The organism is Actinomadura rifamycini DSM 43936 (assembly GCF_000425065.1).
In the GTDB taxonomy this organism is placed as follows: Bacteria; Actinomycetota; Actinomycetes; order Streptosporangiales; family Streptosporangiaceae; genus Spirillospora; species Spirillospora rifamycini.
The window spans coordinates 1-55,958 of the sequence record NZ_AULB01000008.1 but is presented as its reverse complement, the minus strand read 5'-3'; the positions used below and the strand labels follow the sequence as shown (position 1 = coordinate 55,958).

Below are 55,958 nucleotides of genomic sequence, written 5' to 3'. Positions count from 1 at the left end.
AGTCGATGCCCATCTCCTTCGCCTTGTCGACGGAGGCGACGAGCAGGCGGAGCTTGATGGTCAGCAGCTCGATGTCGAGCAGGTTGATCTGGATGTCGCCGGCGATCACGACGCCCTTGTCGAGCACCCGCTCCAGGATGTCGGCGAGGTTCGCCGACGAACCGCCGTCGCGGGCCGCGTACGGGCTCACGCCGGTGGAGGGCCCCATGCGGCCCGCGAGTGAGTCGGACATGTCACACCAGCCTCGTCCGGTCGTCGTCCTGCGCCGCGGCGGCCGCGTCAGCGGCGGCCGGCCCCGGCCCGTTCGCGCTCATCGTCGATCTCCTCGTCGGGCTCCTCCTCGTACTCCTCGTCCCGCTCGTCGTACTCGGCGTCCTCGGGCCCGTACTCGTCCGCGGGCTCCTCGTCCGGCTCGTCGTCGTACTCGTCGGTCTCGTCGGTCTCGTCGGTCTCGTCGAGGTCGCGGGGCTCGTCGTCCCCGTCCCCCTCATCCCGCTCGTCCCGCTCGTCGTACTCGGACTCCTCGGCGCCGGCCTCGTCGGCCTCGTCGGCCGGTTCGTCCGCGTACCCGTCGTCCTCGTGGACGTCCTCGTGCGCGCCCTCGGAACCGCGCTCCTCCTCTTCGCGGGCGCGTTCCTCCTCCTCGACGGCGTCGTCGTGCTCCACGACGACCTCGCCGTCGCGGATCTCGCCGCGCCAGCCGTCCGTGGCCTCGCCGCGCATCGTGATGAACTTGCGGTACAGCTTCAGGTCGAGCCGGGCCCGGCGGCCCTGCGCCCGCCAGATGTTGCCGGTCTTCTCGAACAGCCCCTTGGGGAAGTACTCGAGCACCAGCAGCACGCGGGTGAGGTCGTCGGTGATCGGGTGGAACGTCACCACGCCCTTGACCGTGGCCTTCGCGCCCTCGGACGTCCAGGAGATGCGCCGGTCCGGCACCTGCTCGGTGACGGTGGCCTGCCAGCTCCGCGTGGACTTGGCGACCTTCGCCGTCCAGTTGCTCTTGGTGTCGTCGGCCCGGTCGACGCTGACGACGCCCTTCGCGAAGGACGCGAACTCCTGGAACTGCGTCCACTGGTCGTAGGCCGTGCGCACCGGGACGCCCACGTCGACGTCCTCGATGATGACGACGCTCTTGGACTTGCCGCCGCCGCCCTTGCCCTTCTTGCCGCCCCCGCCGAACATCGACTTCACGCGGTCCTTCAGCATGGAGCCGCCGGCCTTGACGGCCGCCTGCGCGGGCGACTTCCCGTCGCCGATGGCCTGCCCGCCCCTGGCGAGCCCGCCCAGCAGCCCGCCGGGGGAGCCGCCGCCCTCGGCGAGTCTCCCGGCGCCCTGGCCGATCCGCTCGCCCAGGCCCGACACGGCCTTCAGCGCGCGTGCGTGCAGGTAGGACTGCAGCTCGGTCTTCAGCCGGTCGGTCGCGGGGTCGCCGGCCAGGTCGTCCTTCAGCTTGCTCATCGTCGACTCAGCCATCGGCGTCTCCGGCCCGGTCGGCGGCCTTCCGCCGGCCGCCGGACGCCGCCTTGCGCGCCGTCCCGGCGGTCTTGCGGGCGGTGGACCGTCCGGCCGACCGCCCGGCCGACGCCGCCTTGCCCGCCGGCCGGCGCGCGGCCGGCTCGGCGGCCTTGGACGCCTTCGCCGGCGCGGCCTTGCGGGCGCCGCCGCGGCGCTTCCCGTCGTCCGCGTTCCCCTCGGGGGTGTCCCCCTCGGGGGCGTCCGCGCCGGCGTCCGTGTCCTCGCGCGCCGTGTCCGGCTCGGCCCCGCCGCCGTCCCGGCCGCCGCGGCCGAGCGGGTCGCCCAGGTCGAGGGTGCGCTCGTGGAGCGTGTCGGCCAGGGTGTTCGCGCGCTGGGTGACCGCGGACGTCAGCGCCGTCCGGGTGCCGTCGACCAGGTCCTTGCGCACCTGGTCGCTCAGCCCGCTCACCAGCGGCGACGCCGCCGCGAGCCGGGACAGCTCGCGGGGGTCGAGGCTGATCTTCTTGCCGGCCAGGAACATGCCCAGCCCGATCGCCATCTTCGCCTTCTTCGTGCGCCCGAGGAGGTAGCCCCCCACGAGCGCGACGGCTATCTTCGCGTTGCTCTGCATCTCATCTCGTTTCCGTGGTCGTGCGGCCGTCGCCGCCGATCTCGCGCCACCGCTCCTCCAGCCAGGCCAGCCGGTCCAGCAGCTCGTCCTCGCGGCGGTCGAACTCGTCCTCGTCGATCCGGCCGTCGAGCAGCGCCTGCTCCAGCTCGCGCAGCTCGGCGCGGACCGGCGCGGGGTCGTAGTACTCCCGCTCGGCGGTCTGGACCACCTGGTCCAGGACCCAGCCGACGCCCCGCACGGGGGCCAGCGGGAGGGTCAGCACCTGCGTGATCAGGCCCATGCCGGTCCTCCGGTCAGACGAAGCTGTAAGGCGGCAGCGGCCCGTGCAGGGTCAGCGCGTACCCGGCGCCGCGGCGCTCCTTCTCCGCCTCCACGAGCCGGGCGAACTCGGTCGCGCGCGCCCGGTCCACGAGGAAGGACACGGCGAGGAAGTGCTCGCCGCGCGCCTCGCCCGCCGCGACCTCGGCGGCCGCGGGCGCGAGCGCGTCCACGATCTCCCGAGCGTCGGCGTCGTTGCGCCGCACGATCTCCTGGGAGATCAGCTCGCCGAGCGCCATCCGGTCGCCCTGCGCGGACGGGTTCTGGCGGGTGGCCTCGTTGAGCCGCCGGGCCTCCGGCGACTCGGTGAGGATCTCGCGCAGCACGTCGTCCTGGTCGCGGCCGCACCGGAGGTGGTACTCGACGCGGCCGGAGAGCCGCTCCAGCGTCGCCGCGTAGGTGTCGGCGTTCTCGTCGAGGGCGCCGGCGACCTCGTCGTGGCTCGGGGCCACGAAGCCGAACCGCATCGGCAGGACGGCGCCGTCCTCGAGCAGCCGCTCCAGGACGGCCTGGTGCGCGAGCACCTCGCGCCGCTTCGGCCGCAGGTCGGCGGGGGCGTCGCTGACCACCGCCTTCAGCGACCGTCCGGCGACGGTCGTCGGCGGCCCGGCGGACTCGCCGATGGCCTTCAGGTCGTCGAGGCGGTGCGGGTGTTCCGCATCCGTGATCGCGTAGACGTACACCGGCATGGTCGCTTACTCGCCTTCCTTGCGCCGCGGGCTCCGGCGGGCGGTGGACGACGAGGACGAGCGGCTCTTGCGCTCGGCGGGCTCCTCCTCGTCGCCGTCCCGGCCGCGCTGCAGCGACTCGCTGAACGCCTCGACCGCGCCGGTCAGCGCGCCCTTCGACTTGCCCTTGGCGCCGCTCTCCACCGAGTCGCCGACGATGTCGGTGAGCTGCGTCGGCGCCTTGCGGCCGGACTCCAGGTCGAGCCGGTTGCAGGCTTCGGCGAAGCGCAGGTAGGTGTCGACGCTGGCCACGACGACCCGCACGTCGATCTTGAGGATCTCGATGCCGACCAGCGAGACCCGGACGAACGCGTCGATGACCAGTCCCTTGTCGAGGATCAGTTCGAGGACGTCGTAGAGGCTCGAACTCCCTCCACCGGAGGAGGGGCGCGCCTGCTGCTGTTGCATGACGGTCATTGGGGGGCTCCCTTCGTATGGCGCTGGGTCCGTAGGGGAGTCGCCGCCCGCTCGGGGCGGCCGCCCTCAGGCCCGGTCCAGCTGTCCGCGCGCGTACCGCCGCGTGCGCTCGTACCCCATGAGCTCGCCCCGCTGGTCGAGCGTCACCCGGTAGGTCGCCATGACGCTGGAGGTGTCGGGGATCCGTTCGATCTCCACGACCTCCACGTCCGCGACCCACCCGCCGCCGTCCCGCGGCTGAAGCGCCGAAACCGAGTCCGGCTGGGCGCCGAGCAGCTCGGTGAGCTGCACGGCCGCGCCGCGGATGGCCTCGCGGGCGGAGACGCGGGGCGCGTCCCGTCCGTCCTCGCGGGAGGTCTCCGAGGCGCCGCGGTCCTCGCCGTCGTCCTGTTCGTTCTTCGCCATGGTTTCCTCGGAAATCGGGGGCAGGGGGTTGTCGGCGGCCACGTCTTCTGTTAGTGGCGGACGGCCCCTTCGTACCCGCTCCACGAAATCCACACCTCTCGGTCAAATCGGTCTTGAGATGACCTTGACCGGGCCGGGTCGGGACGGCATGGGGAACGTGCGCGCAAAGGCGCATGCAGGGGGAATCGCGGATGTCCCGGCGGAGCCGCCGTTCCGAGACGGTGTGATGCGGCTCATACAGGCGGCTCGCGCACGCCGCTCATAGGGGCGGCTCGTGCAGGCGCCGTTCGCAGCGAGGTCCGCCCCGCACCCGTCTCGACGGGTGCGGGGCGGACCTCGCTGCGTTCTCTTCCGCCGCCGGTCGTCAGGCGGGCGGGTTCCAGTCGACGACCGGGGCGGCCTGCCGCAGGACGACGTTCGGGCCGAGCCGGCCCGCCGCCCGCATCGCCGCGTCGCGGAGGGCGACCCTCAGCGGGTCGTCCAGCCGGGTGAGGCGGGAGATCCGCCTCGACTTCGCCATGACCATCGCCGTGCGGGCCAGCCGCGCGCCGGTGTACCCGGCCGGGCCGCCGCCCTTCGTGACCTCGTGGGCCAGCACGACGGCGTCCTCGATCGCCTGGCAGGCGCCCTGGCCGAGGTTGGGGGTCATGGGATGGGCGGCGTCTCCGAGCAGGACGATCCGGCCGCGGTGGAGGGCCGGGAGCGGGCGCGGCAGGGAGGAGATGTCGTTGCGCAGGATCGTCGCCGGATCGGCCTGCCGCAGCAGGTCCGGGATCGGGTCGTGCCAGGAGCCGAAGAGGCGCAGCAGTTCGCGCCGCTCGTCCGGGGCGGCCGTGCCGGGGCGCGCGGGCGCGGTGGCGTAGCAGTAGACCCGGCCGTCGGCGAGCGGGTTGACGCCGAAGACCAGCCCGCGGCCCCAGGTCTCGGAGGCCGCGCCGCTTTCGCGCGGGTCGGCGGTGAGCAGGCGCCATGCCGTCAGGCCGGTGGGGCGGGGTCCGGGGCGGCCGGGGAAGAGGGCGGCGCGCACCGCGGAGCCGATGCCGTCGGCGGCCACGACGAGGTCCGCGCTCTCCTCGCCCGCCGCGGTCGCGACCGTCCCGCCGGGGGACGCGGACCCGACGGCGACGCCGAGCCGGATCTCCGCCGGGTCGAGGAGGTCCCGGAGCAGGCCGACCAGGGTGGCGCGCGGGATCACGACGGTGGGGTCGCCGAAGCGCTCGGCGGCGGCCTCCGCGCTGGTGCGGCTCAGCCAGGCGCCGTCCGGCCGCCGGATCCCGCCGTCGCCGGCGAACGCGGCGAGCGCCCGGACCCGGTCGCCGACGCCGAGGACGTCGAGGGCGCGCAGCGCGTTGGGCATGACGGCGAGGCCCGAACCGACCGGCTCCAGCGCCGGGGACCGTTCCAGGACGCGGACTGTCCAGCCCTGGTCCTTGAGCGCCGCGGCGGCGGCGAGGCCGCCGATCCCGGCGCCGATCACGATCGCTTTCACGAGAACTCCTCACTACGTCCGTAGTGAGGAGACTACGTCTGTAGTGGAGACTACGCAAGTAGTGTGTCGCCATGAGATCGCCGCGCGCCGAGCTGGTCGCCGAGACCGCCATCACGCTGCTGGCCGAGCGCGGGATGCGCGGGCTGACGCACCGGGCGGTGGACGAGGCCGCCGGGCTGCCCCCGGGCGCCGCCTCCAACGTCGCGCGCACCCGCGCGGCGCTGCTGGCGCTGACGCTGGAGCGCCTGAACGAGCTGGAGGAGCGGCAGTTCGCCGCGGTGTCCGTCGACGATGTCCCCGCGGACCGGGAGGGCGCGGCCGACCTGGTGGCGCGGCTGCTGCACGGGCAGATCACCCGGGACCGGCGGCGCACGCTGGCGCGCTACGAGCTGGCCCTGGAGGCCACCCGCCGTCCGGAGCTGCGGGGCGCGTACGACGCGAGCGGCCGGCATTTCGCGAGGCCGGCGGTGGCGCTGATGGAGGCCCTCGGGTCCGCCGATCCAGAGGCGGACGGGCGCCGGCTCGTCGTCTTCGCCGAGGGCGTGATGTTCTACGCGCTCGCGGGCGCCGGCGACGACCCGACGATGGACGGGCTGCGGCGCGACGCGGCCCGGTTCCTCGCCGGCCTGCTGGGCTGAGCGGGGTCAGAGCGTGTTGAGTTCGCGTTCCAGGATCGCGAAGGCGGCGTCGACGGCCTCGGTGAGGGACGTGTAGCCCATCCCGGGGGAGTGCAGGGCCTCGGCGGCCGTGCGGAAGGCGCCCGTGGCGGTGGCCGCGACGAGGTGCGGGCGCAGGTCGGTGGCGGGGTCGAGGCCCATCCGCTCGGCGATGACCTCGGTGAGCAGCATCTGCTTGCGCGCCGCGTGCTCCAGGCTGCCGGCCGACAGGGCGGGGCTGTCGGTGGTGATCGAGATCAGGCACTCGAACCGCTCCGGCGTGAAGCCGAGCGCGCCCGTCTCGCAGGCGCGGGAGACCTGGACGACCGTGCGGCGCAGCGCCGTCATGATCGGCTCGTCCGCCGGGCGCTCGGACAGCAGGCGCAGGACGGCGCGGAGCTGCTCGTCCTGGAAGGTGAGCGCCACGTCCTCCTTCGAGGCGAAGTAGCGGAAGAACGTGCGGGACGACACGTCGACCGCGTCGGCGATCTCCTCGACGGTCGTCGCGTCGTACCCCTTCTCGGCGAAGAGGGCGAACGCGGCGTCGACGAGGGCCTCGCGGGTGCGCTGCTTCTTGCGCTCCCGGCGGCCGGGCGGCCGGGCGTCGGGGACGGTCGCGGTCATGGGCGAATCCTAACGGCCGGGTAGTGGCAGGTAAAGCGACTGAGGCCGACTATTGGCATTTTGTGACTGATGTCGCGCTGTGACTCGCGGCGCTTGACGACAACTGTCATGCCATGACACTTTGAGGGGGTTGCCGATCGGGAGGACGAAGGATGACGCAGGTACTCGAGAAGCCGGTGCGGCCGCGGGAGCGGGCGGGGCGGGGGCATCCCTGGCTCACGCTGCTCGCGGTCGCGCTGGGCGTGATGATGGTCGGGCTCGACGCGACCGTGGTGGCCATCGCCAACCCGGCGATCGCGCGGGAGTTCGGGGCCGACCTGTCCGGCCTCCAGTGGGTGACCAACGCGTACCTGCTGGCGCTCGCCGTGACCCTGATCCCGGCCGGGAAGATCGCCGACCGGTTCGGACGCCGCCGGACGTTCCTGGCGGGCGTCGTCGGGTTCGCCGCGTCGAGCGTCCTCATCGGGGTGTCCGGCGGGCTCGGCATGGTGATCTTCTGGCGGGTCGTGCAGGGCTTCGCGGGCGCGCTGCTCCAGCCGGCGAGCCTGGCGATCCTGCGCAACACCTTCCCCGCCGAGCGGCTCAACACCGCCATCGGCGTCTGGGGCGCGACGGTCGGCGTGTCGATCGCCGGCGGCCCGATCGTGGCCGGGCTGCTGGTGGAGAACGTGAGCTGGGAGTCGGTGTTCTTCGTCAACGCGCCGCTGGGGCTGGTCGCGCTGGCCGTGGGCCTGTGGGTGATCCGCGAGTCGCGGGACGAGGACGCGGCGGGGCGGTTCGACCTCGCCGGGGTCGCGCTGCTGTCGGGCGCGCTGTCCGCCCTGGTGTGGGGCCTGATCCGGGCGGGCGAGGACGGCTTCGGGGACCCCGTCCCGCGCGTGTCGTTCGCGGCGGCGCTGGTGCTGTTCGCGGTGTTCGTCTGGAACGAGCGGCGGGCGGAGAACCCGCTGCTGCCGCTGAGCCTGTTCCGGTCGGTGTCGCTGTCGGCGGCGACCGGGCTGATCGTCCTCGGCTTCTTCGCCATGTTCGGCACGATCTTCTTCATCACGCTGTACCTGCAGCAGGTGCACGGGATGAGCCCCGTCGACGCGGGCGTCCGGCTGCTGCCGATGACGGCCGTGTTCATCGTGGCGTCGCCGGTGGCGGGCATGCTGACCAGCCGGTTCGGGCCGCGCGTGCCGCTGGCGCTCGGGATGGCGTCCACCGCCGCCGCGCTGCTCGGGCTGTCGCGCGTCGGCGCCGCCGCGCCCTACGCCGAGCTGTGGCCGTGGTTCGTGCTGATGGGGCTGGCGTTCGGCATGGTGATCGTCGCCGGGACGGAGGCGATCGTGGGCAACGCGCCGCCGCGGCTCGCGGGCGTCGCCGGGGGCCTGCAGCAGACGGCGTCGCAGGTCGGCGGCGTCCTCGGCACCTCGGTGCTCGGGGTGCTGCTGTCCACCCGGGTCGGCGACGTGCTGTTCGGGCGGCTGACGGAGGCGGGCGTCCCGGACGCCGCCGCCCGGAGCCTCGCCGGGCAGGAGGGCATCGTGGCGCAGGGCGTCGCGCCGGTCCCGCCCGGCACGCCGGGGCCCGCCGCCGACGCGATCACGACCGGCAGCCACCTGGCGTTCATGGACGGCTTCCAGACGTCGCTGACCGTCGCCGGGGCCGTCGCCGCCGCCGCGGTGCTCGCGGCGCTGCTCGTCCGGCGGGGCTCGTCCCCGGTCGAGGGCGCGGCGGCCCTGTAGCGCGGGCGGGCGCGGGTCAGCCCGGGTTCGGCGCGGGGTTCGAGGTGGGGCTCGGCGTGCCGGGCGGCGTCGGCTCCGCCGACGGCGGGGGCGTCCCGGTGTCCGGGGGAGAGGTCGGGGGCGCGGAGCCGTCCGGGGGAGTCGGCTCCGGCGGGGCCGACGGGGTGCCGTCGGACGGCGGGGCCGACGACGGCGGGGCCGACGGGGACGGCGTGCCCTTCCCGCCGCCGTCCGCGGGCGACTTCTCCGGTGCGGGCTTCGAGGCGGGCGCGGGGGCGCGGCGCTCGGTGCTCCCGCCCGCCGCCCCGCCGGACGCGCCGCCCGCCGGACCCGCGGCCGGGCCGCCGGCCGGCGCGCCGCTCCCGGCGGGCCGCCGCGCGTCGCCGTACGGGCTCGCCACCCCGGCGGGACCGGAGTCGGCGGCGGCCGGTTCGCGGCCGGTGCCGTTGGGGGAGACGGACGCGGGCTGCGTGCGGCCCTCGCCCGACGAGGGGACGATCGTGGACGACGACCCGGCGCCCCGGGCGGTCGGCCACGACGCGAGCAGGCCGATGACGGCGGCGGCCGAGGCCGCGACGCCCGCGGCGGCGCCGAGGCCCCGCGACCAGGCGCCCGAGAGTCCGCGCCGGGTGCGGCGGTCCTCGGCGGGGGCGTCCCGCCCCAGCACCACGAGCGGGATCGGGGCGGTCACCGTGGGGACGTCCCGCCGCGCCTCCTCCTCGCAGGCGGCGAGGACCCGCTCGCGCAGCCAGCCGGGCGCGTGCGCGGGCGCACGCCGGGCCAGCAGCTTCGGCAGCTTGCCCTTCTCGAACGCGGTGATGAGGTCGAGCCGCGGTTCGGTGGTGCCGCGCATGAGGATGTCGAGGACGGCCCGTTCGAGCCGGGCCCGCGCGGTCGCGACGAGCTGCGCCGCGGTGTCGGGGGCGACGCCGAGCAGCCGGGCGATGTCGGGGACGTCCAGCCACTCGCCCGCCTGGAGCAGCAGGGCCTCGCGGTGGTCGGAGGGCAGCGCCGCGGCGGCGCGCAGCAGCGGGTCCGGGTCGGCGAACAGGGGTCCGCCGCGCGGGGCGAACGCGCCGCGGTCGGCGCAGACCGTCCGGGCGAGGGAGTACAGCCACAGGACGCCGTCGCCGCGCGGGGGCCGGTGGACGGCCGCGGCGAACGCGTCGCCGAGCGCGGCGGCCGCGACCTGGTCGCCGACGAGGGACCAGCAGTACGCGTAGAGGCGGTCCGCGTGCGCGTCGTAAAGCGAACCCGTGTCTGCGCGCATGTGACCTCCACGTCGTCCGCCTGCGGGGCCGGTGCCCGGTCTCCCGCACGATCGGCCCGATCGCTCGGAACCCATCCTTCGGCAGGCGCGCACACCGGTGGTGATCGGGACTGTAGCGCGTCCAGTCAAGAGGTGAGAAGTCCGGTAATGGGTGATTCGCGGAATGCCACGGACGGTGATCGGGACGCGTGCGAACCGTGATGTTCACGGAGATTTCAGGAAGATCATGAAAATCGCCGGATATCTGATGCGGTTCAGCAGGGAAGGATCCGAACCCGTCGACCGACCAGAGGAGTCAAGGGTGACCCGGCTGACCGTGGACGACGTCTACCAGCACATACACGGGGTCTGCTTCAAGACCGGCCCGCCCGGGACGGTGGGCGCCGAGACCGAGTGGTTCGTGGTCGACGCCGCCGATCCCGCCGCGCACGTCCCCGCCGCGAAGGTCCGCGCCCTCATGGACGCCGACGCCGCCGCGGCCGGGCCGCCGGCCGGCGGCAGCACCGTGACCTACGAACCCGGGGGGCAGCTCGAACTCAGCTCCGCGCCCTACCCCGGCCTGTCCGCCCTGCACGCCGCGCTCGCCGGCGACATCGCCCGCGTCCGCGACGTCCTCGCCCCGGCCGGGCTCGCCCTCGCCGGGCACGGCGTCGACCCCGTCCGCCGTCCCCGCTTCCAGGCCGAGCACCCCCGCTACCGCTGCATGCGCGACTACTTCGTCTCCGGCGGGTTCCCCGACGCGGGCGAGGCCATGATGTGCTCCACCGCGTCCGTGCAGGTCTGCGTCGACATCGGCGCCGACCGCGCGGACGCCGCCCGCCGCTGGCGGCTCGCCCACGCGCTCGGCCCCGTGCTGGTCGCCGCGTTCGCCAACTCGCCCGTCCGCGCCGGGCGCCGCACCGGGCTCCGGTCGTCCCGGCAGGGCATCTGGACCGAGCTCGACCCCTGCCGCACCCTCCCCGTCCTGCGCGACGGCGACGGCGACCCGGCCGAGGCGTGGACCCGGTACGCGCTGGACGCCCGCGTGATGCTCGTCCACACCGCGTCCGGCGAGTGGGTGTCCGACCCCGGCATGTCGTTCCTGGAGTGGCTCGGCAAGGGCGAACCCGGCCCGGACGACCTGGCCTACCACCTGTCGACGCTGTTCCCGCCCGTCCGGCCGCGCGGCTGGCTGGAACTGCGGATGATCGACGCGCTGCGCGGACCGTACTGGGCCGTCCCGGTCGCCGTCGTCGCCGCGCTGCTGGACGACCCGGCGGCGTCGGCGCTCGCCGAGGCCGCCGCCGAACCGGTCGCGGACCGCTGGGCCGAGGCCGCGCGGTCCGGCCCGGCCGACCCGCCGCTGGCCGCCGCCGCCCGCGCCTGCTTCGCCGCCGCGCTCGACGCGCTGCCCCGGCTCGGCGCGGCCGGGCTCGTCCTGGCGGCCGCCGCCGACGCAGGCCGGGCCTGCGAGCGCGGCCGCTGCCCCGCCGACGACCCGGCCGAGCACACCACCGTCCACGAGGAGGACCCGGCATGCCCCCTGTGACCCGGACCGAACCGGTCCGCGACGAGGACGCCCTCAAGGAGCTGATCGCGACCGAGCTCGGCGCGTCCCGCGACCGCAGCCTCGGCCTCACCACCGACGTCCTCGCCGAGGACGACCTGGTCGCGCAGGTGTCGCCGCTGATGTCGCCGCTCGTGTGGGACCTCGCGCACGTCGGCAACTACGAGGAGCTGTGGCTGCTGCGCGCGGCGGCGGGCGCCGACGCCATGCGCCCGGAGATCGACGGGCTCTACGACGCGTTCGAGCATCCGCGCGCCGCGCGGCCGTCGCTGCCGCTGCTCCCACCGGACGAGGCCCGCGCGTACATCTCGACCGTCCGCGCGAAGGTACTGGACGCGCTGCCGTCCGTCCCGTTCGACACCCCGGACCCGCTCACCGGCGGCGGATTCGTGTACGGGATGGTCGTCCAGCACGAGCACATGCACGACGAGACGATGCTCGCCACCCACCAGCTCCGCGCGGGCGCCCCCGCGCTCCTCGACCCGCCCGGCGGGACCGTCCGGGAGCCCGGCGCCCGAACGCGGGACGAGGTGCTGGTCGAGGGCGGCCCCTTCCAGATGGGGACGTCGGACGAGCCGTGGGCGTACGACAACGAGCGCCCCGGGCACATCGTCGACGTGCCGTCGTACTACATCGACGCCGAACCGGTGTCGAACGCCGCCTACACGCGGTTCATGGACGACGGCGGGTACGACGACCCGCGCTGGTGGACGCCCGCCGGATGGGAGTGGCGCAACGGCAGCGGGAAGCGGTCCCCGGCGTTCTGGCGGCGCGAGGGCGGGCAGTGGCTCCGCCGCAGGTTCGGGCGCACCGAACCCGTCCCGCCCGGCGAGCCCGTCCAGCACGTGTGCTGGTACGAGGCGGACGCCTACGCGCGGTGGGCGGGCAAGCGGCTGCCCACCGAAGCCGAATGGGAGAAGGCCGCACGCTGGGACCCCGCCGTGCAGAGGTCCCGCAAGTACCCGTGGGGAGAGGTGTACGAAGAAGGACGCGCGAACCTCGGGCAGCGCGCGCTTCGCCCGTCCCAGGAAGGCTCCTACGCGTCGGGCGCGTCCGCCTACGGCGTGCGCCGGATGCTCGGCGACGTCTGGGAGTGGACGTCGTCCGACTTCCACGGCTACCCGGGATTCCGCTCCTTCCCCTACAGGGAGTACTCGGAAGTCTTCTTCGGACCCGAATACAAGGTGCTCAGAGGAGGCTCCTGGGCGACCCATCCGCTCGCGATCCGCGGCTCGTTCCGCAACTGGGACTACCCGATCAGGAGGCAGATCTTCTCCGGGTTCCGCTGCGCGCGCGACGCCGGGACCCGCTGATGTGCCGCCACCTCGGGTACCTCGGCCCCGAACGCACGCTGCACTCGCTCGTCTACGACGGTGAGCACTCCCTCGAGACGCAGGCGTACGCGCCCCGCATGACGCAGGGCAACCTCCTCAACGCCGACGGGTACGGCGTCGGCTGGTACGCCGCGGGGGAGGCCGTCCGGTTCCGCCGGGCGCAGCCCCTCTGGACGGACGCGTCGTTCCGCGAGATCGCCGCGACCGTGCGGGCGTCGTGCGCGGTCGCGGCCGTCCGGTCGGCGACCGCCGGGTTCCCGGTGGACGAGTCGGGCGCCCAGCCGCTGCGCGCCGAAGGCCGGCTGTTCAGCCACAACGGCGTCGTGCGGGGCTACGCGGAGGTCGAGGGCCGGCTCCGCGAGCTCGCCGGCGACGTCGCGCGCGTCCCGGACGCCCGCGCCCCGCTCGACTCCGCCCCGCTGCTCGCCATCGCGGCGCGGCACTGGCGGGACGGCGCCGGGCTCGGCGCGGGCCTCGCCGCGACCGTCGCCGCCGTCACCGCGCTCGCCCCCGGCCGCTACAACCTGCTCGCCGCCGACGGCGCGGCCCTCGCCGCGACCACGTGGGGCGACTCGCTGTTCGTCCGGGAGGACGCCGACGCGATCCGCGTCGCGTCCGAGCCGCTCGACGGCGGCCCCGGGTGGAAACGCGTCCCCGACCGCAGCCTCGTCACCGCCGACCGCGCGTCCGGCGTCCGCATCGAATCCCTGTAAGGAGAACCACGTGGACCGGTTCCTGACCGCCGACGACCTCGCCAAGTCGCTCCGCGCCGACGTCCGGGAGGGCCTCACCGCCGTGCCCAAGACGCTCCCGCCCAAGTGGTTCTACGACGAGCGCGGCAGCGAGCTGTTCGAGCAGATCACCGCGCTCGACGAGTACTACCCGACGCGGCGCGAGCGGGAGATCCTCACCGCCCGCGCCCCCGACATCGCCGCCGCGACCGGCGCCCGCACCCTCCTGGAGCTCGGCGCCGGGTCGGGCGAGAAGACCCGGCTCCTCCTCGACGCCCTCTCCGGCACCCTCCGGACCTACATACCCGTGGACGTCAGCGCCGACTTCCTCGAGGACGCCGCCCGCGGCATCGCCGCCGACCACCCGGGCCTCGCGGTCCGGCCCGTCGCCGCCGACTACGAGCAGCACCTGCACCTGCTCCCCGGCGGGGAGCGCACGCTCGTCGCGTTCCTCGGCGGGACGATCGGCAACATGCCGCCCGCCGCCCGCATCGGCTTCCTCGGCGGCATCGGCGCCGCCCTCGGCGACGACGGCTTCCTCCTGCTCGGCGCCGACCTCGTCAAGGACCCCGACCGGCTCGTCCGCGCCTACGACGACGCCGCCGGCGTCACCGCCGAGTTCGACCGGAACGTCCTGCGGGTGCTGAACCGCGAACTGGACGCCGACTTCGACCCGTCCGCGTTCGAGCACGTCGCCTGCTGGAACGCGGCGGAGGAGTGGATCGAGATGCGGCTGCGCTCCCGCCGCGACCAGGACGTGCGCATCGGCGGCCTCGACCTCGACGTGTCGTTCGCCGCGGGCGAGGAGATGCGCACCGAGATCTCCGCGAAGTTCCGGCGCGACCGCCTCGAGAGCGAGCTGGGCGCCGCGGGCCTCGCCCTCACCGAGTTCTGGACCGATCCCGCCGGCGACTTCTCGCTCAGCCTCGCCCGTCCCGCGTGACGCCGCCCGCTACGGCGTCTGCCGCACCGGCGCGGACAGCCCCAGGCGCTCGACGGCGGCGGCCAGCCGGGACGCCAGGTAGCGGTGGCCCTCCGGGGTGGGGTGGGTGCCGTCCGCCTTGATGTACCGGGACGCGTTGCCGCCCACCCGGCCGCCGGTGATCCACTGCTCGGCGAGCGGGTCGACGAACGGGATGCCGAGCCGCCCCGCGAGCTGCTGCAGTGCGTTCCGGACGCCGAGCACCTGCGGCGTCGGGGTCCCGTTGCCCCACATCGGCCCCATCAGGAGCAGGCGCGTGCCGGGCCACCGCTGCGCCGCGCGGTCCAGCAGCGTCCGCGCGGCCGCCGCGACCTCCGCGGGCGGCACCCGCCGGTCGTTGTGGCCGCCGGACACCACCAGCATGTCCGGCGCGGGCCGCCAGCCGAGCTGCATCTCGAACAGGCCCAGGAAGTCGTCGCGGCCGTTCGTCGTCTTCACGAACCCGGTGCCGCCGCGCCCGCCGACGATCACCTGCCAGCCGAGCAGCCGCGCCGTCCCGGACGCGTACGTCTCCTCCGGCGCGACCCCGACCTCGCCGACCGTGTAGCTGTCGCCGAGGAACATCACCACGGGCGGCGCGGTCCGCGGGGCGCCCGACGCCGGTGCGGACGGCTCGTCCGCCACGGCGGAGCTGTGCACCGGGTTGGCGACCGCCGAGCAGCCCGCGACGGCCCACGGGCCGGCCAGCACGGCAAGGCACAGCGTCAACGCCGCGCCGCGACGGGCGCGGCGAAGGTACATGGAGACCGTCCAAGAACTGGGGGATGCATCCGTATCTTACTGATCCGGACACCCTCCCGTGAGCGGACCGCCCGCGCCCCCCGCCGCGTGTCGCCCGTCCGGAGGTCTGACCTACACCGGCCGTTCACCCGTTCCTCACGTCCGGGTACGCGCCGGGAAACCCGGCGCCGAGAGGGTTCCGCCGGTGACCCGACACGAATCCCCGCCCGCGGACGCGGCGCCGCCGACGGCGGTCCGGTCCCGGCCCGACCTCCCCCCGCCCGCCCTCCCCCCGGACGACCGCCCCCCGCGGGACGCGGGCCCGCGGGACCTGCCGCCGCTCCCCGCGCCCGCACGCACCGGGCACGGCCGGCTCCGCGAGCTGGACCTGCTGCGCTTCCTCGCGGCGGTCGCGGTGGTGCTGTACCACTTCACCGGCTTCGACGGCGCCGGCCCGTGGCCGGAGCCCTCGCTGGACGTCTTCCCCGGCCTCGGCGCCGTGACGAGCTACGGGTACCTCGGCGTCGACCTGTTCTTCGTCATCAGCGGATTCGTGATCCTGCTGAGCGCGTGGGGACGCGGGCCCGGCGAGTTCGGCGTCTCCCGCCTCGTCCGCCTCATGCCGGCGTACTGGTTCAGCGTGCTGCTCGGCGCCGCCGTGTACGCGGTGTTCCGGATGGGGCACGGCGCGCCGGGCCTCGTCATCCCCAACCTGACGATGCTGCAGGGCGGTCTCGACGTCCGGAACGTGGACGCCGTGTACTGGACGCTCTGGGTCGAGCTCCACTTCTACGTGCTCGTCGCTGTCCTCGCTGGAATCGGCATTACGTACCGCTCCTGCCTCGTCTTCATGGCCGCCTGGCTGTTCGGCGGCCTCTACGCCAACCAGGCGGACAACGAACTGCTCCAGGTCATGCTGCTGCCGACGTGGAGCCCGTACTTCATCGGCGGCATGGCCCTGTTCATGATCTACAAGTTCGGCCCCACCCTGCTCCTGTGGGGATACGTCGCCGTGTCGTGGCTCCTGGCCCTGCACTGGGGCGCGTGGCGCGCGCGCACGGCGTGGGAAGAGGCGAACGAGATCGCCGTCGGCGTGGCCGTCACCGGCATCTTCGCGCTGATGAGCCTCGTCGCGCTGGGCAGGCTCAGGTGGATCCGCTGGCGCGGGCTGACCGTCCTCGGCGCGCTGACCTACCCGCTGTACCTCGTGCACTCGCAGCTCGCCCTGCCGCTCGTCGACGCCCTGTACCCGGCCGCCGGCCGCTGGGGCGCGCTCGCCGCCACCGTCGCCGCGTCCCTGCTGCTGTCCTACGCCGTGCACCGGCTGGTGGAGGGCCCCGCCGCGCGCTGGATGAAGGCGCGCCTCCGCGCGTCCCTCGAACCGGTGCGCGCCGCCGGGGCGGCCGGCACTAGGTTGGCGCGGCATGAGGCTCTGGGGGGACGCCGCGGTCCTGGCATCGACGGCGGCGACCCTCGCGGCGACCGCCCGCCCAAGGTTCCACCCCACCCCGCCCCATGACGACCACCGAAACGACGACGAAGACCCGCACCCGGAGGGCGACGTCCCGCGCCGGGGGGTCCTTCTCCCGGGCGGCCTGAGGAACGAAGGCCGACCGGTTCTCTCCCGGTTCGCGTGCCCCGAGGCCGTCCTGGGGATCGTTGCGGCGCTCGTGTACGTGAACCAGGTGCTGTTCACGGTCTACGTGCTCCGGGTGCACGGCGGCGACGCCGCGTTCGTGGCGCGGTACCTGCCCGAGGGGTGGTTCGCGCTGGCGGACGGTCCGGCGATGCGGGCGGTCGCCGAACGGGTTCCCGGGCCCGAACTGCTGGCTCCGTCCGTCCTGCGGGTGCAGGCGTTCCTCGAACTGCCCTTCGTGCTGCTCGCCTACGTGACGGTCCTGCGGTGGCTGGACCGCGGGCTGTACCGGCGCGTCGCGGGGTCGTGGCTCGTCTGGGCGGCGTCCCTGTCGTACACGTTCGTGTTCTGCGCCGTGGAGTGGGGGCTGCGCAACCCGTACACGACCGAGGACATCGCGATCCGGGGGTGCGCGGCGGCGGTCACGCCCCCGCTCGTCCGGTGGCTCGCGCGGCGGGACGGGGACGGCGGCCCGCGGGTCTCGTCGCCCGCGCGGCTCCTCGCCTTCGCCGCGTCCGTCTGGGCCCTGGGCCACCTGGTGCTCACGGTGTACGACACCGCGCTGCTCTACAACCTCGGGCATCTGGGCGGGCGGCTGCCGGGCGCGGTGGCCGCCGCGGCCGTACTCGCGGCGGCGCGCCTGGCGGCCGGGCGGCTGCCCGGCGGCGAGCCGGGACGGGCGGTGGCGAGCGTGCGGCACGCGCTGCGGTACGCGCTCGTCCTGTTCCTGGTGCCCGCGCTCGCGGTCCGGTACGGCCCGAACCTGGGCTCGCCGCCGCTCGCGGGCGCGGCCGGGCTGCTGGTGTGCGGCGCGGCGGCGGGGCTCGCGCTGCGGGCGGCCCTGGCGGGCGCCGGTCCGCGCCGGACGCTCCTGTGGTGCGGGCAGGCGTCCGCCGCGCTCGCCGCGGGCGGGCTCGCGGGGTTCGCCGCCGTCCGCGCGGTGACGGACGTGTACTACGAGGCGGGCCTGCTCAGGGGCGCGGCCGTGTGCTTCGGCACGGCCGTCGCCGTGTGCGCGGTGACGGACCGGTGGCTCGACCGGCGCCCTGTCGGCCCCGCCGCCTAGGGTGTGAAGGATGGCGGCGAGGGGGAAACGCGCGACCATCCGGGAAGTGGCCGAGGAGACGGGCCTGTCGCCCGCCGCCGTCTCGTACGCGCTCCGCGGCGTCCAGACGTCGGAGGAGACGCAGGCGCGGGTCCGCGCGGCCGCCGAGCGGCTCGGCTACGAGGCGCACCCGATCGCCCGCGCGCTCGCCAGCGGGCGCACCGGGCAGATCGGGCTGCTGTGCGGCTCGCTGGAGGACTACTGGCAGCAGTCGCTCGCGGTCGGCATCGGCCGCGCGCTGCTCGCCCGCGACCGGTACGCCCTCATCGTCGACGCGGGCGGCGACCCGGAGCGGGAGCTCGCGCTCGCCCGGCGGCTGCGCGACCAGCGGGTGGACGGCCTCATCGTGCAGCCGCTCGACCCGGCCGCCGCGCTGTGGGCCGAGATCGGCGGCGCCCTGCCGGTGGTGTCGATCGGGGACGCGCTGCACGGCGGGCGGTCGCACGGCGAGGTCGTGTTCGACAACCGGCGCGGCGTCACGCTCGCCCTGGAGCATCTGCGCGGCCTCGGGCACCGGCACCTCGCGGTGTTCACCGCCACCCGCGCCAGCACCCCGGACCGTCCGGCGGACGTGCACGTCGACGCCGAGGCCGGACGGCTCGGGCTGCGCGCGGACGTCGTCGCGGTCCCGCAGGGCCTCGCCGCCGCGACGGACGCCGCGCTGCGCGTGCTCGGGGGGCCGGACCGTCCGTCGGCGGTGTTCTGCTTCACCGACTCGATGGCCTACGGCGTGTACGCCGCGACCCGGGAACTCGGCCTGGACGTGCCGGGCGACGTCGCCGTCTGCGGGTACGACGACCATCCGATGTCGGCGCTGCTGACCCCGCCGCTGACGAGCGTCGACTGGGACATCGACGGCATCGTCGAGGCGGCCGTCGGACTGGTCGTCGGCGGCGTCGACGGTGCCGGCGACGGTGCCGGCGACGGCGCTGCGGACGGCGGGGCCCGGGGCGGCCGCGTCGTCCGCGAACCGGCGCTGCGCGTCCGGACGTCGACGGGCGGTGAATGAGGCGACCGTCACATCGAGTCGGGCTATCGGCCTGTATAGGCGACGTTTCGGTCATATTGGGGCGCTGCACGTGCGGTACCCATTGGCTACGGTTGGGCAGATGGCCGAAATCGAACATCGGCGTCTCCGGCGCCCAGCGAGGACGTGATCCCGTTTGATCACCTTTGAGGGCGTCACCAAGCGCTACCCCGACGGCACCGTCGCGCTCGACGACGTCAGCCTGGAGTGCCCCACCGGCCGGATCACCGTGTTCGTCGGGACGTCCGGCGGCGGCAAGACCACCGCGCTGCGCACCATCAACCGGATGGTCGACCCCACCGCGGGCCGGGTGCTCATCGACGGCCGCGACGTCCGCGACCGCAAGCCCGCCGAACTCCGCCGCGGCATCGGCTACGTCATCCAGCACGCCGGGCTGTTCCCGCACCGCACCGTCGAGGACAACATCGCGACCGTGCCCCGGCTGCTGGGCCGGAAGAAGAAGGAGACCCGCGACCGGGCCCACGAGCTCATGAAGCTCGTCGGGCTGGAGCCGGCGATGGCGAAGCGCTACCCGTTCCAGCTCTCCGGCGGGCAGCAGCAGCGGGTGGGCGTGGCGCGCGCGCTCGCCGCCGACCCCCCGATCATGCTGATGGACGAGCCGTTCAGCGCCGTCGACCCGGTCGTCCGCGCCGAACTGCAGGACGAGTTCCTCCGCCTCCAGGACGAACTGCACAAGACCATCGTGTTCGTCACCCACGACATCGACGAGGCGATCAAGCTCGGCGACCGCATCGCCGTGTTCCGGACGGGCGGCGAGCTCGTCCAGGTCGACAGCCCGCGGAACCTCCTCGCCCGCCCCGCCGACGACTTCGTCGCCGGGTTCATCGGGCACGACCGCGGCATCCGCAGCCTCTCGTTCGTCCCCGCCGCCGAGGCGCCGCTGTCCGAGCGGGGCATCCTGCCCGCGGACGCGCCGGTCGAGCAGGCCCGGGACGCCGCGGACGGCTGGACGCTCGTCGTCGACGTCGCGGGCCGCCCGCTCGGCTGGGCCGCCGCCGACGCGCTCCCCGCGGAGGGCGTCCTCGCCGACGCGCGGCTCGCCCCCATCGGGCACTCGTTCTCCATCGAGGGCGACTCGCTGCGCGCCGCGCTGGACGCCGCGATCCTGTCGCCGTCCGGCCGGGCCGTCGCGGTGGACGGCGAGGGGCGCGTGCTGGGCCTCGCCGACCAGGCCGACCTCGGCGCCGCGATCAGCGCCTCCGGCACCCGCGTGCGGCCCGAGTCCCCGCCCGAGCCTCCGCCCGCGGCGCCGTCCGCGCCGTCCCCCGCGGCCACGGTGCCGAGCGGCGAGGACGGGGCGTCCGCCTGATGGAGATCGACTGGGGCTGGATCGGCGAGCACACCGCCGACCTGTCCGAGAACGCCCTGCTCCACCTCCGCCTCGCGCTCCTGCCGGTGCTGTTCGGACTGCTGATCTCGCTGCCGCTCGGCGTGCTGTGCCGCCGCTACGGCTGGCTGTACCCGCCGGCGCTGACGCTCGCGAACGTCCTGTACGCGATCCCGTCGCTGGCGCTGTTCATGGTCTTCATCCAGTACACCGGGCTGACCCCCTCCACGGTGATCATTCCGCTGACCCTGTACAGCCTGTCGGTCCTCGTCCCGAACGTCGTGGACGGCCTCGGCTCGGTGTCCGAACCCGTGCGGCAGGCCGCCACCGCGATGGGCTTCGGCCCGCTGCGCCGGCTGGTCCGCGTCGAGCTGCCGATCGCCGTGCCGGTCGTCATCGCCGGGACGCGCGTCGCCGCCGTCTCGTCCATCAGCCTCGTCGCCGTCGGGCAGCTCATCGGGCAGGGCGGCCTCGGCTACGACATCGTCCGCGGGTACCAGCTGCAGTTCCCGACGCAGATCCTCGCCGCCTCGGTGCTGATCGTCGCGCTCGCGCTCGTCACCGACGCGCTCCTCGTCGCGCTGCAGCGCTTCCTGACCCCGTGGGCCCGCGCGCGAGGTGCGTCATGAACGATGTGTGGAACCAGATCGACCTGTCCTGGACGTGGCTGACGTCGGGCGAGCAGTGGGAGGGCGAGGGCGGCATCCCGCACCGCCTCTGGCAGCACCTCGTCTACAGCGGGACGTCGCTGTTCTTCGCCACGCTGATCGGGCTCGCGCTCGGCCTGCTCGTCGGGCACACCGGCCGCGGCGGGTTCCTCGCGACCGGTGTCGCCAACATCGCCCGCGCGATCCCCACGTTCGGGCTCGTCCTGGTCATCGTCGTGATCGACTACAGCATCACCCCGGTCCTGATCGCCCTGGTGGCGCTGGCCGTCCCGCCGATCCTCGTCAACACCTACGAGGGGGTCCGCGGCGTCGACGCCGACGCCCGCGACGCCGCGCGCGGCATGGGCATGACCGGGTGGAGCGTCCTGTGGCGCGCCGAGCTGCCGATGGCGATGCCGCTGATCCTGCTCGGCCTGCGCACGTCCGCGATCCAGGTCGTCGCCACCGCGACCCTCGCCGCCTACCCCGGCTTCGGGGGCCTCGGCCGCTACATCATCGACGGACTCGCCCGCAACGACTACCAGCTCGTCGTGGGCGGCACCGTCCTCGTCGTGGCGCTCGCGCTGCTCGTCCAGCTGGTCTTCGCGGTGCTGCGCCGCCTCCTCGTCTCCCCGGGCCTGCTCGGAACGGCCCGCTCCTGACCGTCCCCACGGAAGGAAACGCACACCCATGAAGAAGATGATCCGCGGCGCGGTCGTGGGCCTCGCGGCCGCACTCGCCCTGACCGCCTGCGGCGGCGGGGACGACTCGGGCGACAACCCCCTGGCCGGCGGGGGCGGCGACGCGTCCGCCGTCACCGTCGGCAGCGCCAACTTCCCCGAGAGCGCGCTCCTCGGCGAGATCTACGCGCAGGCCCTCGAAGGCAAGGGCGTCAAGGTCGAGCGCAAGTTCAACATCGGCGCCCGCGAGGTCTACTACGACCAGGTCGTCAAGGGCGGCATCGACGTCATGCCCGAGTACAACGGCGCCCTGCTGACCACCTCGGTCGACCCGAAGAGCACCGCCGCCACCACCGAGGAGATCAACAAGGAGCTCACCGCGAAGCTGCCGGACGGCGTCGCGATCCTCGCCTCCGCGGCGGCCGAGGACAAGGACTCGGTCACCGTCACCAAGGAGACCGCGCAGAAGCACGACCTGAAGACGATCGAGGACCTGGCGTCCGTCGCGGGGCGGATGACGATCGGCGGGCCGTCCGAGTTCAAGACCCGCCAGCAGGGCCTCGTCGGCCTCGAGAGCCAGTACGGGCTGAAGTTCGAGAAGTTCCAGCCGCTGGACGCCGGCGCCCAGGCGACCCTCGTCGAGCTGCTCGTCGACGACGAGATCCAGGCCGCCGACCTGTTCACCACCGACCCCATGATCGCCGAGCACGGCCTCGTCGTCCTGGAGGACCCGAAGCACGTGTTCAGCGCCCAGAACGTCACCCCGCTCGTCTACGAGAAGGGCGTCGACGAGCAGGCCCGCACGGCCCTCGACGCCGTGTCCGCCAAGCTCACGACGCAGCACCTCCTCGACATGATGAAGCGCATCGTCGTCGACAAGGACGACCAGGAGAAGGTCGCCGAGGAGTGGCTCAAGCAGAACGCCCTCGCCTGACGATCCGGACGCCGTGGACCCCGGGCCGCCCGCGCGGCCCGGGGTTCCCGCTATCCGGGAAGGAGCCCGAGGATCGTCTCCGCCTCCTCGGCGTACGCGCCCGCGCCCATGGCGCGGACGGTGTAGTACCCCTCGTTCAGGACCCGCAGGAACGCCGCGCCCTCCGGCGACACCGCCCCCGCGCCGCGGACCGCGTCCGCGAGGTACAGCAGGACGAACGCGATGTCGTCGAGGACGCCGCCCTCGGCACCGTCGGACAGGGCGTTGACGAGGACCGCGGCGACCGGCGCGGCGGGCGGCGCGAGCCCCGCGTCGCCGCCGCCCAGATGGTCGACGAGCCCCGACCCGTCCCCGCCCCCGGCCAGCAGGGACGCGACGGCGTCCCGGACGTGGGCCGCGTCGCGCCCGCACCCGCAGCGCAGGGACGTCCAGTCGCGGCGTTCGAGCTCCAGCACGGCGAGGGGGTAGGCGTACAGGTCCGCGTTGGCCTTCAGCAGGCGGGACTTCTCCGACATCGGCCGCTCAGCCCTCCCCGTACATGCGCGCGTAGTACGCCCGGCGGTCGTCGTCCTCGTCCAGCGCCTCCAGGACGTCCCGCGCGAACGCGGTCTCCCCGTGCTCCAGCTCCCGGTACAGGACGGACGTGCCCCGCACCAGCCGCGGGAAGCACTCGTCGGCGTAGGGCCCCTCGCCGCCGGCGATGCGCCAGAGGTTCTGCAGGATGTCGCGCCGCAGCCCCGGCGCGACGTCGCACAGCAGCGCCTGGAGGAGCACGCCGATCATGGGCACCGCGGCCGCGTACACGTACGTGTCGTACTGGATGTGCCCTTCGAGGTCGAAGCCGAGCTCGCGGGCGGGCGAGTCGGGGTCGGCGGCGTCCCGTATCGCGGACGCCAGATGCTCGCCCGTCTGCCCGCACTCGCACCGGACGCGGTTCCACGGGACGGCGTCGAGCTCACGTTCGAGCAGCGCGAACGCGTGGCGGGCCTGCGCGTCCGAGATGGCGGGCCGGTTCGTCATGCCCAGGCACCTCCCGGGTCGGCCGAGGTGCCCGGCGCGAACCGGTCACGGGGGAAGATGCTCTGGCACGTCGTGCAGACGGCGCGCTCCTGCCATGCCTTCCCGCCCGGGAAGTTGTCCATCTTGTCGAGCATGAGCGCCCGCGTGAACTGGACGTCGTTCATGTTCCACCCCGTTCCCACCAGGATGTTCGGCTCGGCGCAGTTCCCGCGCCCCGAGGTCGTGACCGCGACTTCGCCCGTCCGCGTGTTGACGGCGCCCACCCAGGTCTTCCCGCGCGCCTTGCCTTCGGAACCGAACGCCTCGTTCGTGAGCATGTTCCGCGCGGCGGCCATCCGGTCCTCCAGGTTCCACGGCCCCTTCGGCGCGTTGCGGACCAGGGGCGGCTCGTAGTTGTCCCGGGCCGACACCCGGCCCCGCGTGCCCCGCTCCGGTCGGTTGTCGGTGATCGTACCGTTCGGCCCCGCGCTGAACCGGGGCGAGAGGCCCAGCGGGTCGATCCACGTCGTGGGATTCGGGACGTACGCGTGCGCGTTCGGCTGCGGCGCCAGCCCGAGCGGGTCCGGGGACGCGTACCCGCCGCTCTCCGGGTCGTAGTACCGGTTGAGGTTGTAGTTCAGCCCCGTCTCCGGGTCGTGGTACTGACCGGGATGGCGCAGCGGGCACGGGCTGGGCCGGGCCGTCGTCGGGACGTCCCACGGCGTGGCGGGCGGGACGGGCGCGGCGGTGCCGTCCGGGGAGACGAGTTCGGTGGGCGCGCCGGTGAGGTTCGTGACGATCGCCCGGAACTCCCGGTCGATCCGCTGCTGCGGCGCGGACGCCGCCCGCGCGGCGCTCGTCTGCGCCACCGGCGTGTGGGTCCCCGGGGTGTAGTCCCAGGTGGTGACGCGGGAGGCGCCGCCGCCGGTGTGCACCTGCTCGGCGAGCCGCGTCCCGTCCCAGGCGAACAGGTACACCTCGGGGGAGGGGCCGCCGCCGGGCGCGAGGCGCTGCTTGGCGGTGCGGCGGCCGAACGGGTCGTAGTGGTAGCTCCAGCGGGTCCCGTCCGGGGTCTCGGTGCCGACGAGGCGGTCCTCGGCGTCCCAGTGGAACCGCCACCGCAGCCGCTTGCCGGACAGCGTGACCCGCTCCCGCAGCACCAGCCGGCCCTGCGCGTCGTGCTCGTAGCGGGTCCGGCCCGCGCTCCGCACGAGCGTCCCGGCGTGGGCGAGGGCGCCGCCCCCGGCGGTGTCCGGATCGGCCGCCGGGTGCTCGGCGCGGGCGAGGTTGCCCGCGTCGTCGTAGGCGTACCGCTCGCTCCACCCCCGCGCCTGGACGGCGGTGATGCGGCCGCGCCCGTCCAGGGTGTAGCCGCGGTCGCCGGCGAGCCGGTCGGTGACGCCGGTGAGCCCGCCGTCCGGCCGGTACGCGTACGTGCGGTGCTGCAGCAGCCGGGCCCCTTCGCCCGGCGCGGCGGGCGCGCCCCACACGGTCTGGCCGGTGACGCGGTGCGCCGCGTCCCAGCGCTGGACGAGCGCGGCGGCCGCCCCGATGCGGCGCTCGGTCTCGCGGCCCGCCGCGTCGTACCCGAACGCGAGCGCGTGGCCGCCGGTCGACAGGCTCGTGGGCAGGCCCGTGGGGTCGTGCGTCCAGGTGGACCGGACGCCGGACGGCGTGGTGCGGGCCAGGACGCGGCCCAGCGGGTCCCGCTCGTAGGCGACGGTCGCGCCGTTCACCGTCTCGGTGAGCAGGTCGCCGAGCGGGTCGTAGGTGCGGACGACCGTCGCGTCGCGGTTCCGCGCCTCCGTCACGCGCCCCATGGCGTCGTGCGCGAACGTGGTCACCTTGCCCGCCGCGTCCGTCCGGACGGTGTTGCCGAGCACGTCCCGCGTGAACGCCGTCGTCTCGCCCGCGCCGTTGGTGCGCGTGACGAGCCGCCCCGCCGCGTCGTAGCCGTAGCGGACGGTGCGCCCGTTGAAGTCGGTCTCGGCCAGCAGGTTGCCGTTCGGGTCGTACTCGTACGTCCACGACATCCCGCCGCCGGTGGTGACGGAGGTCAGGTGCATCTCGGCGTCGTGCGCGAACGCGAGCGTGGAGCCGTCCGGGCGGGTCACCCGGACCGGCAGGTCCAGCGGGCCGAACTCGGCGCGGGTCGTCTGCCCGAGCGGGTCCACGTGCTCGACCTGGTTGCCCTCGCCGTCGTAGCGCCAGCGGTCGGCGGCCCCGTCCGGGTGGGTGCGCGACAGGAGCCGCCCCTCGACCGTCCACTCCAGCCGCGTCACCCCGCCGACCGGGTCGGTCAGCGAGACCGGACGGCCGAGCGCGTCGAGCTCGGTGCGGGTGACGGCCCCCGTCGGATCGGTGATCGCGACCGTCCGTCCGGCCGCGTCGGTCTCCGCGCGGGTGGTGTGCCCGAGCGCGTCGGTGACCGCCGCGACGGCGCCGTTCGCGGTGTACTCGGTCGTCGTGGTGTTCCCGGCGGGGTCGGTGACGCGGACCGCGTTGCCCCGCTCGTCGTACTCCTGCGTCCACACCGCCCCGTCGGCCGCGACGAACCGGACGGGGAGGTTCAGCTCGTTGTACTCGGCGGACGCGCTCGTCCCGTCCGGGTAGCCGACCCGGACGAGGTTGCCCCGCTCGTCGTAGGAGTAGGTGGTGGTCGCGCCGAGCGGGTCCGTCGTCGACAGGAGGCGGTCGAACTCGTCCCACGCGGACCGGGTGGCGTTGCCGAGCGGGTCGACCACCTCCACGACCTGGTGGCGCTCGTTGTACCGGTAGACGGTCGTGTGGCCGCGCGCGTCGGTGACCCGGGTCAGGGCGTTGTCCGGGTCGAACGCCAGCGTCGCGCTCAGCACCCCGTCGGACGACTCGGTGCGGACGGCGCGCCCCTCGCCGTCGTACGCGTAGCGGAACCAGTGGCCGTTGCGGTCGGTCCACCCGGTGAGGCGGTGCTCGTCGTCGTACCGGAACCGCTGGGGGAGGCCCGAGGAGTCGAACACCTCGGTGAGGTCCGCGGTCCGCGGGTCGTAGCCGAACCGGCGCAGGACCGTTCCGTCCGGGGTCCGCAGCGCGCCGACGCGGCGCTCCTCGCCGAACGGCACGGTGTCGACGACGACCCGGTACCCGCCCGAGTGCCGCACCTCCGCGAGGACCCGGTCCTCGTACACGAACTCGATGCGGTTGCCGTTGCGGTCGGTGACGGCGGTGAGGGGCAGCCGCGACCAGCCGGTGTCGGCGCCGGGCGCCGGGAAGTGCAGGCTGACGCCGGTCCGCGGGTTCGTCAGCCGGTACCCGCCGTCGCCAGTGAGGACGAGCGGCTCCCGCGGGCCCGCCTCCGGGAGGAACTCGACGTTCGGCACCAGCTGCTGCGGATACGTCCGGACGGACCCGTCCTCCTGGAGGAACCGCACGCCCGTGCCGTCCAGTTCCAGGGCGATGTCCAGCGTCGACGCCCACGAGGGCCCGAACAGGGCGCCCGCCCGGTACGTCGAGATATGGGTGCGCTGGAGCGTCAGCGGCAGGACGCCCGGGAGCGTCACGTCCGTCTGGGAGAGCAGCACCTCGCCCGCGACGATGCCGACCGGGTCGCTGGCCGCCGGGGTGTTGCCGGTCGGCCGCCCCTGCGACTGCGGGTTGCCGCCGTTGCGCGGGTTCCCGTTCCGGCCGGACGGGCGCGCGGGCCGGCTCGGTCCGGGCGGGAGCGCGGGCCGGTCCCCGGACCCCGTGCGGCGCGGCGCGGGGAACGTCGCCCTGCCGAAGACGCCGCCGGCCCCCGAGGCCGCGTTGCCCCTGCGGCCCCCGTTGCCGCCGCCGTTGTTGCCCCTGCGGCCGCCCATGCACGACCCCCATCACGTGCGAGGAGCGGGAGGCTCCGTGGTCGTTCAAGATCAAGTCGGCTTTTCGGAGAATAGCCGCGGCGGCGAGACATGCGCAAAACGTCCCGACTCGACCGACTTTGCCGGGTCGGCGACCGTCCGGCCACCCACCGTCCGCGTGGTCCGGCCGGGCCGGTCGCGGCCCGGACCGCCCGGCGGCGACAAAGGCGCTTTTGGTTTGACGATCGGTGCGACTTTTGCGTTGAATGGACGGCGGTGCCGCGTGGCGTGCGCAAGAGTGCCCGACGAGGACAGGGGCCAGGCCGCGTAACGACCGGGCGAGCACCGGAAGCCCGAAGGGAATGATGCAGGTGGCCGCCTCTCGCACGGACCGCGCCTAGCCGCATCGCGCCGTTCCGACCTGCGCCCATGTGAGCCTGGGCGCCGTCTGCCGCGCCCTGACGCGTCGTTCCGCCGCACCCGTCCCTCCCAGGCGCCTTTCGGCCGCCCATTGAACGGGTCCGTCCATTTCCCGGATTCACTCCGCATTGCGTTCCGGCATGCGGAAAAACCAAACGAAGGCACGCATTGACCGAACCGACCGACGATTCCGCCACCGGCCCGACGACGACCCGCGTCACCGGGCCCGACACGTTCGACACCGTCGTCGCCGCCATGGGCGCCCTGACCGCCGGCCCGCCGCCGATGCCCCCGGACGCCGACACGTCCGAGCCGTTCGCGCTGCCCGTGCCGGGCCGGTGGGCGAACGCGTCCGGACGCACGCCCCGGGAGGCGGGCGTGGTCCTGTACGTGCACGGCGGCGGCTTCGAGCAGAGCAACCCCGAGTTCGAGCACCCGATGGCGTACCGGCTGTCGAAGGCGGCGGGCCGTCCGGCGTTCGCCATCGACTACTCGCTGGCCCCGGAGCATCCCTTCCCGGCCGCGCACGACGAGGTGGTCGCCGTCTACCGCGCGCTGCTGGCCGAGGGCGTCCCGCCCGGACGCACCGTGCTGTTCGGCGAGTCGGCCGGTGCGACGCTCGTCCTGGGGGCGCTGCTCGCCGTGCGCGCCGCGGGCGTGCCGCTCCCGGGCGCGGCGGTGCCCGTCTCGCCGATCGCGGACCTGACGCTGGCGAGCCCGTCGATCGACGCCCCCGCGGGCCCGGACATGATCGGCCGCGACGTCCTGGAGCACATCGTCGGCCGCTACCTGGGCGGGCGGCCGAACGACCGAGCGCCGCAGTCGCCCCTCCACGGCGACCCGGCGGGCCTGCCGCGCCTGCTCCTCGTCGCCGGCGGCAACGAGGTCCTGCTGGACGACGCGCGGCGCTTCGCCGAGGCCGCGGCCGGAGCGGGAGTCGAGGTCGCGCTGGACGTCTACGACGGCATGCCGCACGCGTTCCACCTGGCGGCACTCCTGGAACCGCGGCCCCCGGTGGGCGCCGCGTTCCTGGAGCGCCTGTCGTCCTGGCTGGACCGGTCCGACCAGAACACCCCCGCCTGACCCGCGAACCCGAAGAGCCCGCCGCCCGCCCCGGGCGGCGGGCTCTCCCGCGTTTCGGGCGGGCGCCTACGCGTCCGCCGTCGTAGGTGAGGACGACCAGGCCGCTGTCCGGCACCGTGTGGTCGGCGAGCACCCAGGTGCGCGGGCCCGGGCGAGCGGCATGCGGACGGCGTACGTGCGGCGTCCGGTCGGTGATCCGCCGGCGGGATCCGACTTTTTCGTCCTGCGTTTCGGCGTGCTCGACGAGCCGGTCACCGCGTTGGCGGGGTGGCGCCGCGGTCGAGGCGGTAGTGCAGCCTGAGCACGGGGATCGTCCAGAGGTTCAGCGCGTGGTCGGTGCGCAGGACGCCTTCGCCGTCCACGTGGACGTGGAAGCGTTCGTGGACGGGGATGCGGCGCGCCCACGCGCGCGGGCCGCGCTCGACGACGAGGTAGGCGCCGTCCTCGCCCCAGCCGCCGCCGGGCGAGGCGAGCAGGAGGCCGCCGCCGGCCGTGACGTGCGGGCGCAGCAGGACGACGAGCCGCCCGTTCGGCAGCGGGAACACGACCCGGACCCGGGGCTGCGGGACGCCGGGCAGGACGATCGCCTGGTACCAGCCGCTGAACACGGTGGCGCCGGTCGCGCGCAGGCGCCGCCGCCAGGACGCGCCGAGCGTGCCGCCGTCCGCCCCGACCACCGGCGTGATCTCGCTGGTCATGCCGTGCGCGACGTCCAGCGGGCGCAGCGGCAGGGCGAGCTGCCGGAGGCGGCGGGCGAAGAGCGCCGACACCAGCCAGCCGAACGGCCACGCCCACGGCGACCACTGCGACCACAGGTCGATCCGCCAGCGGGTGGTGTGCTCGTAGAAGTCCCGCACCCGGGGGTGCAGCGCGTCCGGGTCGAAGGCCGGGCCGCTCAGGACGGCCATCGACGGGAGCAGCCCGGCGTCGGCCGCGTCGGCCGCCACGCGGGCGCCGAGGCGGGCCGCCTCCCGCGGCAGCCAGGAGTCGCCGACCCGGTACCGGTCACCGCGCGGTCCCGCGAGCCACGGCTCGTCCCGCGGGCCGACCGGGCGGCCCGTCACCCGCACCCACTGCTGCGTCAGCCGGTCGAGCGGCGCGCCGACGACGCGACCTGTCCGCTTTGTCACGTCCCGAAGAGTACGCGCGTCCGGTGGAGCCGGGGGCGACGGGTTTTGTCGGTGTACGGCGGTATGGTCCGCGTATGTCGCTGCGGCGTTTCGATCAGGCCATCCAACGCATGCGGACGGGCGACGCCCAGGTCCGGGCGGACGCGTTCGACTTCCTGCGCGAGCACGCCGACGCGTACGTCGGCGAGCTGATCGCCGAGTACCGCGCGGAGGGCGACGACGCGCTCCGCTGCCTGCTGCTGGAGCTCGTCGCCGAGGCGCGGGCCGTCCAGGCGCTGGAGCTGTTCCGCGGCGAACTGGAGAGCATGGACGAGGCGGTCCGGTTCTGGGCCGTCCGCGGGCTGGAGATGCTCGACACCCGCGAGGCGTGGCAGGCACTGGAGCACGCGGAGTCCGAGGGCCTCATCGCCTGAGCGCCCGTTACCGCGCCGAATCGCGCGTGCACGCCTCCCTGTGCGCCGGGCGGACGGGGCCGGTGCGGGCGGCGGGGCCGTCGGTGACGTGGGGGTCGAGGCCCGCGAAGGTCAGCAGGCGGCGCACGTTCGGGCGCGGGTCGCGGACGCGCAGCACGCCGCCGTGCTCGGCGAGCCGGTTGCGGGCCCAGACCATGACGGACAGGCCGGTGCAGTCCATGAAACGGAGGCCGGCCAGGTCGAGCGTCAGCGTTCGGGGGCGGGCGTCCAGCGCGCGGCCGACGGCGGCGCGCACGCGCCGTTCCCCGGCCAGGTCGAGTTCGCCGATCAGGCGCACGACGCGGCTCCGGCCGCGCCGGTACTCCTCGACGGTCAGGATGTCCGGCGGCATCGCGGTCACCGCCTCGTCGGCCGCGGGCGTCATCGCCCGCCTCCGGTGCTCCGGGGCCCGCGCGGCGCCCCGGCGAGGGCGGCCAGCCGGGCCGCGAGCTCGTCGCGCTCGCGGGTGACCTCGGCGAGTTCGTGCTGCAGCTCGATGATGCGGCGGATGGCGGGCAGCGTCATGCCCTCGCCCATCATGGTGACGACCTGCTGGATGCGCCCGATCTCGTTGCGGCTGTAGCGGCGCTGGCCGCCGGCGGAGCGGCGGGGGGAGACGACCCGGTGGTCGTCGATGCGCCGCAGGAACGCCTGCTGCACGTGGAGCATGTCGGCGACCTGTCCCACGGTGAACAGGGCCGCGTGCTCGTCGTCCATCGGAAGGGGCACCGGCATGCGATCCTCTCTGCTGGTCGGGGGGCGCCGCGGGCGGGCGGCGGAGGCCGCCCGCCCGCGCGGGGGCTCCCGGTGCGGGTCAGTTCTGGATGGCCTTCGCGCCGCTCTGCCGGACGGCGACCTTGCGGGGCTTGGCCCGCTCCAGGACCGGGATGCGGACGGCCAGGACGCCGTTGTCGTACGCGGCCTCGACGGCGTCGGCGTCCAGGTGCTCCGACAGGTAGACCCGCCGGGTGAAGGAGCCCATCGGACGTTCGCGGACGAACGCGCGCTCGTCCTCGGCGATCTCCTCCTCGCGGCGCGCCGACACGGTCAGGACGCCGCGGTCGACGGTCACCTCGATGGAGCCGGGGTCGATGCCGGGCAGATCGAACCGCAGGACGACGTCGTCGGCGCGGCGGATGCCGTCCATCGGCACGGCGGCGCCGCCGGTCTGGCCGGCGACCTGGCGGACGGCCCGGTCGAACTGGCGCTCGAATTCCTGCACGAACGGGTCGATCGACGTCAGCAGCATGGTGCGCCTCACCTCCGAAGATCTCTCCCGGGCCCGTTGCCCGGGGTTCCTGTCCTTCCTGGAAGAGGAAACCTGCAACTACGATTATAGGTACCTTGCTTGCGGGGTCGTCAAACGTCTGGAGGTGTAAACGGTGCGTTCCTCTCGTCGAGGCCGTGCCCCCGGACGTACGACTCGGGACCGCTCGCGGGACGACGGCCTCGCCACGTGACGGTGGGGCGCGGCCTCAGGACGGGCGGCGCACCGCGTCATCGCGACGGTCGCGGAGCGCCACCAGCCGTTCCCGCCACTCCTCTTCGTCGAGGAGCTCGAAGATCTCGATGATGTCGTCGACGACGACCGGGGGGCCGGAACGGAAGTCCCGCAGGAGGAGCCATTCGGCCTTCCGGGCCTCGGCGTGGCACAGGTCCACGTATCCGGGGTCGACCGGGGGGAAGGCGTTGGCGACGGTCTCGCAGGAGAGGATGTAGAGGAGGACCTGGGTGACCTTCGCGTAGACGTCCCACCCGACTCCGTCGGCGAGTCCCGCCAGGAGGGCTCGGGTGGCGGGAAGCGCCGACTCGTTCAGGTACTCGGACGTCACGACGTGCGAGGTGATCTCGTGATGGACGTCGGTGTCCGATTCTCCGCGGGGAGCGAGCAGCCGGGTCAGCAGTTCGGGCAGGTGCGAGGCGTCGCGTCCGCAGCCGCACCGGTACCCCGACCAGTCGGTGGCCGCGACGACGGCGTCCAGGAGGTCGTGTCCGGCTTCGTTCGTCATCGCTCGGCTCCGCTCGCGGTGTTCATGTGTCCCCCCACCATCCTCCGGGGGCTCCCCGGGTCCCGGGTACGAAGTTACCGCGATCGGGGAAGTCGATCTGGCACCCCTGGCACACCGGCTTCGTCACCGTGGTGAGGTCGCCGTTGTCGTTCTTCACGACCGTCACGGCCTGGGTGAACAGCACCCGTTCCGCTGGGATGCCCAACCGGTTGATGGCGTTGCCCTCGGCGCAGTAACCGTTCCCGGAGGAGGCGAGGACCGTCCGTCCGGTCTGGGTGTCCACGGCACCGACGTAGGTTCGCGACGCGGTGCGCGCCGTCCTGCTGGACGTCGCGAACTCGGGGAGCGCCCCCGTGGCCGCGTTCGCCTGCCCCTGCGGCGTCCAGTTTCCGGCGACCGGGACGTCCTGGTAGACCGGTGCCCGCCCGCCGGGGGCGCCGCGGCGGGTCGCCGGACTGGGAATGTAGGGCTGGTTCTGGTTGCCGCCGGTGCCGCACCCCTGCGCGGGGCTGAGCCCGAGCGGGTCGGTCCAGGTGGTCGGGTTGCGCACGTAGGTGTGCGGGTTGGGCTGGGGAGCGAGCCCGAGGGGGTCGGGGGAGCAGTAGGCGCCCGTTTCCGGGTTGTAGTAGCGCTGGAAGTTGTAACTGAGGCCGGTCTCGGCGTCGTGGTACTGCCCGGCCAGTCTCAGCGGGCAGGGGGCGTCCGCCGTCCCGGCGAGCGGGGCGCCCCACGCGGTCGTGGGCGGCATGGCGGTGGTCGTCCCGTCCGCGGCGACGAGCTCGGCGGGCGCGCCGGCGAGGTCGGTGACGATCATTTCGAAGCGGTGGTCGAACCACTCCTGGGGTCTGTCGACCGTGCGCGCGACCCGGGACTGGGCCAGCGGGGCGTGCGACCTGGGCAGGTACTCCCAGCTCGTGACCGAGGACGTCCCGTTCGCGGTGCGGGTCTGTTCGACGAGACGGACATCGTCCCAGGTGAACAGGTACACCTCGGCGGGCGGGCCGCCGTCCGCGCCGAGACGCTGCTTCGCCGTGCGGCGGCCGAGAGCGTCGTAGTGGTAGCGCCAGCGGGCACCGTCCGGCGTCTCGGTGCCGATGAGGCGGTCCTCGGCGTCCCAGTGGAATCGCCAGCGGTCGCGGCGCCCGGAGAGCGTGACCCGTTCCCGGAGGATCACCCTTCCCTGGGCGTCGTGCTCGTAACGGGTCCGGCCCGCCCGCCGGACGAGCGTGCCGGCGATCTCGCGCGTTCCCGTCTCGGCGGCGGGAGAGGGGTGGTCGGCCTGCACGAGGTTGCCCGCCTCGTCGTAAGCGTAGCGTTCCTCCCAGCCCCGTGCCCGGACGGCGATGATGCGGCCGCGGGCGTCCAGGTCGTACCGGCGGTCCCCGGCCAGGCGGTCGGTGATGCCCGCGAGGTCGCCGTCCGCGCGGTAGGCGTACGAGCGGTGCTGCAAGAGCCGAGCCTGGCCGCCCGGTGAATCCGGCGCGCCCCACAGCGTCTGGGACGTCAGCCGGTGGAGCGTGTCCCAGCGCTGGGCCAGCGCCACGTTCGGGCCGACGCGCCGCGCCACTTCCCGGCCCGCCTCATCGTGGTCGAAGGCGATGGTCCGCCCGCCGGTGGACAAGGCGGTGGGAAGGCCGACCGGATCGTAGGTCCATTGGGACACCACCCCGTTCGGGGTGGTGCGGGACAGGACCCGGCCGAGCGGGTCATAGGTGTAGAGGACGGCGGCGCCGTTGACGGTTTCGCTGAGCAGGTTCCCTGCGATGTCGTACGCGCGCTTGACCGTCGCGTCCGGGTTCGCCGCCTCGGTCAGCCGGCCGAGGGGGTCGTACGCGAACGTGGCGACCCGGCCGGCCGCGTCGCGGCGGATCAGCCGGCCGAGGCCGTCGCGGGCGAACGTCACCGTTTCGCCCGCGCCGTTGGACCGGGAGATGAGGCGCCCCGCCGCGTCGTGGCCGTAGCGGAGCGTCCGTCCGTTGAAGTCCGACTCCCCGGTAAGGTTCCCCGCGCCGTCGTAGGTGTACGTCCAGCTCCGCGAATCACCGGTGGTGACCGACGTCAGGCGCAGCTCGGTGTCGTAGGCGAACGCGAGCGTGGAGCCGTCCGGACGGGTGAGCAGGGACGGCAGGTTGAAGGGGCCGTACGCCGTGCGCGTCGTCCGGCCGAGCGGATCGATGCGCTCGATCTCGTTGCCCTCGGCGTCGTGCCGCCACCGGTCCGTCGTCCCGTCCGGAAGGGTGCGGGAGGTGAGGCGGCTCTCCGCGTCCCACGTCAGCCGGGTCACGCCACCGACCGGATCGGTGGATGCGACGGGGCGGCCGAGTTCGTCGAACTCGGTTCGCACCACGCGTCCCCGCGCGTCGGTCACGCGGACGGCGAGCCCGGCCGGGTCGGACTCGATGCGGGTGGTGTGGCCGAGCGGGTCGGTCACCGCGGTGGGCGCGCCGTTGGGGCCGTAAGCGATCACGGTGGTCCGTCCGGCCGGATCGGTGCGGCGGACGAGGGCCCCGCGCTCGTCGTACTCCTGGACCCAGACGGAGCCGTCCGGCTGCACGATGCGGACGGGTAGATCGAGTTCGTTGTACTCGGCGGAAGCCGTCAGCCCGTCGGGGTACCGGATCTGGACGATATTGCCCCGGTCGTCGTAGGAGAACCGGGTGGTGTGCCCGAGGGGATCGGTCTGGGAGAGGAGACGGTCGAACTGGTCCCACTCCGACCGGACGACGCCGCCGAGGGGGTCGGTCTCCTCGACGACCTGGTCGTATTCGTTGTACCGGTAGACGGTGGTGTTGCCGAGCGAGTCGGTCAGGCGGGTGACGCGGTTATCGGGGTCGTAGTGGAATGCGGAGTTCAGCCGGCCCTCGGAGCCCTCTCCGCGTACGGCGCGGCCGTTCTCGTCGTAGACGTAGCGGTACCGGTGGCCGTTGCGGTCGGTCCAGCCGGTGAGCCGGTGGTCGTCGTAGGTGTAGCGGACCGGGACGCCGGCGGAGTCGTACGCCTCGGTCAGATCGCCGGTCACCGGATCGTGCGCGAAGCGCCTGAGCACGGTTCCGCCGGGAGTGCGCAGCGCGGTGACGCGGCGGTCGCCCTCCTCGACCGCTACGGTATCGACGATCACCCGGTAACCGCCCGAGTGGCGGACCTCGGTGATGGCCTGGTCCTCGTACAGGAACTCGACGCGGTTGCCGTACCGGTCGGTGATCGCCACCAGCGGTAGCCGCGACCAGCCGGTCTCGGGGCCCGGTGCGGGGAAGTGCCACGTGATCCCGGTATGCGGATCGGCCAGCCGGTAACCGCCCTCGGACGTGAGCATCAGCGGATGCCGCGGCCCGGCGGCCGGCATGAACTCCACGTTGGGGATCAGGGTTTGGGGGTAGGTGCGGACACTGGCGTCCGGAGCCAGGAAGTGAACCCCTTGGCCGTCGAGCTCCAGGGCGGTGTCGAGCGTCGAGGCCCAAGAGGGGCCGAAGAGCCGGCCGCTCCTGTAGGCGGAGATGTGCGTGCGGCTGAGGACCAGGGCGAGTACGCCCGGCAGCGCGAGGTCGGTCTCGGTGAGAATGACCTCGCCGGTCACGATCCCGACGGGGTCGCCGCCTTTGCACGTCCGGTCGGTGGGGCGGCTCTGGGACTGGGGGGACGTGTCGCGCCTGGGCCCGCCGCGAGGGCCGGGACGACCGCCGGCCGGTGTGCGTGTCGGGGCCGGGGCGGAGGGCGTGCCGGTGGAGGATCGGCGGCCGGGGGGCGACCGGAACAGGCTGCCGCTCATCTTGCCGAAGACTCCGCCCGCGGCGCCTCCCCGGCCACCGCGACGTCCACGCCTGCCCATCGTGGGGCTCCTTCGAGAGGGGTTCGCGCACCGGCGCTTCCGGTCGACCACCGAGCTTACGGAATGGTGATCAACAGCAACAGTGGCAATCTACCCATTGTCGGATCATCGACCTAATTGGCACTTTTGTCCCAATAGAGAATGGTCGGTAGCAAGCGTGTCGTTTTCGCTCCTGGTCGAACGCATTGCGGGACCAGGCGGGGCGGGTCAGGGGGTGGGCGGGCGGCCGGCCAGGCGGGTGGTGAGGGCGGCGGCGGTCGCGCGGATGCCGGCGGCGAGGGCGGGCCAGGTCTCCGGCGGGCGGGCGTCGCGGCGGAAGGTGACGGCGACGGCGGCGGTCGGGTGGGCGGTGTGGTCGAACGCGCAGGCCGCGATGCTGGCGAACCCCTCGGTGACGTGGCCGTCCTCGGACGCCCAGCCGCGGCGGGCGTCCTCGGCGAGGACGCGGCGGAGCGCGCGCAGGGTCGTGGGGCCGCGGCCGGTGCGGTCGACGAGCGGGCCGCCGGGGAAGAGGGCGCGGAGCTGCGCCGGGGGCAGGTGCGCGAGGAGGGAGCGGCCGCTCGCCGTGAGGTGGGCGGGCAAGCGGACGCCGACGTCCGTGACGAGCGTCGCGTGGTGCGGCGGCTGCTCCTTGAGCAGGTACAGGGTCTCGGTGCCGTGCAGGACGCCGAGCTGCGCGATCTCCCCGGTCCGGTCGACGAGGCGGCGCAGCAGGGGGCGGGCGAGGCGTTCGAGGGGTTCGTGGCGCAGGTAGGCGGAGCCGATCTCGAACGCGGCGACGCCGAGCCCCCAGCGGCGCTCCTCGGGGACGTAGGCGACGAAGCCGTCCTCGGCCATCGCGGCGAGCAGGTGGTAGGCGGACGAGCGGGGCAGGCCGAGCGCGCGGGCGATGGCCGACGCGGGGAGCGGGCCGGGCGCGGCGGCCAGGTGGCGCAGGACCGCCAGGGCGCGGCGCGCGGCGGGGACCTGGCTCATGGCCCGATTGTCTCGTATCCGAGACGGATTGCGGGCCGGCGGGGTCGTCTCCGGCTGCCGTGGCCGCTGCAATGGTGGGTATGGCTTCTGGTGTGGGGGACAGGGTTGTCCGGGTCGGCCCGGACCCGCTCGCGTTCGACGACGTGGTGGCGGTGGCCCGCGACGGGGCGCGCGTCGCGCTGACGGACGAGGCGTTGAAGGTCATCGGGGAGGCGCGGGCGCACATCGAGGAGCTGTCCGCCCGGCCGACGCCGGTGTACGGGGTCTCGACGGGTTTCGGGGCGCTCGCGACGCGCCACATCCCGCCGGAGATGCGCGACCGGTTGCAGGTGAACATCGTCCGGTCGCACGCGGCCGGGTCGGGGCCCGAGGTCGAGCGCGAGGTCGTCCGGGCGCTGATGCTGCTGCGGCTCCGGACGCTCGCGACCGGACGGACGGGCGTGCAGCCGACGACCGCGCGGACGCTCGCCGCGCTGCTCAACGCGGGGATCACCCCGCAGGTGTTCGAGCACGGCAGCCTCGGCTGCTCGGGCGACCTCGCGCCGCTCGCGCACGTCGCGCTGGCCCTGATCGGGGAGGGGCGCGTCCGCGACGCGGACGGGGAGCCGCGGGACGCGGCGCAGGCGCTCGCGGAGGCGGGGATCGCGCCGGTGAAGCTCGCGGCCAAGGAGGGGCTCGCGCTGCTGAACGGCACCGACGGGATGCTCGGCATGCTCGTGCTGGCGATGCACGACCTGCGCAGGCTCCTCACGACCGCGGACCTGGCCGCCGCGATGAGCGTCGAGGCGCTGCTGGGCACCGACCGGGTCTTCGCCGCCGACCTCCAGGAGCTCCGGCCGCACCCCGGGCAGGGGACGTCGGCGGCCAACCTGCGGCTGCTGCTGGCCGCGTCCCAGATCATGGAGTCGCACCGGGGGCCCGACTGCACCCGCGTCCAGGACGCCTACTCGCTGCGCTGCTCGCCGCAGGTCAACGGCGCCGCGCGCGACACGCTCGCGCACGCCGAACTGGTCGCGGGGCGGGAGCTGGCCTCGGCCGTCGACAACCCGGTCGTCCTGCCGGACGGGCGCGTCGAGTCGAACGGCAACTTCCACGGCGCGCCGGTCGCGTACGTGCTCGACTTCCTGGCGATCCCGGTCGCGGACGTCGCGTCGATGTCGGAGCGGCGCACGGACCGCATGCTCGACAGGGGGCGGTCGGCGGGCCTGCCGGCGTTCCTCGCGGACGATCCGGGCGTCGACTCCGGGCACATGATCGCCCAGTACACGCAGGCGGGGATCGTGTCGGAGCTGAAGCGGCTCGCGGCGCCCGCGAGCGCCGACTCGATCCCGAGCTCGGCGATGCAGGAGGACCACGTGTCCATGGGCTGGAACGCGGCGCGCAAGCTCCGGCGCGCGGTCGACGGGCTCGCCCAGGTCGTCGCGATCGAGATCCTCACGGCCGCGCGGGCGCTGGACCTGCGGGCGCCGCTGCGGCCCGGCCCGGCGACCGGCGCCGTGGTCGCGCGGCTGCGCGAGGCGGTGCCGCCGCCCGGCCCCGACCGCTACCTGGCCCCCGAGATCGCCGCCGCGACCGCGCTCGTCCGGGACGGCTCGCTCGTGGCGGCCGCCGAATCCGTTGTCGGCCCCCTTTCCTGAAGGAGTTCCCCATGTCCGGACCTCGGACGGTACGCGCCCCCCGCGGCGCCGCGCTGACGGCGAAGGGCTGGCCCCAGGAGGCCGCCCTGCGGATGATCCAGAACAACCTCGACCCGGAGGTCGCCGAGCACCCGGACGACCTCGTCGTCTACGGCGGCTCGGGGAAGGCCGCGCGGAGCTGGGACGCCTTCGACGGCATCGTCCGCTCGCTCACCGACCTGGCGGGCGACGAGACGCTGCTCGTCCAGTCGGGCAAGCCGGTCGGGGTGTTCCGCACGCACGAGTGGGCGCCCCGGGTGCTCATCGCGAACTCGAACCTGGTGCCGCAGTGGGCGACGTGGGAGGAGTTCCGGCGGCTCGAGTCGCTCGGGCTGACGATGTTCGGGCAGATGACCGCCGGGTCGTGGATCTACATCGGGACGCAGGGCATCCTGCAGGGGACGTACGAGACGTTCGCGGCGGTGGCGGCGAAGCGGTTCGGCGGCACGCTGGCCGGGACGGTCACGCTCACCGCGGGGCTCGGCGGCATGGGCGGCGCGCAGCCGCTCGCGGTGACGATGAACGGCGGCGTCGCGATCTGCGTCGAGTGCGACCCGTCGCGGATCGAGCGCCGGGTGGAGCACGGGTACTGCGACGTGCGGGCCGCGTCGCTCGACGACGCGCTGCGGCTCGCCGCGGACGCGCGCGCGGCGCGGCGCCCGCTGTCGATCGCCGTCCTCGGCAACGCGGCGGACGTCGTGCCCGAGCTGCTGCGGCGCGGCGCGCCGATCGACATCGTGACCGACCAGACCAGCGCGCACGACCCGCTGATGTACCTGCCGTCCGGCGTCGCGTTCGACGACATGGCGGACGCGCGCGAGAAGGACCGCGACGGGTTCATCTCCCGCGCGCGCGCCTCCATGGCGAAGCACGTGGAAGCGATGGTCGGTTTCCAGGACGCGGGCGCCGAGGTGTTCGACTACGGCAACTCGATCCGGGGCGAGGCGGAGCTCGCGGGGTACGAGCGCGCGTTCGCCTTCCCCGGGTTCGTGCCCGCCTACATCCGCCCCCTGTTCTGCGAGGGCAAGGGCCCGTTCCGGTGGGCGGCCCTGTCGGGCGACCCGAAGGACATCGCCCGCACCGACCGCGCGATCCTGGAGCTGTTCCCGGAGAACGAGTCGCTGGCCCGCTGGATCCGGATGGCGGGGGAGAAGGTCTGCTTCCAGGGGCTCCCGTCCCGCATCTGCTGGCTCGGCTACGGCGAGCGCGACCGGGCCGGGGAGGCGTTCAACGACCTGGTGGCGCGCGGCGAGGTCGGCGCGCCGATCGTCCTCGGCCGGGACCACCTCGACTGCGGGTCGGTCGCGAGCCCGTACCGGGAGACCGAGGGCATGGCGGACGGGTCGGACGCCATCGCCGACTGGCCGCTGCTGAACGCGATGCTCAACACCGCGTCCGGCGCCACCTGGGTGTCGATCCACCACGGCGGCGGCGTCGGCATCGGGCGGTCGATCCACGCGGGGCAGGTGTGCGTGGCGGACGGGACGCCGCTCGCCGCCGAGAAGCTGCGGCGCGTCCTGACGAACGACCCGGGCACGGGCGTCATGCGGCACGTGGACGCCGGGTACGGCCGCGCCGCCGAGGTCGCCGCCGAGCGCGGCGTCCGGATCCCCATGCAGGGCCGGTAGGGGCGCATGGCCTTCGAGGACATGTGGGCGGACCTGCTGCCGCTCGGCCGGGACGCGGCCACGGGCGGCTACCGCCGGTTCGCGTGGACGCCGCCCGAGCTGGAGTGCCGCGCCTGGTTCGCCGACGAGGCGCGGCGGCGCGGGCTCGACCTGGAGCACGACGCCAACGGCAACATGATCGCGTGGTGGCGGCCCGCGGACGGCTCCCGGGCGGACGCCGTGCTGACCGGCAGCCACCTCGACTCCGTCCCGGACGGCGGCGCGTTCGACGGCCCGCTCGGCATCGTGTCGGCGTTCGCGGCGATCGACCTGCTGCGGGACCGCGGCGCCCGGCCGCGGCGGCCGGTCGGCGTCGCGGCGTTCGCCGAGGAGGAGGGCGCCCGGTTCGGCGTCGCCTGCCTCGGCTCCCGGCTGCTCACCGGGGCGATCGACCCCGCGCGGGCGCGCGCGCTGACCGACGCGGACGGGCGGACGTTCGCCGACGTCCTGCACCACGCGGGACTCGACCCCGACGCGATCGGGCCCGACGAGGACCTGCTGGCCCGCGTCGGATGCTTCGTCGAACTGCACGTCGAGCAGGGCCGGGCCCTCGCCGGGCCCGTCGGCGTCGCGAGCGCGATCGTCCCGCACGGGCGCTGGCGGTTCGACTTCGCGGGGGAGGGCAACCACGCGGGCACGACCCGCCTGGCCGACCGCCGCGACCCCATGCCGCCGTTCGCGAGCATGGTGCTGGCGGCGCGCGAGGCCGCCGAACGGAACGGGACGGTCGCGACCGTCGGCAAGGTGCGGGTCGCGCCGAACGGGGTGAACGCGGTCGCGTCGTCGGTCACCGGCTGGCTGGACGCGCGCGGGCCCGACGACGCCGCCGTCCGCCGGACGGTCGCGGACGTGGACGCGGCGGCCCGCGCCGCCGCCCGCCCGCACGGCGTCGCCGTGCACCTCGCGGAGGAGTCGTACACCGAGGTCGTCGACTTCAATACCGCGCTGCGCGAGCGGGTCGCGGCGGTGCTGGGCGGCGTACCGGTGCTGCCCACGGGCGCCGGGCACGACGCCGGGATCCTGTCCGCGCGGGTGCCGACGGCGATGCTGTTCGTCCGGAATCCGACCGGGGTGTCGCACGCGCCCGCCGAGCACGCCGAGACCGCCGACTGCCTCGCGGGCGTCGCGGCCCTCGCCGCGGTGCTGGACGACCTGGCGGCCGGGTAGGGGACCGGTATGCAGTGGCATGCGCAGTTCGCCTGGCTCGGTGACGGTGTGGCGGCCGACGTGCTCGTCACGGCCGACGGCGAGCGGATCACCCGCGTCGAACGCGGCGTCCCCGCCCCGCCGGGCGCCGCCCGCCTCCCCGGCCTGACCCTCCCCGGCCTCGCCGACGCCCACTCCCACGCCTTCCACCGCGCCCTCCGCTCCCGCGTCCAGAAGCACCGCGGGACGTTCTGGACGTGGCGGGAGCAGATGTACCGGGTCGCCGACCGGCTCGACCCCGGCTCCTACCGGGCCCTCGCCGCCGCCGCGTTCGCCGAGATGGCCCTCGCCGGGATCAGCTGCGTCGGCGAGTTCCACTACCTGCACCACCGCCCCGGCGGCGACCCCTACGACGACCCGAACGCGATGGGCGAGGCGCTGATCGCCGCCGCCGCCGACGCCGGCATCCGCATCACCCTGCTGGACGCCTGCTACCTCGCCGGCGGCATCGGGCGGCCCCTCACCGGCACCCAGCTCCGCTTCGGCGACGGCACCGCCGGGAACTGGGCCCGCCGCGCCGGCGCCCTCCACGACGCCGTCCACAAGGCGGGCCCCGGGCACGCCCGCGTCGGCGCCGCGATCCACTCCGTCCGCGCCGTGCCCCGCGAGCAGCTCGGCGCCGTCGCGGCCTGGGCGCGGGAGCGGCGCGCGCCGCTGCACGTCCACCTGTCCGAGCAGCCCGCCGAGAACGACGCCTGCCGGGAGGCGTACGGGACGACGCCGGCGCGGCTGCTCGCCGAGGCGGGGGCGCTCGGCGCGTTCGCGACGGCCGTGCACGCGACCCACCTGACCGGCGACGACATCGCCCTGCTCGGCACCACCGCGACCGGCGTGTGCATGTGCCCGACCACCGAACGCGACCTCGCCGACGGCATCGGCCCCGCCCGCGACCTGGCCGAGGCGGGCGCCCCGCTCTGCCTCGGCTCCGACCAGCACGCCGTCGTCGACCTGTTCGAGGAGGCCCGCGCCGTCGAGCTGGACGAGCGGCTGCGCACCCGGCGGCGCGGCCACTGGACGGCCGGGGAGCTGCTGACCGCCGCCACCCGGCACGGGCACTACGCGCTCGGCTGGCCGGAGGCGGGCCGCCTCGAACCCGGCGCGTACGCCGACCTCGTCACCGTCGACCTCGGCTCGGTCCGGACGGCCGGGGCGGGGCGGGAGCACGCCGCCGAGGCGGCCGTGTTCGCCGCGACCGCCGCCGACGTCCGGCACGTCGTCGTCTCCGGCCGCCCGGTCGTCCGCGACGGCCGCCACCTGCTGATCGGCGACGTGCCCGGCGCGCTGGCCGCCGCGATCGGCACCGCCACCCGGGAGGAGCCCGCATGACCGGACCCGACGAGCGCAGCACCCTGATCACCGGCATCGGGGAACTCGTCACGAACGACCCCGCGGCCGGCGAGGGCCCCCTCGGCATCGTCCGCGACGCCGCGCTCGTCCTCCACGGCGGCACGGTCGCGTGGACGGGCCCCGCCGCCGGCGCCCCGGACGCCGACGAGCGGTACGACGCCGGGGGACGCGCCGTCCTGCCCGGATTCGTCGACTCGCACGCCCACCTGGTGTTCGCGGGGGAGCGCGCCGAGGAGTTCGCCGCCCGGATGAGCGGCGAGCCCTACGCGGCGGGCGGCATCCGCACCACGGTCGCCCGCACCCGCGCCGCGTCCGACGACGAGCTGCGCGCGACCGTCCGGCGGCTCGTGGCCGAGATGGCCCGGCAGGGCACCACGACCGTCGAGTGCAAGTCCGGGTACGGGCTCACGGTCGAGCAGGAGGAACGGGCGGTGCGGATCGCCGCCGAGCACGCCGACGAGGTCACGTACCTGGGCGCCCACATCGTTCCGGACGGCACGGACGCCGCGTCCTACACCCGGCTCGCCGCGACCGACATGCTCGCCGCGTGCGCCCCGCACGCCCGCTGGATCGACGTGTTCTGCGAGCGCGGCGCGTTCGACGCCGACCAGGCCCGCGAGATCCTCGGAGCCGGGATCGAGGCGGGGCTGGCGCCGCGCCTGCACGCGAACCAGCTCACCGAGGGCCCGGCCGTCCGCCTCGCCGTCGAGCTGGACGCCGCGTCCGCCGACCACTGCACGTTCCTGTCGGACGCCGACGTGGACGCGCTCGCCTCGTCCCGCACCGTCGCGACGCTCCTGCCGGGTGTCGAGTTCTCCACCCGGCAGCCCTACCCGGACGCGCGCCGCCTCCTGGACGCGGGCGCCGCGGTCGCGCTCGCGTCCGACTGCAACCCCGGCTCCTGCTACAGCTCGAGCATGGCGTTCTGCGTCGCCGTCGCCGTCCGCGACATGCGGATGACCCCGGCCGAGGCCGTCCGGGCCGCCACCGCGGGGGGCGCGCGGGCGCTCCGCCGCACCGACGTCGGACGCCTCGCGCCCGGCGCGCGCGCGGACGTCCACGTCCTGGACGCCCCCTCGTACATCCACCTCGCCTACCGCCCCGGCGTCCCCCTCACCAGAGCGGTCTGGAAGAAGGGCGCGCGGGTCACTGCCCCAGGTAGCGGCGGTTGACCCGGATCAGCGGCTTGCGCTCCCGCGCGATGTAGTCGGCCGCCAGGACCTCCGCGACGAACAGCGTGTGGTCGCCCGCCACGATCGTCTGCCGGTTCTCGCACTCCAGCGCCGCGAGCCCGTTCTCCGGGACCAGCGCGTCCGACACCGGCCCGCGGTGGTGCGGCTCGCCCGCCAGCAGGATCCGCGCGCCCGGACGGCCCGCCGCCGCGAACCGCCCGGCGAGCGCCCGCTGCCCGGACGACAGGACCGTCGCGGCCCACCGGTCGCGGCGCCCCAGCACCTCCGCCAGGTACGACGACGAGGACACCCCCGCCAGCACCATCGGCGGCTCCAGCGACACCGACATGAACGACGTCACCGTCGTCCCGTGGTCGTCGCGGCCGTCGCGGACCGTCAGCACCACCACGCCCGTGGCGAACCCGGCGACGGCGTCGACGAAGTCCGTGCCGGCCGCCACGTCAGCGGATCTCCCAGGAGCCGGGGAGCGTCAGCGGCCCGGCCGACGGCAGCCCCAGCCGCGCCGCGAGCCCGCCCAGCGACCCCCAGCCGTCGAACCGCGCGGACGCGGCGGTGCGGTCCTCGCTCGACTCCGGCGGCTTGAGCCGCTCCAGCGGCGACGCGTGCGGGTACGACCGGACCGGCGCGTCCGCGGGCAGCCCGCCCTTCTTCCGCGCCAGTTCGAGCGCCGCCTCCAGGCCGCCCAGCTCGTCCACGAGGCCGCCCTCGCGGGCGTCCGCGCCCGTCCAGACCCGGCCCCGCGCCAGCTCGTGCACCCGGTCGCGGGACAGCCCGCGGCCCTGCGCGACCTTCGCCGTGAAGTCGTCGTAGATCCGGTCGAGGGACGCGTTGATCCGCTCCCACTCCGACTCGCTGAACTCCTTCGTGGAGCTGAACATCCGGGCGTGGTCGCCGTCCGCGACCGTCCCCATCCCGACGCCGATCCGGTCGAGCAGGTCGCTGACCACGGCCTTGCCCACCACGACGCCGATCGACCCGGTGATCGTCCCGGGCTGCGCGAGGATCACGTCGGCGCCCATCGCCACGTAGTAGCCGCCCGACGCCGCCACGTCGCCCATCGAGACGACCACCGGCTTGCCGGCCTTCCGGGCCAGCGCGACCTCCCGCCAGATGGCGTCCGACGCCACCGCCGATCCGCCCGGGCTGTTCACCCGGAACACGATCGCCTTGACCCGCTCGTCCTTCACCGCCGCGCGGAACGCGGCCCCGACCGTGTCCGAGCCCATCGCCGGACCCGAGTTCGGCAGCGGCCCCCCGCGCCCGCTGCGGCCGAGCCGGATCGGCCCCTGGCCGTTGATCAGCGCCACGACGTCCGCGCGGCCCGGCTGCGGCAGCTTCTTCGCGAGCCCCTGCGTCCGGCTGTAGCGGGAGACGAACCGGAGCTGCGCCTCGTCCCCGAACCGCTCCCGGAGCGCCGCGTACACCTCGTCGCGGTACCCGAGCCGGTCGACGAGCCCCTCCTCCAGCGCCTCGTCGGCCAGCAGCGGGCCGCGGTCGACCAGCTCCCGCACCCGCTCCACCGGGAGGCCCCGCGACTCGGCGATCCCGGCCGCGAGCTGCTCCCCGAACGACGCCACCAGCCGCCGCGACGACTCCTCGTGCTCGGGCGTGTACGCCTTCTCCATGAACGTGTTCGCCATGGTCTTGTACTCGTGCCGCGCCGCGAACAGCGGCCGGATCCCGGCCTTCTCGAGCGCCCCCGCGAGGAACGGTTCCTCCAGCGCCACGCCCGTCAGCCCCACGTCGCCCGTCGGCTGCAGGTACACCTCGTCGAACGCGCTGGCCAGGTAGTACGGCACGTTGCCGCGCCCGCCCTCCCCGAACGTCTCGGCCCACGCGACCGTGTGCTTGCCCGCGTCCCGCAGCGCCCGCACCGACTCCCGCAGCTCCTGCGCGAGCGCCATCCGCATCTCGCCGGACACCTTCACCACCAGCGCGCGCACCCGCGCGTCCGTCCGGGCGCGGCGCAGCCCGTCCAGGACGTCCCGCAGGTGCGTGCGGCGCATCGACATGAGCGCCGAGATCGGGTCGGCGGGCGCGGTCTCCACGACCCCCTCGGTGAGGTCCAGCTCGAGGATCAGCGGCGCCGTCCGCCGCTCGCGTGCCTGCTTGATGACGTTGACGACCGTGCCGGGATCCACCATGCGTTCAGCCTATGTGCTGTGTCGTCCAGGGGGGCGACCCCCTGCGACCGGGGCCTCGCGGGGCGGGGTCTCGGAAACGGGTCAGCGGGCGAAGGCCCGGTTGGGGAGGACGCTGGCGGACGCCTGGGCGACGGGGCGGCCGGAGGCGTCGGAGATGAGGGCGTTCGCGACCATGCGGGTGCCGCCCGGGTGGACGCAGGTGCCGGTGACCGTGTAGGGGCGGCCCGCGTGGACGGCGCGCAGGTAGTCGACGTTCAGGTTCAGGGTGAGCATCGGCATGAAGTGCTCGCACGTGCTGGAGCCCGCGAGGCAGACCGCGTTGTCCATGATCATGGCGATGTAGCCGCCGTGGACGGTGCCGCCGGGGTTGCACAGGTGCTCGCCGGGCGTCCAGGAGATGTCGACCCGGCCCGGTTCGGCGCCCGTGATGACCTGGCCGATGTGGGCGTTGACGTCGGAGATCTCGGGGAACCGGCCGTCGGCGAGCGCGCGGATCAGCTCGGCGCCCGACAGCGTGTTCCACATGTCGGCATGCTCCTGCGGTCCCGCTTCGACGCTCAACGCTGCTCCCTGATCGACTCGCACATCCGTCCCGAATGGTATTCGGGGGCGCGGGGTGCGGCACTGTGCCGTTCATCACGGGTCACCCGGCGCGGAGCAGGCCCTCGACGTCGCCGGTGCCGGACGCGCGGTACCGCAGGCCGCCGGAGACGCGCTCCAGCGTGACCTCGCCGCCCATGCAGAAGCCGGTGATGCCGGTGCCGTCCTCGACGTGCTCCCGGAACTCGGCGCGGGACCGACCCGACTCGGTGAGGGACATCGACATCCGGCAGCCCCACCCGGTGTAGTCGGCGGTGCCCTCGCCGTCGTCGTCGAGTTCGATCGTGACCTGGGTGCTCGCGTCCCCGATGGTGATGCCGCCGGTCTGGGTGACCGTGCCGGTCCAGGTGCCCGCGAACCCGGCGGGCAGCGGCCCGTCGGACGACTCGGACGGGCTCGGCGACGGGCTGGACGGGCGCTGCACGGGCGTTTCGGGGACGCCGGAGGAGGACGACGCGGCGGGCGGGGCGCCGCCGCCGCCGTCGGTGAGCGCGTCGAAGGCGAACCAGCCGCCCGCGAGCAGCGCCAGCGCGGCGACGACGGCCGGGACGGCGACGCGGGCGCCCCCGCGGCGCCGCGGGGCCTCCGCGGCCGGTCCAGCAGGTGCGGCCGGTGCGGCTCCCGCCGGCGGCGGGGGGAGGGGCGCGGGGCCGTGCTGGGCGGACGGGTCGACGAGCCGCACCATCAGGTCGCGCGCGGTGGGGCGGCGGGACGGGTCCTTCGCGAGGCACTCGGTGAGCAGCGGCGCCAGCCCGGACGGCACCCCGTCGAGGTCCGGTTCGCCGTTCGCGATGCGGTGCATGACGGCGGGGATGCTGTCGGCGGGGCCGAACGGCGGGCGCCCCGTGGCCGCGTACACGATCGTGCCCGCCCACGCGAAGACGTCCGACCGGTCGGTCGGCGGGTGCCCCTCCAGCCATTCGGGGGCGAAGTACGCGGGCGTCCCGACGAGCTGGGTGTGGGTCTCGGCGTCGATGGCGCGGGCGATCCCGAAGTCGACGACGCGGGGGCCGTCCGGGCCGAGCAGGACGTTCGCGGGCTTGAGGTCGCGGTGGACGATCCCCGCGCCGTGGATCGCGGCGAGGGCGCTGGCCGTGTTCACGGCGAGCCGCTGCAGCTCGCCCTCCCGCAGCGGGCCCTGCTCCAGCACGCGGTCCTGCAGGGAGGGGCCGTCGATGTACTCGCTGACGACGTACGGGACGGCCGCGTCCGCGGAGGCGTCCAGGACGGCGGCCGTGCAGAACGGCGCGACCTGCTGGGCCGCCGCCATCTCGCGGGCGAAGCGCGCGCGGGCCGACGCGTCGGTGGTCTTGAGCATCTTGACGGCGACGCGCTCGCCCGCGGGGCCCTCGCCGATGAAGACGACGCCCTGGCCGCCCTCGCCGAGCCGCCCGGTCAGGCGGAACCGCCCGACGGTGCGGGGGTCGTCGGGTTGGAGCGGGGCAGGCGGCATCTCTCTCCTCGTGCGGGACCGGCGGGACGCCGGGCGGACCTCACCACGGTACTTGCCCTCGCGAGCGCCCGAGCAGCGGATATGGTCGGCTGCATGGGTGACGGCGACGGGTGGGCCGACTGCGCGCAGGGGCACCGCCACTGGGGACGGTTCGGCGCGGCGGGGCTGCTCGCCTACCACCGGGATCCGGACGGCCAGGTATGGACGCTGCTGCAGCAGCGCGCGTGGTGGGGGCTCGGCGGCGGCACCTGGGGCATGTTCGGCGGCGCCCTGCACAGCCACGAGGACGCCGTGACGGGCGCGCTGCGCGAGACGGCCGAGGAGTGCACGCTCGACACCGGGGCCGTGACCGTCCACGGCACCAGCGTCGAGGACCACGGCGGCTGGTTCTTCACCTCGGTGATCGGCGAGCTGCCCGAGCGGGCCGCGGTGCGGGCCGCGTCGGCCGAGACGCGCGGCGCCCGCTGGGTACGGGTCGAGGACGTCACGTCGCACAAGCTGTTCGAGCCGTTCGCCCGGTCGTGGCCGCGCCTGAAGGACGCCATGCGCCGCCTCGTCCTCGTGGTGGACGCGGCGAACGTGGTGGGCGCGCGGATGGGAGGTCGGTCGGGGTCGGTTGGTCGGGGCGAGCACTTCGGGTGGTGGAAGGACCGGGCGGGGGCGAACGCCCGCCTGCGGGACGACCTGAAGGCGCTGGACGGGGGAGTGACGGGCGTTCCGGACGGGCTCGTGCCGTTCGACCGCTGCTTCCCGGAGGTCGTCCTGGTCGTGGAAGGGCAGGCGCGGGGCGTCGCGGACGAGCCGGTGGACGGCGTGCGGGTCACGGCGGCGCCCGGCAGCGGCGACGACCACATCGTGGACCTCGTGGCGGATCCCGCGCCCGGCACCGTGCACCTGGTGGTGACGGCCGACCGGGAGCTGCGGGCCCGCTGCGCGGCGGCGGGCGCGGCCGTCACCGGCCCCCGCTGGCTCCTCGACCGGCTCTGACCGGCCGTTACGGCTCGTTACAGGGCGTTATAGGACGTTACGGGGCGTTACGCGCCGTCGACGCGGTGCCCGGCGGCGCGGAGCGCGTCGGCGGCGGACTTCTGGGAGTGCTCGGGCACGAGGACGAGGTCGGCGTGGTAGGTGGAGGCGACGAACACCGGGACGCCGGCGCCGGCGAGCGGGCCGGTGATCGCGGCGAGCACGCCGGGGACGTCGAGGCCGTCCCCCGGGTCGCCGTAGAAGCCGACCCAGCGCTGCGCGTCGCCGTACGGGGACGCCTCGCGGACGACGGTGAGGCCCTCCGGCGCGCGGACGAGCGCGATCCACTCGTCGTCCTCGGGGAACGTCGCGTGCGGCAGGTGCCCCACGGTGAACCGGTTCGGGACGAGGTGGAGGTGCTGGCGGTCGGCGCTCATGGGGCAACTCTATTGAGCGGCGCCGACGGGCGGCCGGGCTATTCGGGCGCGAACCAGACGGCGCCGAGCGGCGGGACGCGCAGGACGGCCGACGCGGGCAGCCCGTGGCAGGGTTCGGCGACGGCCTCGATGCGGCCGAGGTTGCCGACGCCGCTGCCGCCGTACTCGTACACGTCGGTGTTGAGGATCTCGCGCCAGCCGCCGGTGCGGGGGAGCCCGAGCCGGTAGTCCTCGTGCGGGTTCCCGGAGAAGTTGACCACGCAGGCGACGACCGGCGGTTCGGCCGCGCCCGCCGCACCGCCCGCCGCACCGCCCGCCGCACCGCCCGGCGTGCCGGCCTCGGGCGCCGTCCCGTACCGCAGGTAGGAGAGCGAGTTGCCGCCCGCGTCGTTCCCGTCGATCCAGCGGAACCCCTCGTGGTCGCTGTCGCGGGTCCACAGCGCGGGTTCCCCGCGGTAGGCGAGGTTGAGGTCGCGGACGAGCTTCTGCAGGCCGAGGTGGTTCGCGCCCTCGGCGGCGTTCTCCAGCAGCCACCAGTCCAGGGGGCGCTCCTCGGCCCATTCGGCGCCCTGCCCGAACTCCTGCCCCATGAACAGGAGCTGCTTGCCGGGGTGCGACCACATGTAGGCCAGGAGCGCGCGCAGCCCGGCGAACTTCTGCCACGTGTCGCCGGGCATCTTGCTGAGCAGCGAGCCCTTCCCGTGGACGACCTCGTCGTGCGACAGCGGCAGGACGTAGTTCTCCGAGAACGCGTACATGAGCGAGAACGTGATCTCGTTGTGGTGGTAGTGCCGGAACACCGGTTCGTGGCGCAGGTACTCCAGCGTGTCGTGCATCCACCCCATGTTCCACTTGAAGCCGAACCCGAGGCCGCCCAGGTGGGTGGGGCGGGACACGCCGGGCCAGGCGGTCGACTCCTCGGCGACCGTGATGATCCCGGGGTTGCGCTTGTAGACCGTGGCGTTCATCTCCTGGAGGAAGGAGATGGCCTCCAGGTTCTCGCGCCCGCCGTACACGTTCGGGGTCCAGCCGCCCTCTTCGCGGGAGTAGTCCAGGTACAGCATCGACGCGACGGCGTCCACGCGGAGCCCGTCGATGTGGAACTCCTCCAGCCAGTACGACGCGTTCGCGACGAGGAAGTTGCGGACCTCGGCGCGGCCGTAGTTGAACACGAGCGTCCCCCAGTCGGGGTGCTCGCCGCGCGCCGGGTCGTCGTGCTCGTACAGGGCGGTGCCGTCGAACCGGGCGAGGGCCCACTCGTCCTTGGGGAAGTGGGCGGGGACCCAGTCCATGAGGACGCCGATGCCCGCCTGGTGCAGCCGGTCGACGAGGTGCCGGAAGTCGTCCGGGTCCCCGAAACGGGACGTGGGGGCGTAATAGGACGTCACCTGGTAGCCCCAGGACGGCCCGTAGGGATGCTCGGTGACGGGCAGGAGTTCGACGTGCGTGAACCCCATGTCCTTGACGTACGCGGTGAGTTCCTCTGCCAGCTCCCGGTAGCCGAGGCCGGGACGCCACGAGCCGAGGTGGACCTCGTACACGCTCATGGGCTCGTGCAGCCAGTCGTGCTGCTTGCGGGCGTCCATCCACTCGGCGTCGCCCCACTCGTAGGACGACGTGAACACGCGGGACGCGGTCGCCGGCGGGCGCTCGGTGAAGCGCGCCATCGGGTCGGCCTTCGTGCGCCAGTGCCCGTCGGCGCCGAGGATCTCGAACTTGTAGCACGTCCCGTCGCCGACGCCCGGGACGAACAGCTCCCAGACACCGGTGGAGCCCAGCGACCGCATGGGGTGGGCGCGCCCGTCCCAGTGGTTGAAGTCGCCGACGACCCGGACGCCGCGCGCGGTCGGCGCCCACACCGCGAACGCGGTGCCGGTGACCTGGCCGAACGCCGACGTGTAGGTGCGGACGCGGGCGCCGAGGGCGTGCCACAGCTCCTCGTGCCGGCCCTCGCTGATGAGGTGCAGGTCCAGCTCGCCGAGCGTCGGTAGGTGCCGGTACGGGTCGTCCTGGACGTTCTCGACCCCGTCGCCGTAGGCGACGGCGAGCCGGTAGTCGGGCACCGCGAGCGGCGCCTCGTCCTCGTCGTCGCCCGACAGCGACGAGCCGATCGGCAGGGTGCCCGCGAACACGCCCTGGTGGACGTGCCGGAGCGGGTGCCGGTCGCCGTTCGGCAGGACGACCTCGACCCGTTCGGCGAGCGGCCGCAGCGCCCGGACGGTGACGCCCGAGCGGCCGGGATGGGCCCCGAGGACGCCGTGCGGATCGTGGTGGTCGCCGCCGACGAGCCTGTCGATCTCCGCGTGCGTCACCCGCGCCATGGCGTCATGGCCTCCTCGTCCCCGTCCCCGGTCGTCGTTTCCACAGGGATGAGTGCCCCGAGATCGGCGTGTTTCACATGAGCGGACCGACCCCTTTCCAACAGATTGCGATCCGTTCAGGGGGCGGGGGTTGCGATCGGGGAGGATGCACCGTCTTGTGACGGTTGTGCCTCTCTCGGCGGTGGACGGGCGGCGCTTCGGGCCGCCGAACAATTCTTGGCGTCCGGTGGGATTCTCAGCGGAAAAGTTGCGACCGTACGGGAGGCGCCACTCTTTGTTTGGGGTCGCGCGGAAAGGCGCCGCCCGTACGGTCACGTCCATATGGCCCCAGGGGCTACATCGACCCCTCCGCCCCGGGCTCCACTTTGGTGTCACTCCAGAGACACAAGTACCTGTCGTCCCGTCCCGCCCCGGCCCGGTCCGGCCCCGCGCACGGGCCGGGCCGCGACGGTCCCCGCGTCCGCGTCACCGGTCGCCGCGCCCCTCTCCGGTCTGCTCGCGCAGCAGCGCGCGCAGGCCCGCCGAGTCGTCTGCGGCCACCGTCATCGCATATCCCGCCTGCAGTTGGGCGTCGGTGAGGTCGCCGCTGCGCGTCGCGTACCAGCGCCCCGCGTCGCTGCGCCAGACCTGCCAGCCCGGAAACTCCGTCTCGATGGCCGTCTTCAGATCGTCGAAGTCGCCCATCAAGGTCGTCCTTTCCCCGAGGCGGCTTTCTGTATACAAAAGTCTTACTCAGCCTTGAAGGTGTCAAGCTGTCCGTAAGCGGACCGTGCCCCCGGGGATAGCGCCGAGCAGGGATGGAAGGGACCGGAGGGGCCGCCGAGAATCGAACGCCGGATCGAACGCCGGAGGGAGCGCCGCGCCGCGGACCGTGCGGCGGCGGGGCGCGCCGAGGAAAGGGAGGTGGACGCCCGTGCCGGACCGTCCCGCCTATCTGCGCATCGCCGACACGCTGCGAGAAGGGATCCGGGACGGCAGCCTCCCGCCGGGATCGCGGCTGCCGACCATGGCGCAGCTGCGGCGGGCGCACGGCGTCTCGGAGATCGTCGCGCGGCAGGCCATCGGGGTGCTGCGCGGCGAGGGCCTCGTCGAGACGCGCCGCGGCGGCGGCACCGTCGTCCGGATCCGGCCGCCCGTCCGCCGCGTCGCCATGGACCGGTACCGCGCCGTCGCCCCCGTCGCCCCCGCCGGTCCGCCCGCCGGTCCGCCCGCCGACCCGGACGAGCAGGACGCCGCGCCGCAGACGACGTTCACCCGCGACCAGAAGATCTCCTGGGAGGAGTACCGGCTCGACAAGGAGTTCACCCGGGTCCGCGCCGACCCGGAACTGGGCGCGCTGTTCGAGCTGCCGCCCGGGACGGAGCTGCTGCGCCGCCGGTTCGTCTTCTACGCGCGGGACGAACCGCAGCAGATCTCGGTGAACTTCCTGCCGTGGGCGCTGGTCGGCGACACCCCGGTCGCCGATCCTGCGCGGGAGCCGTGGCCCGGCGGGACGCTCGCGCAGCTGGCCTACCTCGGGCACCCGCCGACGCGCGTCGAGGAGTCGGTCCGGTCGCGGATGCCGACCCCCGACGAGGTGGAGACGCTCCGGCTGACCGGCGGCGTGCCCGTCCTCGCCATCACCCGCCGGCTGCTGTCGGGACCCGGCGTGATGGAGGTGTGCCGCGACATCGTGCTCCCCGCCGACCGCGTCGTCCTCGACTACGCCATCGACCTCTGACTACGCCATCGACCTCTGACCGCGCCGCCGACTCCTACCGCGCCGCCGCCTGGCCGTCAGCCCGCCAGCCGCTCCAGGGTGCGGAGCGGGACGGGCAGCCAGGACGGGCGGTTGCGCGCCTCGTAGCGGACCTCGTAGACGGCCTTGTCCAGCTCCAGGGCCCGCAGCAGCCCGGCGTGCGCCACCGGGTCGGGGCCGCCCGCCGCCGCGTACCCGCGGCAGAACGCCGCCCGGTTCCGCTCCGCCCACGCCCGCGCCCGCTCCTCGACGGCCGCGGCGGCCGCCGGGGGAGCGTCGCCGCCGTCCCCGGCCTGCAGGTACCGCGCCGCGTACTCGAACGAGCGCAGCATCCCCGCGACGTCCCGCAGCGGGTGGCCGAGCGCCCGCCGCTCCCGCGGCGTCCGGGCGGGCTCGCCCTCGAAGTCCAGCAGCACCCACCCGGTGCCGGTCCGCATCGCCTGCCCCAGGTGGTAGTCGCCGTGGACGCGCTGGAACGGCAGCGGCCGCGCGTTCGCCGCGCACCGCGCGAACACCTCGCGGATCGCCGCGGTGTACGGGCGCAGGTCCGGGACGGCCGAGCTGACCTGCGAGAGCTGCTCGTTCATGTCCGCGACCCGGGCCCGCAGCTCGTCCGGCGGGGCCTCGGTCACCCCGAACGCGGCGGCGAGGTCGCGGTGCACCTGCGCGGTCGCCGCGCCGAGCCGTTCCGCCTCCGCCGCGAAGTCGCCCCCGGCGGCGCCGGCGTCCCGCGCCGCCGGGGCGGGCGCCGCGCCGGGCCCGGTGCCGGGCGGCGCGGGCGGTTCGGGCTGCGCGAACCAGTCGCGGACGCTGGTGAGGGCGAGCTGCCAGCCGTCGGTCCCGGTCCGCAGGTACTCCGACAGCAGCGCCAGCGTGACCGGCTCGCCGCCCTCGTCCCCGCCCGCGGCCGGGTCGAGCTCCATCCAGCCGTGGACGGCCGGGACGTGCGCGCAGCCCTGCCGGGACAGCGCGAGGTTGATCTCCAGGTCGGGGTTCACGCCCGGCGCCAGCCGGCGGAACAGCTTGCAGATGTAGGCGTCCCCGAAGATCAGCGAGGTGTTGCTCTGCTCGGCCGGGCTGGGCGCCGCGTCCAGGTCGGTGCGGATGGCGGCGCCGGGCGCGTGCCGGAACCGGACGGGCCCGAGCGCGTCGCCCGCCGCCATGTGCGCGAGCAGCGGGCGGGTCAGTTCGGGGTCGTGGGCCGCGTCGTAGACGTGCTCGACGCCGCCGCCCGCCGCCGCGAGCCGCCCGATCTCGCCGGGCCGCAGCCGTTCCGGCAGGACGCGGCGGACGCCGAGCAGGAGCTGGTACCGGTCGGTGGCGCCGTCCTGCCCGACGTCGAGGACGAGGTGGTGCAGGCCCGGGTCGCCCGGCCGCAGCACGGTCGCGGTGCCGATCGACAGCCCGTCGATCGGGCGGTGCTTCCCGCCGAACCACCGCTGCCGGGGCAGCCACTCCGCCAGGAGCCGGACGAGCGAGCGGTCGGGCGGCGCCACGGTCACATCACCTCTTCACCGGGTGCGGTCTCGTCGGGCGGCGGGGAGAGGAGGAACCAGTAGAAGCCGTGGCCGGGCAGCGTCAGCAGGTAGGGCAGGTCGCCGATCGCGGGGAACCGCACGCCGCCCATGCACTCGATCGGCGTCGACCCCCGGAACCGCCGGAGGTCCAGCTCCACCGGCTGCGGGAAGCGCGACAGGTTGTTCACGCACAGGACGGTGTCCATGCCGCCCCACTGGTTGGCGTCCCCGTTGCCGATCTCGCGGGTGTACGCCAGGACGGACGGGTTCGACGCGGACAGCTCGACGTACGAGCCGACGCCGAACACCGGGTGCCGCTGCCGGATCTCGATCATCTTGCGCGTCCAGTGCAGCAGGGAGCCCGGATTGCCCGCGAACGCCTCGACGTTGACGGCCTCGTAGCCGTAGATCGGGTCCATGATCACCGGCAGGTACAGCCGCGCGGGATCGCACTTGGAGAACCCCGCGTTGCGGTCGGGCGTCCACTGCATCGGGGTGCGGACGGCGTCGCGGTCGCCGAGCCAGATGTTGTCGCCCATGCCGATCTCGTCGCCGTAGTACAGGACGGGCGAGC

51 protein-coding genes and 1 pseudogene (1 of these 52 running past the window's edge) are annotated in these 55,958 nt (G+C 74.6%); 22 read left to right on the top strand and 30 right to left on the bottom strand.

Annotated elements, in window-relative coordinates; all coding sequences use genetic code 11:
* The 8 genes from H505_RS0105175 to H505_RS0105140 all read right to left on the bottom strand — a co-directional run.
* Positions 1-232, bottom strand: partial view of a gas vesicle protein gene (locus H505_RS0105175; RefSeq protein ID WP_026401119.1) — the 5' portion only. It extends 176 nt beyond the left edge of the window; only the first 232 of its 408 coding nucleotides appear in the window; its start codon is at positions 230-232; the stop codon falls past the left edge of the window.
* Positions 233-279: 47 nt separating this feature from the next.
* A complete protein-coding gene (locus H505_RS0105170) occupies positions 280-1,473 on the bottom strand; it encodes an SRPBCC family protein (protein ID WP_026401118.1) in 1,194 nt (397 codons plus the stop codon).
* Positions 1,466-2,086, bottom strand: coding sequence for a hypothetical protein (locus H505_RS39930; protein ID WP_051300280.1), 621 nt, complete (start codon positions 2,084-2,086; stop codon positions 1,466-1,468). Before H505_RS39930 ends, H505_RS0105170 begins: the two co-directional genes overlap by 8 nt.
* 1 nt (position 2,087) lies before the next feature.
* The gene (locus tag H505_RS0105160; RefSeq protein WP_026401117.1) at positions 2,088-2,366 is read right to left on the bottom strand and encodes a gas vesicle protein GvpG; all 279 of its coding nucleotides are present in this window, start codon (positions 2,364-2,366) and stop codon (positions 2,088-2,090) included.
* A gap of 13 nt (positions 2,367-2,379) precedes the next feature.
* Positions 2,380-3,093, bottom strand: coding sequence for a GvpL/GvpF family gas vesicle protein (locus H505_RS0105155; RefSeq protein WP_026401116.1), 714 nt, complete (start codon positions 3,091-3,093; stop codon positions 2,380-2,382).
* A 6-nt stretch (positions 3,094-3,099) separates the two neighbouring features.
* Positions 3,100-3,549, bottom strand: coding sequence for a gas vesicle structural protein GvpA (locus tag H505_RS0105150; RefSeq protein ID WP_026401115.1), 450 nt, complete (start codon positions 3,547-3,549; stop codon positions 3,100-3,102).
* Between the two features lie 66 nt (positions 3,550-3,615).
* Positions 3,616-3,954, bottom strand: coding sequence for a gas vesicle protein GvpO (locus tag H505_RS39925; protein WP_084549889.1), 339 nt, complete (start codon positions 3,952-3,954; stop codon positions 3,616-3,618).
* A 364-nt stretch (positions 3,955-4,318) separates the two neighbouring features.
* Entirely contained in the window at positions 4,319-5,443 is a 1,125-nt protein-coding gene (locus H505_RS0105140) for an FAD-dependent monooxygenase (RefSeq protein WP_026401113.1), read from the bottom strand.
* A 71-nt stretch (positions 5,444-5,514) separates the two neighbouring features.
* Between H505_RS0105140 and H505_RS0105135 the strand changes: the two genes are divergently transcribed.
* Positions 5,515-6,081 carry a TetR/AcrR family transcriptional regulator gene (locus tag H505_RS0105135; RefSeq protein WP_026401112.1) on the top strand — a complete coding sequence of 189 codons (567 nt, stop codon included), beginning with the start codon at positions 5,515-5,517 and terminating at the stop codon, positions 6,079-6,081.
* Between the two features lie 6 nt (positions 6,082-6,087).
* Here the strand turns inward: H505_RS0105135 and H505_RS0105130 are convergent, their stop codons facing one another.
* Positions 6,088-6,723: a TetR family transcriptional regulator gene (locus tag H505_RS0105130; protein WP_026401111.1), complete on the bottom strand. Its 636-nt coding sequence runs from the start codon at positions 6,721-6,723 to the stop codon at positions 6,088-6,090.
* Positions 6,724-6,875: 152 nt separating this feature from the next.
* Here H505_RS0105130 and H505_RS0105125 point away from each other — a divergent pair.
* Positions 6,876-8,466: pseudogene (locus tag H505_RS0105125) on the top strand (MFS transporter); the annotation flags it as partial.
* Here H505_RS0105125 and H505_RS0105120 read toward each other — a convergent pair.
* Positions 8,467-9,720, bottom strand: a complete 1,254-nt coding sequence (locus H505_RS0105120; protein ID WP_026401109.1) for an RNA polymerase sigma factor — start codon at positions 9,718-9,720, stop codon at positions 8,467-8,469.
* Between the two features lie 301 nt (positions 9,721-10,021).
* Between H505_RS0105120 and egtA the strand changes: the two genes are divergently transcribed.
* Genes egtA through egtD form a run of 4 tightly spaced genes read left to right on the top strand, consistent with a single transcriptional unit; the run spans position 10,022 to position 14,274 of the window.
* Complete coding sequence (gene egtA, locus H505_RS0105115) at positions 10,022-11,248, top strand: ergothioneine biosynthesis glutamate--cysteine ligase EgtA (RefSeq protein WP_026401108.1); 1,227 nt, start codon at positions 10,022-10,024, stop codon at positions 11,246-11,248.
* Positions 11,236-12,579, top strand: a complete 1,344-nt coding sequence (egtB, locus tag H505_RS0105110; RefSeq protein WP_026401107.1) for an ergothioneine biosynthesis protein EgtB — start codon at positions 11,236-11,238, stop codon at positions 12,577-12,579. The genes egtA and egtB overlap by 13 nt, the downstream gene beginning before the upstream one ends.
* Positions 12,579-13,313 carry an ergothioneine biosynthesis protein EgtC gene (gene egtC, locus H505_RS0105105; protein ID WP_026401106.1) on the top strand — a complete coding sequence of 245 codons (735 nt, stop codon included), beginning with the start codon at positions 12,579-12,581 and terminating at the stop codon, positions 13,311-13,313. The genes egtB and egtC overlap by 1 nt, the downstream gene beginning before the upstream one ends.
* A 10-nt stretch (positions 13,314-13,323) precedes the next feature.
* Entirely contained in the window at positions 13,324-14,274 is a 951-nt protein-coding gene (gene egtD / locus H505_RS0105100) for an L-histidine N(alpha)-methyltransferase (protein WP_026401105.1), read from the top strand.
* A gap of 9 nt (positions 14,275-14,283) precedes the next feature.
* Here the strand turns inward: egtD and H505_RS0105095 are convergent, their stop codons facing one another.
* On the bottom strand, positions 14,284-15,021 hold the full coding sequence (locus H505_RS0105095; RefSeq protein WP_245592443.1) for an SGNH/GDSL hydrolase family protein: 738 nt from the start codon (positions 15,019-15,021) through the stop codon (positions 14,284-14,286).
* A gap of 217 nt (positions 15,022-15,238) precedes the next feature.
* On the opposite strand from H505_RS0105095, the gene H505_RS39920 reads away from it, so the two are divergent.
* The 7 genes from H505_RS39920 (at position 15,239) to H505_RS0105060 (ending at position 22,410) form a co-directional block, all read left to right on the top strand.
* A complete protein-coding gene (locus H505_RS39920; protein WP_051300278.1) occupies positions 15,239-16,552 on the top strand; it encodes an acyltransferase family protein in 1,314 nt (437 codons plus the stop codon).
* Between the two features lie 157 nt (positions 16,553-16,709).
* Complete coding sequence (locus H505_RS0105085; protein WP_157432910.1) at positions 16,710-17,735, top strand: hypothetical protein; 1,026 nt, start codon at positions 16,710-16,712, stop codon at positions 17,733-17,735.
* A 46-nt stretch (positions 17,736-17,781) separates the two neighbouring features.
* Positions 17,782-18,783, top strand: coding sequence for a LacI family DNA-binding transcriptional regulator (locus H505_RS0105080; RefSeq protein ID WP_026401102.1), 1,002 nt, complete (start codon positions 17,782-17,784; stop codon positions 18,781-18,783).
* 154 nt (positions 18,784-18,937) lie between these two features.
* The gene (locus tag H505_RS0105075; protein ID WP_026401101.1) at positions 18,938-20,131 is read left to right on the top strand and encodes an ABC transporter ATP-binding protein; all 1,194 of its coding nucleotides are present in this window, start codon (positions 18,938-18,940) and stop codon (positions 20,129-20,131) included.
* Positions 20,131-20,778 (top strand): ABC transporter permease, encoded by a 648-nt coding sequence (locus tag H505_RS0105070; RefSeq protein ID WP_026401100.1) that lies wholly within the window; start codon positions 20,131-20,133, stop codon positions 20,776-20,778. The genes H505_RS0105075 and H505_RS0105070 overlap by 1 nt, the downstream gene beginning before the upstream one ends.
* Positions 20,775-21,458 carry an ABC transporter permease gene (locus tag H505_RS0105065; protein WP_026401099.1) on the top strand — a complete coding sequence of 228 codons (684 nt, stop codon included), beginning with the start codon at positions 20,775-20,777 and terminating at the stop codon, positions 21,456-21,458. The genes H505_RS0105070 and H505_RS0105065 overlap by 4 nt, the downstream gene beginning before the upstream one ends.
* Positions 21,459-21,486: 28 nt before the next feature.
* Positions 21,487-22,410, top strand: coding sequence for an ABC transporter substrate-binding protein (locus tag H505_RS0105060; RefSeq protein ID WP_026401098.1), 924 nt, complete (start codon positions 21,487-21,489; stop codon positions 22,408-22,410).
* Positions 22,411-22,460: 50 nt separating this feature from the next.
* Here H505_RS0105060 and H505_RS0105055 read toward each other — a convergent pair whose 3' ends face one another.
* The 3 genes from H505_RS0105055 to H505_RS39915 are packed head-to-tail and all read right to left on the bottom strand — an operon-like array spanning position 22,461 to position 27,245.
* Positions 22,461-22,925 (bottom strand): hypothetical protein, encoded by a 465-nt coding sequence (locus H505_RS0105055; protein WP_026401097.1) that lies wholly within the window; start codon positions 22,923-22,925, stop codon positions 22,461-22,463.
* A gap of 7 nt (positions 22,926-22,932) precedes the next feature.
* Positions 22,933-23,430 carry a hypothetical protein gene (locus H505_RS0105050; RefSeq protein WP_026401096.1) on the bottom strand — a complete coding sequence of 166 codons (498 nt, stop codon included), beginning with the start codon at positions 23,428-23,430 and terminating at the stop codon, positions 22,933-22,935.
* Positions 23,427-27,245, bottom strand: coding sequence for an RHS repeat-associated core domain-containing protein (locus H505_RS39915; RefSeq protein ID WP_051300276.1), 3,819 nt, complete (start codon positions 27,243-27,245; stop codon positions 23,427-23,429). Before H505_RS39915 ends, H505_RS0105050 begins: the two co-directional genes overlap by 4 nt.
* Positions 27,246-27,812: 567 nt before the next feature.
* Between H505_RS39915 and H505_RS39910 the strand changes: the two genes are divergently transcribed.
* Positions 27,813-28,727: an alpha/beta hydrolase fold domain-containing protein gene (locus H505_RS39910; protein ID WP_245592442.1), complete on the top strand. Its 915-nt coding sequence runs from the start codon at positions 27,813-27,815 to the stop codon at positions 28,725-28,727.
* A gap of 251 nt (positions 28,728-28,978) precedes the next feature.
* Here H505_RS39910 and H505_RS0105035 read toward each other — a convergent pair whose 3' ends face one another.
* Positions 28,979-29,857: a hypothetical protein gene (locus H505_RS0105035; protein ID WP_157432909.1), complete on the bottom strand. Its 879-nt coding sequence runs from the start codon at positions 29,855-29,857 to the stop codon at positions 28,979-28,981.
* Positions 29,858-29,931: 74 nt separating this feature from the next.
* Here H505_RS0105035 and H505_RS0105030 point away from each other — a divergent pair, with 74 nt between their 5' ends.
* Entirely contained in the window at positions 29,932-30,270 is a 339-nt protein-coding gene (locus H505_RS0105030; RefSeq protein WP_026401094.1) for a hypothetical protein, read from the top strand.
* A gap of 7 nt (positions 30,271-30,277) precedes the next feature.
* Here H505_RS0105030 and H505_RS39905 read toward each other — a convergent pair whose 3' ends face one another.
* The 6 genes from H505_RS39905 to H505_RS0104995 form a co-directional block, all read right to left on the bottom strand.
* Positions 30,278-30,694 carry an STAS domain-containing protein gene (locus H505_RS39905; RefSeq protein ID WP_051300274.1) on the bottom strand — a complete coding sequence of 139 codons (417 nt, stop codon included), beginning with the start codon at positions 30,692-30,694 and terminating at the stop codon, positions 30,278-30,280.
* A complete protein-coding gene (locus H505_RS39900; protein ID WP_051300272.1) occupies positions 30,691-31,044 on the bottom strand; it encodes a helix-turn-helix domain-containing protein in 354 nt (117 codons plus the stop codon). Before H505_RS39900 ends, H505_RS39905 begins: the two co-directional genes overlap by 4 nt.
* Before the next feature lie 79 nt (positions 31,045-31,123).
* On the bottom strand, positions 31,124-31,558 hold the full coding sequence (locus H505_RS0105015; RefSeq protein WP_026401093.1) for an Hsp20/alpha crystallin family protein: 435 nt from the start codon (positions 31,556-31,558) through the stop codon (positions 31,124-31,126).
* 226 nt (positions 31,559-31,784) lie between these two features.
* Entirely contained in the window at positions 31,785-32,318 is a 534-nt protein-coding gene (locus H505_RS0105005; RefSeq protein ID WP_026401092.1) for a hypothetical protein, read from the bottom strand.
* 22 nt (positions 32,319-32,340) lie between these two features.
* Entirely contained in the window at positions 32,341-36,084 is a 3,744-nt protein-coding gene (locus H505_RS39895; RefSeq protein WP_084549884.1) for an RHS repeat-associated core domain-containing protein, read from the bottom strand.
* 267 nt (positions 36,085-36,351) lie between these two features.
* Positions 36,352-37,119 carry an IclR family transcriptional regulator gene (locus tag H505_RS0104995; protein WP_026401091.1) on the bottom strand — a complete coding sequence of 256 codons (768 nt, stop codon included), beginning with the start codon at positions 37,117-37,119 and terminating at the stop codon, positions 36,352-36,354.
* Between the two features lie 71 nt (positions 37,120-37,190).
* Here H505_RS0104995 and hutH point away from each other — a divergent pair, with 71 nt between their 5' ends.
* From hutH to hutI, 5 genes are read left to right on the top strand one after another with little or no spacing between them, the layout of a single operon-like run.
* On the top strand, positions 37,191-38,756 hold the full coding sequence (gene hutH / locus H505_RS0104990) for a histidine ammonia-lyase (protein WP_425248242.1): 1,566 nt from the start codon (positions 37,191-37,193) through the stop codon (positions 38,754-38,756).
* A gap of 11 nt (positions 38,757-38,767) precedes the next feature.
* Positions 38,768-40,423, top strand: a complete 1,656-nt coding sequence (hutU, locus tag H505_RS0104985; RefSeq protein WP_026401089.1) for a urocanate hydratase — start codon at positions 38,768-38,770, stop codon at positions 40,421-40,423.
* A gap of 6 nt (positions 40,424-40,429) precedes the next feature.
* Positions 40,430-41,629 (top strand): allantoate amidohydrolase, encoded by a 1,200-nt coding sequence (locus H505_RS0104980; RefSeq protein WP_026401088.1) that lies wholly within the window; start codon positions 40,430-40,432, stop codon positions 41,627-41,629.
* Between the two features lie 9 nt (positions 41,630-41,638).
* A complete protein-coding gene (locus H505_RS0104975) occupies positions 41,639-42,994 on the top strand; it encodes a formimidoylglutamate deiminase (RefSeq protein WP_026401087.1) in 1,356 nt (451 codons plus the stop codon).
* Entirely contained in the window at positions 42,991-44,187 is a 1,197-nt protein-coding gene (gene hutI, locus H505_RS0104970; RefSeq protein WP_026401086.1) for an imidazolonepropionase, read from the top strand. The genes H505_RS0104975 and hutI overlap by 4 nt, the downstream gene beginning before the upstream one ends.
* Here hutI and H505_RS0104965 read toward each other — a convergent pair.
* From H505_RS0104965 to H505_RS47295, 4 genes are all read right to left on the bottom strand, one after another.
* Positions 44,162-44,647, bottom strand: a complete 486-nt coding sequence (locus H505_RS0104965) for a flavin reductase family protein (RefSeq protein ID WP_026401085.1) — start codon at positions 44,645-44,647, stop codon at positions 44,162-44,164. The genes hutI and H505_RS0104965 overlap by 26 nt on opposite strands.
* 1 nt (position 44,648) lies before the next feature.
* Entirely contained in the window at positions 44,649-46,352 is a 1,704-nt protein-coding gene (sppA, locus tag H505_RS0104960) for a signal peptide peptidase SppA (RefSeq protein ID WP_026401084.1), read from the bottom strand.
* A gap of 81 nt (positions 46,353-46,433) precedes the next feature.
* Complete coding sequence (locus tag H505_RS0104955; RefSeq protein ID WP_026401083.1) at positions 46,434-46,913, bottom strand: PaaI family thioesterase; 480 nt, start codon at positions 46,911-46,913, stop codon at positions 46,434-46,436.
* An 82-nt stretch (positions 46,914-46,995) separates the two neighbouring features.
* Positions 46,996-48,405: a serine/threonine-protein kinase gene (locus H505_RS47295; protein ID WP_051300268.1), complete on the bottom strand. Its 1,410-nt coding sequence runs from the start codon at positions 48,403-48,405 to the stop codon at positions 46,996-46,998.
* A 93-nt stretch (positions 48,406-48,498) separates the two neighbouring features.
* Between H505_RS47295 and H505_RS0104945 the strand changes: the two genes are divergently transcribed.
* The gene (locus tag H505_RS0104945) at positions 48,499-49,392 is read left to right on the top strand and encodes an NUDIX domain-containing protein (protein WP_026401082.1); all 894 of its coding nucleotides are present in this window, start codon (positions 48,499-48,501) and stop codon (positions 49,390-49,392) included.
* A gap of 47 nt (positions 49,393-49,439) precedes the next feature.
* On the opposite strand, the gene H505_RS0104940 is transcribed toward H505_RS0104945, so the two are convergent.
* The 3 genes from H505_RS0104940 to H505_RS0104930 form a co-directional block, all read right to left on the bottom strand.
* Positions 49,440-49,808, bottom strand: a complete 369-nt coding sequence (locus tag H505_RS0104940; protein WP_026401081.1) for an ACT domain-containing protein — start codon at positions 49,806-49,808, stop codon at positions 49,440-49,442.
* A gap of 38 nt (positions 49,809-49,846) precedes the next feature.
* Positions 49,847-52,129, bottom strand: a complete 2,283-nt coding sequence (gene glgB, locus H505_RS0104935) for a 1,4-alpha-glucan branching protein GlgB (RefSeq protein ID WP_026401080.1) — start codon at positions 52,127-52,129, stop codon at positions 49,847-49,849.
* A gap of 465 nt (positions 52,130-52,594) precedes the next feature.
* The gene (locus H505_RS0104930; RefSeq protein ID WP_026401079.1) at positions 52,595-52,813 is read right to left on the bottom strand and encodes a hypothetical protein; all 219 of its coding nucleotides are present in this window, start codon (positions 52,811-52,813) and stop codon (positions 52,595-52,597) included.
* Positions 52,814-53,042: 229 nt separating this feature from the next.
* On the opposite strand from H505_RS0104930, the gene H505_RS0104925 reads away from it, so the two are divergent.
* A complete protein-coding gene (locus H505_RS0104925; protein ID WP_026401078.1) occupies positions 53,043-53,849 on the top strand; it encodes a GntR family transcriptional regulator in 807 nt (268 codons plus the stop codon).
* A gap of 56 nt (positions 53,850-53,905) precedes the next feature.
* Here the strand turns inward: H505_RS0104925 and H505_RS0104920 are convergent, their stop codons facing one another.
* Positions 53,906-55,363 carry a maltokinase N-terminal cap-like domain-containing protein gene (locus H505_RS0104920; RefSeq protein ID WP_026401077.1) on the bottom strand — a complete coding sequence of 486 codons (1,458 nt, stop codon included), beginning with the start codon at positions 55,361-55,363 and terminating at the stop codon, positions 53,906-53,908.
* Between the two features lie 2 nt (positions 55,364-55,365).
* A partial coding sequence (locus H505_RS39885; protein WP_034516805.1) for an alpha-glucosidase C-terminal domain-containing protein occupies positions 55,366-55,958 on the bottom strand: 593 nt, incomplete at its 5' end.

Excerpts from the sequence above, each read along its gene's own strand:
- H505_RS0105135 (WP_026401112.1), top strand. The coding sequence starts at position 5,515 with ATGAGATCGCCGCGCGCCGAGCTGGTCGCCGAGACCGCCATCACGCTG.
- H505_RS0105005 (WP_026401092.1), bottom strand. The coding sequence starts at position 32,318 with ATGACGAACGAAGCCGGACACGACCTCCTGGACGCCGTCGTCGCGGCC.
- H505_RS0105130 (WP_026401111.1), bottom strand. The coding sequence starts at position 6,723 with ATGACCGCGACCGTCCCCGACGCCCGGCCGCCCGGCCGCCGGGAGCGC.
- H505_RS0105120 (WP_026401109.1), bottom strand. The coding sequence starts at position 9,720 with ATGCGCGCAGACACGGGTTCGCTTTACGACGCGCACGCGGACCGCCTC.
- H505_RS0104930 (WP_026401079.1), bottom strand. The coding sequence starts at position 52,813 with ATGGGCGACTTCGACGATCTGAAGACGGCCATCGAGACGGAGTTTCCG.
- egtC (WP_026401106.1), top strand. The coding sequence starts at position 12,579 with ATGTGCCGCCACCTCGGGTACCTCGGCCCCGAACGCACGCTGCACTCG.
- H505_RS39930 (WP_051300280.1), bottom strand. The coding sequence starts at position 2,086 with ATGCAGAGCAACGCGAAGATAGCCGTCGCGCTCGTGGGGGGCTACCTC.
- H505_RS39915 (WP_051300276.1), bottom strand. The coding sequence starts at position 27,245 with ATGGGCGGCCGCAGGGGCAACAACGGCGGCGGCAACGGGGGCCGCAGG.
- H505_RS0105065 (WP_026401099.1), top strand. The coding sequence starts at position 20,775 with ATGAACGATGTGTGGAACCAGATCGACCTGTCCTGGACGTGGCTGACG.
- sppA (WP_026401084.1), bottom strand. The coding sequence starts at position 46,352 with ATGGTGGATCCCGGCACGGTCGTCAACGTCATCAAGCAGGCACGCGAG.
- H505_RS0104940 (WP_026401081.1), bottom strand. The coding sequence starts at position 49,808 with ATGAGCGCCGACCGCCAGCACCTCCACCTCGTCCCGAACCGGTTCACC.
- H505_RS39925 (WP_084549889.1), bottom strand. The coding sequence starts at position 3,954 with ATGGCGAAGAACGAACAGGACGACGGCGAGGACCGCGGCGCCTCGGAG.
- H505_RS0105150 (WP_026401115.1), bottom strand. The coding sequence starts at position 3,549 with ATGACCGTCATGCAACAGCAGCAGGCGCGCCCCTCCTCCGGTGGAGGG.
- H505_RS0104975 (WP_026401087.1), top strand. The coding sequence starts at position 41,639 with ATGCAGTGGCATGCGCAGTTCGCCTGGCTCGGTGACGGTGTGGCGGCC.
- H505_RS39905 (WP_051300274.1), bottom strand. The coding sequence starts at position 30,694 with ATGACGCCCGCGGCCGACGAGGCGGTGACCGCGATGCCGCCGGACATC.
- H505_RS39900 (WP_051300272.1), bottom strand. The coding sequence starts at position 31,044 with ATGCCGGTGCCCCTTCCGATGGACGACGAGCACGCGGCCCTGTTCACC.
- H505_RS47295 (WP_051300268.1), bottom strand. The coding sequence starts at position 48,405 with ATGCCGCCTGCCCCGCTCCAACCCGACGACCCCCGCACCGTCGGGCGG.
- H505_RS0104995 (WP_026401091.1), bottom strand. The coding sequence starts at position 37,119 with ATGAGCCAGGTCCCCGCCGCGCGCCGCGCCCTGGCGGTCCTGCGCCAC.
- H505_RS0104945 (WP_026401082.1), top strand. The coding sequence starts at position 48,499 with ATGGGTGACGGCGACGGGTGGGCCGACTGCGCGCAGGGGCACCGCCAC.
- H505_RS0105055 (WP_026401097.1), bottom strand. The coding sequence starts at position 22,925 with ATGTCGGAGAAGTCCCGCCTGCTGAAGGCCAACGCGGACCTGTACGCC.
- H505_RS0105060 (WP_026401098.1), top strand. The coding sequence starts at position 21,487 with ATGAAGAAGATGATCCGCGGCGCGGTCGTGGGCCTCGCGGCCGCACTC.
- H505_RS0104980 (WP_026401088.1), top strand. The coding sequence starts at position 40,430 with ATGGCCTTCGAGGACATGTGGGCGGACCTGCTGCCGCTCGGCCGGGAC.
- H505_RS0105160 (WP_026401117.1), bottom strand. The coding sequence starts at position 2,366 with ATGGGCCTGATCACGCAGGTGCTGACCCTCCCGCTGGCCCCCGTGCGG.
- H505_RS0105155 (WP_026401116.1), bottom strand. The coding sequence starts at position 3,093 with ATGCCGGTGTACGTCTACGCGATCACGGATGCGGAACACCCGCACCGC.
- hutI (WP_026401086.1), top strand. The coding sequence starts at position 42,991 with ATGACCGGACCCGACGAGCGCAGCACCCTGATCACCGGCATCGGGGAA.
- H505_RS0105015 (WP_026401093.1), bottom strand. The coding sequence starts at position 31,558 with ATGCTGCTGACGTCGATCGACCCGTTCGTGCAGGAATTCGAGCGCCAG.
- hutU (WP_026401089.1), top strand. The coding sequence starts at position 38,768 with ATGTCCGGACCTCGGACGGTACGCGCCCCCCGCGGCGCCGCGCTGACG.
- H505_RS39895 (WP_084549884.1), bottom strand. The coding sequence starts at position 36,084 with ATGAGCGGCAGCCTGTTCCGGTCGCCCCCCGGCCGCCGATCCTCCACC.
- H505_RS0105070 (WP_026401100.1), top strand. The coding sequence starts at position 20,131 with ATGGAGATCGACTGGGGCTGGATCGGCGAGCACACCGCCGACCTGTCC.
- hutH (WP_425248242.1), top strand. The coding sequence starts at position 37,191 with ATGGTGGGTATGGCTTCTGGTGTGGGGGACAGGGTTGTCCGGGTCGGC.
- egtB (WP_026401107.1), top strand. The coding sequence starts at position 11,236 with ATGCCCCCTGTGACCCGGACCGAACCGGTCCGCGACGAGGACGCCCTC.
- H505_RS0105050 (WP_026401096.1), bottom strand. The coding sequence starts at position 23,430 with ATGACGAACCGGCCCGCCATCTCGGACGCGCAGGCCCGCCACGCGTTC.
- H505_RS0105170 (WP_026401118.1), bottom strand. The coding sequence starts at position 1,473 with ATGGCTGAGTCGACGATGAGCAAGCTGAAGGACGACCTGGCCGGCGAC.
- H505_RS0105030 (WP_026401094.1), top strand. The coding sequence starts at position 29,932 with ATGTCGCTGCGGCGTTTCGATCAGGCCATCCAACGCATGCGGACGGGC.
- glgB (WP_026401080.1), bottom strand. The coding sequence starts at position 52,129 with ATGGCGCGGGTGACGCACGCGGAGATCGACAGGCTCGTCGGCGGCGAC.